Origin of the sequence: Rodentibacter sp. Ppn85 (genome assembly GCF_001999335.1) — a bacterium.
Classification (GTDB): Bacteria; Pseudomonadota; Gammaproteobacteria; order Enterobacterales; family Pasteurellaceae; genus Rodentibacter.
The window spans coordinates 57,672-110,205 of sequence record NZ_MLHS01000012.1 but is presented as its reverse complement, the minus strand read 5'-3'; the positions used below and the strand labels follow the sequence as shown (position 1 = coordinate 110,205).

The 52,534-nt window shown below is 39.4% G+C and carries 42 protein-coding genes, 2 pseudogenes and 1 riboswitch (1 of these 45 running past the window's edge); of the genes and pseudogenes, 18 read left to right on the top strand and 26 right to left on the bottom strand.

Features of this window, described 5'->3' with window-relative positions; all coding sequences use genetic code 11:
- Positions 1-65: 65 nt before the first annotated feature.
- The 6 genes from rpsA to dsbC all read right to left on the bottom strand — a co-directional run bounded on the left by rpsA (position 66) and on the right by dsbC (position 6,374).
- Positions 66-1,715 carry a 30S ribosomal protein S1 gene (gene rpsA / locus BKL51_RS02210; RefSeq protein ID WP_077465115.1) on the bottom strand — a complete coding sequence of 550 codons (1,650 nt, stop codon included), beginning with the start codon at positions 1,713-1,715 and terminating at the stop codon, positions 66-68.
- Positions 1,716-1,810: 95 nt separating this feature from the next.
- On the bottom strand, positions 1,811-2,482 hold the full coding sequence (gene cmk / locus BKL51_RS02205) for a (d)CMP kinase (RefSeq protein ID WP_077465114.1): 672 nt from the start codon (positions 2,480-2,482) through the stop codon (positions 1,811-1,813).
- An 8-nt stretch (positions 2,483-2,490) separates the two neighbouring features.
- Entirely contained in the window at positions 2,491-3,180 is a 690-nt protein-coding gene (locus BKL51_RS02200) for a 5'-methylthioadenosine/adenosylhomocysteine nucleosidase (RefSeq protein WP_077465113.1), read from the bottom strand.
- The gene (locus BKL51_RS02195; protein ID WP_077465112.1) at positions 3,177-3,884 is read right to left on the bottom strand and encodes a thiol:disulfide interchange protein DsbA/DsbL; all 708 of its coding nucleotides are present in this window, start codon (positions 3,882-3,884) and stop codon (positions 3,177-3,179) included. The genes BKL51_RS02200 and BKL51_RS02195 overlap by 4 nt, the downstream gene beginning before the upstream one ends.
- Positions 3,877-5,604 carry a single-stranded-DNA-specific exonuclease RecJ gene (recJ, locus tag BKL51_RS02190; RefSeq protein WP_077465120.1) on the bottom strand — a complete coding sequence of 576 codons (1,728 nt, stop codon included), beginning with the start codon at positions 5,602-5,604 and terminating at the stop codon, positions 3,877-3,879. Before recJ ends, BKL51_RS02195 begins: the two co-directional genes overlap by 8 nt.
- An 83-nt stretch (positions 5,605-5,687) precedes the next feature.
- Positions 5,688-6,374: a bifunctional protein-disulfide isomerase/oxidoreductase DsbC gene (gene dsbC / locus BKL51_RS02185; RefSeq protein ID WP_077465111.1), complete on the bottom strand. Its 687-nt coding sequence runs from the start codon at positions 6,372-6,374 to the stop codon at positions 5,688-5,690.
- Between the two features lie 150 nt (positions 6,375-6,524).
- On the opposite strand from dsbC, the gene prfB reads away from it, so the two are divergent.
- Positions 6,525-7,623 (top strand): peptide chain release factor 2 gene (prfB, locus tag BKL51_RS02180; protein WP_143530488.1). Its coding sequence is split into 2 segments (ribosomal slippage): positions 6,525-6,599 and positions 6,601-7,623, totalling 1,098 coding nucleotides; the frame shifts between segments, so codons are not numbered across the junction.
- A gap of 33 nt (positions 7,624-7,656) precedes the next feature.
- The gene (locus BKL51_RS02175; protein WP_077465109.1) at positions 7,657-8,550 is read left to right on the top strand and encodes a LysR family transcriptional regulator ArgP; all 894 of its coding nucleotides are present in this window, start codon (positions 7,657-7,659) and stop codon (positions 8,548-8,550) included.
- 106 nt (positions 8,551-8,656) lie between these two features.
- Here the strand turns inward: BKL51_RS02175 and BKL51_RS02170 are convergent, their stop codons facing one another.
- Complete coding sequence (locus tag BKL51_RS02170; RefSeq protein WP_077465108.1) at positions 8,657-10,795, bottom strand: lysine decarboxylase LdcC; 2,139 nt, start codon at positions 10,793-10,795, stop codon at positions 8,657-8,659.
- Between the two features lie 15 nt (positions 10,796-10,810).
- Positions 10,811-12,118 (bottom strand): cadaverine/lysine antiporter, encoded by a 1,308-nt coding sequence (gene cadB / locus BKL51_RS02165; RefSeq protein ID WP_077465107.1) that lies wholly within the window; start codon positions 12,116-12,118, stop codon positions 10,811-10,813.
- 311 nt (positions 12,119-12,429) lie between these two features.
- Here cadB and lysS point away from each other — a divergent pair, with 311 nt between their 5' ends.
- Positions 12,430-13,938 (top strand): lysine--tRNA ligase, encoded by a 1,509-nt coding sequence (lysS, locus tag BKL51_RS02160; RefSeq protein WP_077465106.1) that lies wholly within the window; start codon positions 12,430-12,432, stop codon positions 13,936-13,938.
- A 220-nt stretch (positions 13,939-14,158) separates the two neighbouring features.
- Here the strand turns inward: lysS and ilvN are convergent, their stop codons facing one another.
- From ilvN to BKL51_RS02145, 3 genes are all read right to left on the bottom strand, one after another.
- Entirely contained in the window at positions 14,159-14,650 is a 492-nt protein-coding gene (gene ilvN, locus BKL51_RS02155; RefSeq protein ID WP_077465105.1) for an acetolactate synthase small subunit, read from the bottom strand.
- A complete protein-coding gene (locus BKL51_RS02150; RefSeq protein WP_077465104.1) occupies positions 14,650-16,374 on the bottom strand; it encodes an acetolactate synthase 3 large subunit in 1,725 nt (574 codons plus the stop codon). Before BKL51_RS02150 ends, ilvN begins: the two co-directional genes overlap by 1 nt.
- Positions 16,375-16,645: 271 nt before the next feature.
- Entirely contained in the window at positions 16,646-18,166 is a 1,521-nt protein-coding gene (locus tag BKL51_RS02145) for a Na+/H+ antiporter NhaC family protein (RefSeq protein ID WP_077465103.1), read from the bottom strand.
- 56 nt (positions 18,167-18,222) lie between these two features.
- Positions 18,223-18,393, bottom strand: a riboswitch (Lysine riboswitch).
- Positions 18,394-18,623: 230 nt separating this feature from the next.
- On the opposite strand from BKL51_RS02145, the gene BKL51_RS02140 reads away from it, so the two are divergent.
- From BKL51_RS02140 to aroA, 3 genes are all read left to right on the top strand, one after another.
- Positions 18,624-19,028, top strand: a complete 405-nt coding sequence (locus BKL51_RS02140; RefSeq protein WP_077465102.1) for an H-NS family nucleoid-associated regulatory protein — start codon at positions 18,624-18,626, stop codon at positions 19,026-19,028.
- Between the two features lie 72 nt (positions 19,029-19,100).
- Positions 19,101-19,937, top strand: coding sequence for a formyltetrahydrofolate deformylase (purU, locus tag BKL51_RS02135; protein WP_077465101.1), 837 nt, complete (start codon positions 19,101-19,103; stop codon positions 19,935-19,937).
- Positions 19,937-21,235 carry a 3-phosphoshikimate 1-carboxyvinyltransferase gene (gene aroA / locus BKL51_RS02130; protein ID WP_077465100.1) on the top strand — a complete coding sequence of 433 codons (1,299 nt, stop codon included), beginning with the start codon at positions 19,937-19,939 and terminating at the stop codon, positions 21,233-21,235. Before purU ends, aroA begins: the two co-directional genes overlap by 1 nt.
- Positions 21,236-21,320: 85 nt before the next feature.
- Here the strand turns inward: aroA and BKL51_RS02125 are convergent, their stop codons facing one another.
- Genes BKL51_RS02125 through BKL51_RS02115 form a run of 3 tightly spaced genes read right to left on the bottom strand, consistent with a single transcriptional unit; the run spans position 21,321 to position 22,682 of the window.
- Entirely contained in the window at positions 21,321-21,785 is a 465-nt protein-coding gene (locus BKL51_RS02125; protein ID WP_077465099.1) for a glycine zipper 2TM domain-containing protein, read from the bottom strand.
- A gap of 26 nt (positions 21,786-21,811) precedes the next feature.
- Positions 21,812-22,111: a hypothetical protein gene (locus BKL51_RS02120; protein WP_077465098.1), complete on the bottom strand. Its 300-nt coding sequence runs from the start codon at positions 22,109-22,111 to the stop codon at positions 21,812-21,814.
- A 4-nt stretch (positions 22,112-22,115) separates the two neighbouring features.
- Positions 22,116-22,682, bottom strand: coding sequence for a VOC family protein (locus BKL51_RS02115; protein ID WP_077465097.1), 567 nt, complete (start codon positions 22,680-22,682; stop codon positions 22,116-22,118).
- Between the two features lie 79 nt (positions 22,683-22,761).
- Here BKL51_RS02115 and argS point away from each other — a divergent pair, with 79 nt between their 5' ends.
- Entirely contained in the window at positions 22,762-24,495 is a 1,734-nt protein-coding gene (gene argS / locus BKL51_RS02110) for an arginine--tRNA ligase (protein ID WP_077465096.1), read from the top strand.
- A 38-nt stretch (positions 24,496-24,533) separates the two neighbouring features.
- Here the strand turns inward: argS and BKL51_RS02105 are convergent, their stop codons facing one another.
- The 5 genes and pseudogenes from BKL51_RS02105 to proQ form a co-directional block, all read right to left on the bottom strand.
- Positions 24,534-25,160 carry an MBL fold metallo-hydrolase gene (locus BKL51_RS02105; protein ID WP_077465095.1) on the bottom strand — a complete coding sequence of 209 codons (627 nt, stop codon included), beginning with the start codon at positions 25,158-25,160 and terminating at the stop codon, positions 24,534-24,536.
- A gap of 54 nt (positions 25,161-25,214) precedes the next feature.
- Positions 25,215-25,775, bottom strand: coding sequence for a YcbK family protein (locus tag BKL51_RS02100; RefSeq protein ID WP_077465094.1), 561 nt, complete (start codon positions 25,773-25,775; stop codon positions 25,215-25,217).
- Positions 25,776-25,849: 74 nt separating this feature from the next.
- Positions 25,850-27,312, bottom strand: a pseudogene (locus BKL51_RS02095) (L,D-transpeptidase family protein).
- Between the two features lie 62 nt (positions 27,313-27,374).
- Positions 27,375-29,438 (bottom strand): carboxy terminal-processing peptidase, encoded by a 2,064-nt coding sequence (gene prc, locus BKL51_RS02090; protein ID WP_369801903.1) that lies wholly within the window; start codon positions 29,436-29,438, stop codon positions 27,375-27,377.
- 45 nt (positions 29,439-29,483) lie between these two features.
- A complete protein-coding gene (gene proQ / locus BKL51_RS02085; protein ID WP_077465092.1) occupies positions 29,484-30,125 on the bottom strand; it encodes an RNA chaperone ProQ in 642 nt (213 codons plus the stop codon).
- Between the two features lie 211 nt (positions 30,126-30,336).
- On the opposite strand from proQ, the gene BKL51_RS02080 reads away from it, so the two are divergent.
- The 8 genes from BKL51_RS02080 to torA all read left to right on the top strand — a co-directional run bounded on the left by BKL51_RS02080 (position 30,337) and on the right by torA (position 42,546).
- Positions 30,337-31,602 (top strand): paraquat-inducible protein A, encoded by a 1,266-nt coding sequence (locus tag BKL51_RS02080; RefSeq protein WP_077465119.1) that lies wholly within the window; start codon positions 30,337-30,339, stop codon positions 31,600-31,602.
- Positions 31,577-34,252: a PqiB family protein gene (locus BKL51_RS02075; RefSeq protein ID WP_077465091.1), complete on the top strand. Its 2,676-nt coding sequence runs from the start codon at positions 31,577-31,579 to the stop codon at positions 34,250-34,252. Before BKL51_RS02080 ends, BKL51_RS02075 begins: the two co-directional genes overlap by 26 nt.
- A gap of 490 nt (positions 34,253-34,742) precedes the next feature.
- Complete coding sequence (potA, locus tag BKL51_RS02070) at positions 34,743-35,858, top strand: spermidine/putrescine ABC transporter ATP-binding protein PotA (protein ID WP_077465090.1); 1,116 nt, start codon at positions 34,743-34,745, stop codon at positions 35,856-35,858.
- Entirely contained in the window at positions 35,845-36,705 is an 861-nt protein-coding gene (gene potB / locus BKL51_RS02065) for a spermidine/putrescine ABC transporter permease PotB (protein WP_077465089.1), read from the top strand. The genes potA and potB overlap by 14 nt, the downstream gene beginning before the upstream one ends.
- A complete protein-coding gene (gene potC, locus BKL51_RS02060; protein WP_077465088.1) occupies positions 36,705-37,475 on the top strand; it encodes a spermidine/putrescine ABC transporter permease PotC in 771 nt (256 codons plus the stop codon). The genes potB and potC overlap by 1 nt, the downstream gene beginning before the upstream one ends.
- 133 nt (positions 37,476-37,608) lie before the next feature.
- Complete coding sequence (locus tag BKL51_RS02055; protein WP_077465087.1) at positions 37,609-38,691, top strand: extracellular solute-binding protein; 1,083 nt, start codon at positions 37,609-37,611, stop codon at positions 38,689-38,691.
- Positions 38,692-38,937: 246 nt separating this feature from the next.
- On the top strand, positions 38,938-40,035 hold the full coding sequence (locus tag BKL51_RS02050; protein WP_077465086.1) for a NapC/NirT family cytochrome c: 1,098 nt from the start codon (positions 38,938-38,940) through the stop codon (positions 40,033-40,035).
- 30 nt (positions 40,036-40,065) lie between these two features.
- Positions 40,066-42,546, top strand: a complete 2,481-nt coding sequence (torA, locus tag BKL51_RS02045; protein ID WP_077465085.1) for a trimethylamine-N-oxide reductase TorA — start codon at positions 40,066-40,068, stop codon at positions 42,544-42,546.
- A gap of 112 nt (positions 42,547-42,658) precedes the next feature.
- On the opposite strand, the gene BKL51_RS02040 is transcribed toward torA, so the two are convergent.
- The 5 genes from BKL51_RS02040 to ulaG all read right to left on the bottom strand — a co-directional run bounded on the left by BKL51_RS02040 (position 42,659) and on the right by ulaG (position 47,030).
- Positions 42,659-43,477 carry a pyridoxal phosphatase gene (locus tag BKL51_RS02040; protein WP_077465084.1) on the bottom strand — a complete coding sequence of 273 codons (819 nt, stop codon included), beginning with the start codon at positions 43,475-43,477 and terminating at the stop codon, positions 42,659-42,661.
- A gap of 49 nt (positions 43,478-43,526) precedes the next feature.
- On the bottom strand, positions 43,527-44,222 hold the full coding sequence (gene araD, locus BKL51_RS02035) for an L-ribulose-5-phosphate 4-epimerase (RefSeq protein WP_077465083.1): 696 nt from the start codon (positions 44,220-44,222) through the stop codon (positions 43,527-43,529).
- Positions 44,216-45,076, bottom strand: a complete 861-nt coding sequence (locus tag BKL51_RS02030; RefSeq protein ID WP_077465082.1) for an L-ribulose-5-phosphate 3-epimerase — start codon at positions 45,074-45,076, stop codon at positions 44,216-44,218. The genes araD and BKL51_RS02030 overlap by 7 nt, the downstream gene beginning before the upstream one ends.
- Positions 45,077-45,111: 35 nt before the next feature.
- Positions 45,112-45,858 carry an HTH-type transcriptional regulator UlaR gene (ulaR, locus tag BKL51_RS02025; RefSeq protein ID WP_077465081.1) on the bottom strand — a complete coding sequence of 249 codons (747 nt, stop codon included), beginning with the start codon at positions 45,856-45,858 and terminating at the stop codon, positions 45,112-45,114.
- 80 nt (positions 45,859-45,938) lie between these two features.
- Positions 45,939-47,030, bottom strand: a complete 1,092-nt coding sequence (gene ulaG, locus BKL51_RS02020) for an L-ascorbate 6-phosphate lactonase (RefSeq protein WP_077465080.1) — start codon at positions 47,028-47,030, stop codon at positions 45,939-45,941.
- Positions 47,031-47,393: 363 nt separating this feature from the next.
- On the opposite strand from ulaG, the pseudogene BKL51_RS02015 reads away from it, so the two are divergent.
- From BKL51_RS02015 to BKL51_RS02005, 3 genes and pseudogenes are all read left to right on the top strand, one after another.
- Positions 47,394-49,210: pseudogene (locus tag BKL51_RS02015) on the top strand (PTS ascorbate-specific subunit IIBC).
- Positions 49,211-49,287: 77 nt separating this feature from the next.
- The gene (locus tag BKL51_RS02010; RefSeq protein WP_077465079.1) at positions 49,288-49,755 is read left to right on the top strand and encodes a PTS sugar transporter subunit IIA; all 468 of its coding nucleotides are present in this window, start codon (positions 49,288-49,290) and stop codon (positions 49,753-49,755) included.
- 77 nt (positions 49,756-49,832) lie between these two features.
- Complete coding sequence (locus BKL51_RS02005) at positions 49,833-50,513, top strand: 3-keto-L-gulonate-6-phosphate decarboxylase UlaD (protein ID WP_077465078.1); 681 nt, start codon at positions 49,833-49,835, stop codon at positions 50,511-50,513.
- An 83-nt stretch (positions 50,514-50,596) separates the two neighbouring features.
- On the opposite strand, the gene tldD is transcribed toward BKL51_RS02005, so the two are convergent.
- Positions 50,597-52,045, bottom strand: coding sequence for a metalloprotease TldD (gene tldD, locus BKL51_RS02000; protein WP_077465118.1), 1,449 nt, complete (start codon positions 52,043-52,045; stop codon positions 50,597-50,599).
- Between the two features lie 81 nt (positions 52,046-52,126).
- On the bottom strand, positions 52,127-52,534 hold the 3' portion of the coding sequence (gene rsmI, locus BKL51_RS01995; protein WP_077465077.1) for a 16S rRNA (cytidine(1402)-2'-O)-methyltransferase. The gene runs 441 nt beyond the window's last position; the window shows 408 of its 849 coding nt (coding positions 442-849); its start codon lies off the right edge, out of view — the gene reads right to left on this strand; the stop codon is at positions 52,127-52,129.

The following is a 52,534-nucleotide window of genomic DNA, read 5'->3' as shown; positions in this document are numbered from 1 at the left end:
GAATTATCAATAAAACTTGAAGAAAAAGAAGGCTGGGATAAGCCCAGCCTGACAGAATAAATTAATTACTCACCTTTAGCTGCTTTAAAAGCTTCAGCCATTGCATTCGGAATAGTAACTTCTTCTTGTTTATTATTCACGCTTGCGACTGCCGCAGCTTCTTCTGCTTGAGCTTTTGCTTTTACAGATAAATGAACAATACGGGCTTTACGATCTACACCAGTGTATTTTGCTTCAACGACATCGCCTGCCACAACTTCATCAGTAAGATCAGTAGCACGAATATAACCTTCAGCTCCGCCTACTAATTCTACTTTAGCACCTTTTGCATCAGCTTCAACCACAGTTGCAGAAACTACCGCACCTTTTTTATTGATTGCGATGAAATTATTAAACGGATCTTCTTCAAGCTGTTTGATGCCTAAAGAGATACGCTCCTTAACTGCATCTACTGCTAATACCACTGCTGAAACCTCGTCACCTTTTTTGTAGTTACGAACGGCTTCTTCACCGGATACGTTCCAAGAAATATCAGATAAATGAACTAAACCATCGATCCCACCTTCAAGACCGATAAAGATACCGAAATCAGTGATAGATTTAATTTTACCGGTTACTTTGTCGCCTTTATTATGAGTTTCAGCAAACTGAGTCCACGGGTTAGGTTTACATTGTTTTAAGCCTAAAGAAATACGACGACGCTCTTCGTCAATTTCTAATACCATTACTTCAACAACATCGCCTAAACTCACCACTTTGGACGGATGAATGTTTTTATTAGTCCAATCCATTTCAGAAACGTGAACTAAGCCTTCAACACCATCTAAGATCTCAACAAAACAACCATAGTCAGTCAAATTAGTTACTTTACCGGTTAATTTGCTATTTACCGGATGATTTTCAGCGATAGCAACCCATGGATCTTGACCTAATTGTTTTAAGCCTAAAGAGACACGAGTACGATCCTTATCGAACTTCAATACTTTAACGGTTACTTCATCACCGACATTCACAATTTCGCTTGGGTGTTTCACACGTTTCCAAGCCATATCCGTGATGTGTAGTAAACCGTCAACACCGCCTAAATCAACGAATGCGCCGTAATCAGTTAAGTTTTTAACAATACCTTTAACTTCCGAACCTTCAACAAGGTTTTCTAACACTTGTTCACGTTCTTGGCTATTTTCTGACTCAATCACTGCTCGACGAGAAACAACAACGTTATTACGTTTTTGATCTAATTTGATCACTTTGAATTCTAATTCTTTACCTAATAAGTGATCTGCATCCCGTGCAGGACGAGTATCAACTAAAGAACCAGGTAAGAATGCACGAACACCGTTTAGCTCAACTGTGAAACCGCCTTTTACTTTACCGTTGATTAAACCGATAACAGTCGCTTTTTCTTCATAAGCTTTTTCTAATTCAATCCAAGATTCGTGACGAACCGCTTTCTCACGAGAAAGCTTAGTCTCACCGAAGCCATCTTCAACTGCATCTAATGCAACATTTACCGTGTCGCCGACTTGAACTTCAAGTTCACCTTGTGCATTTAGGAACTCAGCAACGGGAATTGCAGATTCAGATTTTAAACCGGCATCAACAAGGACGAAACCTTTTTGGATAGCTACTACAGTACCGCTAACGATTGAACCTTGACGGGTTTCAAGGCCTTTTAATGATTCTTCAAAGAGTTGAGCAAAAGATTCTGACATATAAATAATCTTCTTTAAAAGTTGATAACATCCACATTTTATCCATAAGATGTGGGGTTGAAAATAAACGTTTATTCATCCTTGAATAAACAAAGTTAAGTATTTTTACGTTGTTGAATGTAAGCCATCGCTTGAGCAATCACTTCATCAATACTCAATGTTGTACTATCAAGTAACAACGCATCTTCAGCCGGTCTAAGCGGAGCGACTTCACGATTTCTATCACGAAAATCTCGTTCCTTTATCTCGGCCAAAATCTGTGCAAAGTTACCACTAATTCCCTTGCTTTGCAACTGTTTATAGCGCCTTTTTGCGCGTTCTTCGGCACTTGCGTCTAAAAAGAGTTTCACCTGAGCAGTCGGAAATACCACCGTTCCCATATCACGCCCGTCAGCAATAAGGTTATTATTTTTGGCAAAATCTCGTTGAAGTTGCAGTAATGCCTCTCTAACCTGTGGAAAAACGGCAATTTTTGATGCGGCATCCGCCGTTTCTTGAGTACGAAGTAAATGGCTTACATTCTCGCCATTTAATAAAATATTTACTTCCCCATCTCGCGGAATAAATTGAATATCCAAATTACGTGCTAATTCCGCCAAAGCAAATTCATCGGATAAATTGACCGCACTTTTCATCGCCGCCAACGCCGTAACACGATAAATCGCCCCGCTATCTAACAAGGCATAGCCTAATTTTTCCGCTAACGCGTAGCATAATGTACCTTTTCCCGCACCACTTGGGCCATCAACGGTAATAATTATTCCCATAAGAAATCCTATAATTTGTCTAACATGCCTAAAACCAACGCTGAAGATTGCTTCGCCGCAAGCGGTAAAAACTCTTCAAAAGACAGGCTTGCTTCCCCATCGCCGCCATCAGAAATCGCACGAACAACCACAAAGGGTACATTAAATGCATAACATACTTGGGCGATTGCCGTTGCCTCCATTTCGACCGCTGTTACATGAGGGAAATCCGCTTTAATTTCAGCAATTTTATCTTCACTATTAATAAAGCTATCGCCGGAACAAATTAACCCGTGTTTTACCGATTGTCCCTGTGCTTCAGCAACTTTTTGGGCAAGATCCGCTAATTTCTTATCAGACAAAAATGTCGCGGGATTAGCCGGAAGTTGACCTTTTTCATAGCCGAATGCCGTAACATCCACATCGTGATAGCGGGTTTCATCGGAAATGACAATATCTCCTACTTTTAATCCTTTAGCTACCCCACCGGCTGAGCCCGTATTGATCACAATATCCGGTTTTGCCAACTGTAGTAAGGCGGTAGTTCCGATTGCAGCAGCGACTTTACCGATACCTGATTGCAACAAAGCAACGGATTTTCCATTAATTTTTCCCTCAAAAATGACCGCACTTGCTACTCTTGTTTCGATTTTATCCGCCATTAAACCTTTCAGAATTTCGACTTCTTGCGCCATTGCACCAACAATGCCTATTTTCATTTTTCTCTCTCCTTTTCCAATTTACTCACTAAATAATCTAATACGGCCACACTATAATCATCGTTATAAAGCGTACTCGCCGTCAGTACGTATTTCCCTCCAATCACCACATAGGGATAAGTAAAAACACCATATTCTTCGGTCAATTCAATAGAATCTTTTACTTTTTCTTTTATATCCGAAGAGTTTTCGGTTTTTGCAAAGATTTGTTTATCAAGTCCCTGCTGCTCTGCCCATTTTAGCATTTTTGCCGGTGATGCCAGTTCGACATAACGTGATTTCTCTGCCGTTTCAAACAATAATGAATCAGATAATTCCCCTGCCTTTAATGCTTTCAATGTGTAGAACACCTTCGCACTAAATTGATTTTCAATGGTTGCCACCGGATATTGTTCCAAAACAATTTTATCAGGACGCATTTGGCTATAAAACTCTAAAATATCTTGTGCGGACGAACACACTCGACAATCATAATCAAAAAAGAATTGGATACGGATTTTCTTATCTGCACGCAAAGGATGAACCACCGGTTCTTTATAGGAAAAATAATCGCGCCCGTCTTCAAATCTTAATGTATTTGCAGAAGGCAAGTGCGGTTGATTTTGTATAGAAAAATCTTTTGGATTCATTTCTGCGAAAGCAAATTGCGTTGCAATACCGAATAACGCAAGATTTCCCCATCGCCACTTTCTTATTTTACTCATCTATGGGTTCAATATGCTCTACTAATAATTGTATGTTACGATTACCTCGAAATTCATTTATGTCTAATTTATAGGCTAAACGGGCCCATTTAATAGATAAATCGGGATATAATCGGGTATCAACATTAAAGGCAACAGCATCTAAAAGCGGACCGCCTTGTTTCGGTTCTACCAACATTTTTAAATGGTTTTGCCCTTGTCCAATTGCGCGTTGATCCAAAATTTTAAATTCACCGTCAAAACAAGGTTCAGCAAATGCCGGCCCCCAAGGGCCACCATTTTTTAACAATTCAGCCGTTTCAAGAGTAAATTCATTCGTTCCTAATTCGCCGTCTGTCCAAATTATGCCTTTTAAATGCGCTTCATCCAACCAATCTAACACTGTTTGATTAAAAATTTGTTGAAATTGGCTAAAACATTCTTCACGAATGCTTAAACCTGCCGCCATTGCATGTCCGCCAAATTTTAAGATTATATCGGGATATTGAGAATGAATTCGTTCTAATAGGTCGCGGATATGTATTCCTTCAATAGAGCGGGCAGAACCTTTCAATACTCCTTTTTTATCTTGCGCAAAAGCAATAACCGGACGATGGTACTGGTCTTTAATGCGAGACGAAACGAGCCCTAACACACCTTGATGCCAATCCGCTTGATAAAGCACGATACCTGTTGGCAATGCACTGAAAAGTGCGGTTAGATTTCGGCAAATTTCCAGTGCCTCAAGTTTCATCCCCGCCTCAATTTCTTTGCGCGTTTGATTAAGTTGATCAAGTTCCAAAGCGAGTTCACGTGCAGTTTGCATATCTTCCGCAAGTAACAATTCCACGCCAAGAGACATATTATCCAATCGCCCGGCCGCATTTAAACGCGGTCCAATAGAAAAGCCAAGATCGCTTGCTGAAAACTGCTCAACATTACGATTCGCTACTTCTGCTAAGGCGATAATCCCAGGTCGGCAATATTTAGCACGAATGCGCATTAAACCTTGATAGGCTAAAATGCGATTATTCTGATCAAGCGGCACGAGATCAGCAATCGTACCCAGTGCTACCAGATCAAGCAGTTCCGTAAAATTAGGTTGGTTTTCCGCCGTAAAAATACCTAACTCTCGAAATTTCGCCCGCACCGCCAACATCAAATAAAATGCTACCCCTACGCCTGCCAAGGATTTTGAAGGAAAATCACATTGATTTAAGTTAGGGTTCACAATAGCATCAGCCGGAGGCAGTGTATCCGGAGGTAGATGATGATCTGTCACTAAAACCCGAATACCTTTTTCTTTCAAAAAAGCAATTCCTTCAAAAGAAGATACGCCATTATCCACTGTCATGAGTAATTGCACACCTTTTTCAATCGCCATTTCAGCCACAGGAATACTCAATCCATAGCCTTGTTCAAAGCGATTTGGCAACAAATAATCAATATTCGTAAAACCAAGCTGACGAAGCGCCAATATCGTCAATGCCGTACTTGTTGCTCCGTCTGCATCAAAATCCCCAACAATGACAATTTTTTGTTGGGTTTGATAAGCCGATACCAACAATGCTACAGCTTGAGTAATGCCATAAAGTTGATTCGGATTTAACATAGATTTTAAAGTGCGGTCTAATTCTTGTCTGTTTTTAATATGACGGGCACGATAAAGGCGATCCAATAAAGGATGTTCGGAAACAGAACCTCCGGTTGGAATTTTACGGCGTTTTATGTGTTTGTTCACGAGTAATTCATTCATAAGTAAAGAGCTGTTAAACCAACAGCTCTTTTATAAAATACAACATTGTTTTTATTCAATAAAAATTATTACTTGCTTTCTTTCAGCGCAGCTAATAAATCTGCCGGTTTTAAATATCCGCCGATTATCTCACCGCTTGAGGTAATAACACTCGGTGTGCCGGTTACGCCGAACTGAATACCTAACTCATAGTGTTTTTTCACAATATTAGGCGTTTTAACTTCCTTCGGCAGTCTACCGCTTTCAGCTTCGTTTAAAGCAAAAACAGGAGCCTTGGCAGTCCAAATAGCTTCCATTTGTTTTGCTGTTTCACTTCTCATGCCACCGCGAGGGAAAGCTAAATAACGCACGGTAATACCAAGATCATTATATTCTTTTAACTGTTGATGTAACAAATGGCAGTAGTGGCAGGTAATATCCATAAATACGGTAACGACATATTTTTCATTTTTTGCCGGATAAACTATCATTTCATTTTTATAAGAATTAAGCTTATCCATTAAAAACTTACCTGACACATTCACGGGCCCCTTAGTTGTTAATTTATAAAGTTTACCTTGGAAAGCATATTTTCCGTCTTCTGTGATATAAATAATGCCTTTGTCGGTTACCACAGTTTTAACCCCTGAAACCGGAGAATCTTTTATATCAATACTTTTGGCACCCAATGTTTTTAATTGGCTTTTAATTGCAGCATCACCCGCCATCGCATTCACTGCGACTCCACATAAAAGTGCGGTTAAAATTTTCTTCATTTTTTTATTCCTAAAGTTTGCTAAACACCTAAATTTGCTAAACAGTAAAGCTTGGGATTATAAAGAGATTGTTAATTTGTGCAAGCCTCACTACCCAAAAATCAGAAAATAGCATATAATCCGCCACTTTACAGTTAAAGCAAATTAATTATGTTTGAAATAAACCCCGTAAAAAATAAAATCATAGATCTTTCCAATCGCACTTCCGTGCTTCGGGGGTATCTTTGACTTCGACGCTAAAGTCGAACGTTTAGAAGAAGTCAATGCGGAATTAGAACAACCTGAGGTGTGGAACGATCCAGATAAAGCACAAGCCTTAGGGAAAGAACGAGTGTCACTTGAACAAGTGGTGAATACCATCAAAAATTTGGAACAAGGCTTGGAAGATGTGGACGGATTACTTGAGCTTGCCGTAGAAGCTGAGGATGAAGAGACCTTTAACGAAGCCGTAGTAGAATTAGAAACGCTTGAAACACAACTGGCTCAATTAGAATTTCGTCGTATGTTCAGTGGAGAACATGATGCATCTGATTGTTATGTCGATCTACAAGCCGGCTCCGGCGGTACAGAAGCGCAAGATTGGACAGAAATGTTATTGCGTATGTATTTACGCTGGGCGGAAAGCAAAGGTTTTAAAACGGAATTGATGGAAGTTTCCGATGGTGATGTCGCAGGTTTAAAATCTGCAACCATCAAAATCAGCGGTGAATATGCTTTTGGTTGGTTACGCACTGAAACCGGCATTCACCGTTTAGTGCGAAAAAGCCCTTTTGACTCCAATAACCGCCGTCATACTTCTTTTAGTGCTGTATTCGTTTATCCTGAAGTCAATGACTATATTGATATTGAAATTAATCCGGCAGATTTACGTATTGATGTTTACCGAGCTTCCGGCGCCGGAGGCCAGCACGTCAATAAAACCGAAAGTGCGGTGCGAATTACCCATATTCCGAGTGGTATTGTCGTGCAATGTCAAAATGATCGTTCCCAACACAAAAATAAAGATCAGGCAATGAAGCAGTTAAAAGCGAAATTGTATGAACTAGAGCTGCAAAAGAAAAATGCCGATAAACAAGCTATGGAAGATAATAAATCGGACATTGGTTGGGGCAGTCAAATTCGCTCTTACGTATTGGATGATTCGCGCATCAAAGATCTGCGTACTGGCATCGAAAATCGCAATACACAGGCCGTACTTGACGGTGATTTGGATCGCTTTATTGAAGCTAGTTTGAAATCGGGTTTATAATTAGGTCAATAACAAACACAATTAGGTAAATAGATGAGGAATATTGATTATAAATCTTTGAACTTACTTGATCTTATTATTAAAGAGAAGGGATTTGAAAAAGCCTCAAATAAATTAGGCATTACTCAGTCTGCCGTGTCACAAAGGATTAAGCAACTAGAAAATGAGTTTGGTGAGTTATTAGTCACGCGTACAGCCTCTCCAAAACCGACCGCTCTTGGACAAAAGTTGTTGAAATTACTTAATCACGTCCGATTAATTGAGCATGATATTTTTGATAATGGCGGCATCAACATCGAAATAATCCCTATTTCCATTAATGCAGACTCTCTTGCGACTTGGTTTTTACCTGCTGTTAATGAAATACTTACCGATCCGTCTTTACGTCTTGATATTAATGTAAAAGATGAAACTTATACGCTAAACAGCCTGCTATCAGGCAACGTTGTCGGAGCAGTAAGTACGCACTCAAAACCGATCATTAACGGCAAATGCGATTATATTGGCTCTTTAGATTACATTTTTGTGTCTTCACCAAAATTTGCAGATAAATTCTTCCCTCACGGGGTTAATCAAGAAAGTCTATTAAAGGCACCTGTACTGGCATTTTCTACTGAATTTGATCAGCATAATTTATTCCTGCAAGAATATTATGGTATGAGTCCCGGCAATTTAATTAGCCATATTATTCCTTCTTCTGAAGCCTATATATCACTAATTCTACAAGATGTAGCCTGCACTATGGTTTCTCGCCAACAAATTGAAAAAGAACTTGCGACAGGTGCAATTGTAAATTTAGAACCCAAATTGGTGCAACATAAAAAACTGTATTGGCATCGTTACAATTTAGAATCGGAATCTATCCAACGTTTAACCAGATGTATAATTGAAAACGGGCAAAAATTATTACAGCATAAACCTTTTTAAGATAAACCGTACTTTTGAAATATTTCTTCATAAAAATACCCCACCAAAGTGGGGTATTTATTGGGAGTAATTTCTTATCTATGCAAATAAAACAGCTATGAACTGATTATTCAACAATAATTTTCACCTTATATCGCCCATCATCCTGTTTATATGCACCGTGAATATCAGTAGCAAACCCTGGGTAATGAGTACCTATTTCACATAGCATTAACAAGAATTCCAAAATCGGACGACTTTCCTCTGTTATCATTTCACCCGGCATAACCAGTGGTACGCCCGGAGGATAAGGCAAGATCATATTAGCGTTAATTTTTCCAACCATATCTTCGATATAGCAATCTTGCACAGAACCGCTCAACTCTAGCTGAAAAGCTTTATTTGGCGTCATTACCATCTTCGGTAAAATATCAAAAGCTTTGTACATTAGTTCCGGTAAATTATGTTTATAAATTAATTGATGAATCCCTTGCGCTAAGGTTTGGATCCTCATATTTTCATAAAACTCCGGCGACTCCGCATACACTTCAGGCAGGATATCTTTCACAAGCACATTTTGGTCATAGAGAGTTTTAAACTCATTTAATCCTTGTACTAAACTTACTACTTTAGTATCGTCAACACCGATACTGATAAGTACTAATAAATTATAAGGTCCTGTTTTTTCAATAATGATCCCTTTACTATCAAGGAATTTAGACACTAATACGGCGGGAATACCTCTTTCTTGTAGTTGTCCTTCTTTGCTCAAACCTGGGGTTAATAGCGTGACTTTGATTGGATCTAAATACATATGTTCATCATCAATCTGTTTGAAACCGTGCCAAGGTTGATTTGGTTCAAGCTCCCAACATTCGATGCAATCAATATTCTCAGGTTGCCAAACATCAAAATACCAATCATCGCTAGTTAAATACGACTGACGAATAAGTTTTCTCAATTTGACCGCTCTTTCAATGGAATCTTGGATCAAGCGTTTTCCCATATTGTCATTCATCATTGCCGCAGCAACTTCAGTAGATGCCACAATTCCATAGTTTGGTGAAGTAGAGGTATGCATCATGTAAGCCTCATTGAAAACTTCTTCGTCAACCTTACCTTTAATATGGATCATGGAAGCTTGTGAAAATGCTGCCAGCAGTTTATGAGTGGATTGAGTTTCATAGATCACTTTATCCGCCAGTTGTATGCCTCCCATTCCGGTTTTACCTTGGTAAATTGGGCTGAAATTGGTATATGGCACCCAAGCAGAATCAAAATGAATGGATTTTACATTTAAATTTCGTTTGATTTTATCGGTATTGTAAAACAAACCGTCATAGGTAGAATTAGTGATCACCGCATGTACCGGCCAGCTGGCGTTTTGTGTCGTAGCAATTTTCTGTTTGATAACCTCATCGGTAAATTCACTTTCAGGAATTCCTCCCAACAAACCATAAGCATTACGGGTAGGTTTGAAATAAATAGGTACAATATCACTCATCATCAATAAATGAGTAAGTGATTTATGACAATTGCGGTCAATCAGCACTGTTTTACCAGCCGGAACAGAATACATTCCTACTACTTTATTAGCGGTAGATGTACCGTTGGTGATAATATAGCTGCGATCTGCATTAAAGGTTTTGGCAATATATTTTTCTGCTTCGGCATGAGGTCCGGAATGATCCAATAATGAGCCTAGTTCTCCTACTGAAATAGAAATATCAGATTTCAAGGTATTTTCACCGAAGAAATCATAGAAAACCGTGCCTATTGGTGATTTTTGAAATGCCGTCCCCCCCATATGTCCAGGTGTACAGAAGGTGTATTTACCCTCATCAACATATTTAAACAGGGCTTTAGTTAAGGGTGGAGTAATTTTATCTAAGTAATTTGTTATCGCTTTTTCAATTTTATGCAGAATATCCTGCGCCGAATAAAGATTGCTTTCGATGTATTGCACATTATTTTCTAAACTTTCAAAATCCAACTCCTCATCATTTTCCGAGTCTTTTAACAAGAAAATAGGTAAGTTTTCATTAATCATATTCATTTTCTTCACTAGCTCTTGGCTAAAAAAATCATCGTTGAAGAAATCCATATTAAGTAGTACAGCCACAATTCGGGTATTATTCTTAATCAAATTTAATAATTCCGATCTCAAACATACCTCAAGTACTTGATAGTTCTGTTGCTGTAAACAATGTGTTAGAGATTTAGTGTGATACGTTGCTTTATTGTAACCGATGACGATAGTTTTCATATTAAACTCCTTTACTTACTTATTGGCTGGATTGTTGCCAAGTTTCTTGGCATAGAAAGCAAAAATGGTGAGGGAAACTAATACTGTGGCTGTAATTTGATATTTCTCTGCTCCCGCTAAGGCGATAAAACAAAATAAAATCGCTAATATGGAAGCAACAAGACTGATAGTGCTTTTGGTGGTCATTCCCTCAAAGCGGATTAAGTTAATTGCCGAATAGAAATAAGGGAACATAGTGAGCATTACCGCAATGCTAGTTAATTGAGTGAATAAATCTGCCGCATTCGATCCACTAGCACTTACAATAGTGATGAGCACCATTAAAATAGTCATCATTGTTGATGCAATGATTAGACCTTTTCTTGGAACGTTATTGTTATCAACTTGCGCAAAAATAGCCGGAAAATTACCATCTTTGGCGGCACGCAAGCCGGCCTGTCCGACCAACATCATCCAAGATCCCAAAGAAGTTAAACAAGCAATAGCGGTAAAAGCAGAAACAAAAGGTTTTACCCAATCTCCCACCATTTTTGCCGAGCTAAGAGCAAAAGGCGCACCAGATTGTGCAACTTCTCCATTTGGGAACATACCCGAAATTGCCTGTGATGCTGAAATGTAAATAATTCCTGCAACAGCCGTTCCTAACAAGGTAGCCAGTGGTACAGTACGTTGCGGATTTTTTACTAACCCACTGCTTACAGAAGCGGATTCCACACCAACAAAGGCCCACAAACATAACAATACGGAATTGATAATAGATTTAGATGAATCAACCGTTGGATCTGCAAGCCAGTTAGTTTGGTAAATATTCATATCAAACCAAGCCCAGCCAAAAATTGCTGTACCAACCACAGGAATTAAAACAAGGATTAGTCCGATAGATGTTAATTTACTTACCCAAGCTCCCCCCAATAAATTCACAAAGGTGAATAACCAAACTACAGCGATAACTGCAATTGCCGCCGGAATCGGCTGATTAAGAATGGGAAAAAATACTGAAGAATAAGCAATCGCCGTGATAGCAATGGCAAGATTGCCAATCCAATTGGCGTGATAATACATAATTGAGGTTTGATACCCCAGTAGTGGAGAAATTTCGCCTGCATAGGCAACAGGCCCTCCCTCTTGTGGGTTTTTCGTACTTAGCCTTGCAAATACATAAGCTAATGCTAATGCCCCAATAGTAGCAATAATCCAGCCAATAATAGAAATCGATCCTATTTTGGCAAGCCCAGCGGGAAGCAAAGCAATTCCACTTCCCATCATGTTACCTGCAACTACCGCAATACAGGTAAAGAGTCCTATTTTTTTAGATGACGTCATTCATCTCCTCCTTACATTTTAATGTGTATTATTTTTAGTAGCCAACACAACAAAATCAGATTAGCTAATCAAATACTATATCAATTAGATAAACTTAACATTGATCTTGATCATAACCTTTACTGATAATTTAAAGTTAGAAATTAATTTAACTTATGATAAGATAGAGAGAAGCTTAGTTAGACAGAAGAAAAAAATGATTAATATTCAACCGGAACTAAACTGAATTATAAGAAGATGAAAGAAGTGATTGTTTTGTTCACTTGATAAATCGGATATAATCAATCCAACAACTATATAGGAGATTCAATATGTCAGAACCACAAATCCCAGAACTTGATCTTCAGGGCGAAATGCTCGTTCGTCGTGAAAAATTAGCCGCCTTACGTGCTAAAGGTAATGCTTTTCCAAACCAATTCCGCCGCGATTCGCTGGCACAAGATTTACGTCATAAATACGAGTCGGAAGAGGGTGAAACACTAAAAGAAAAAAATATTGAAGTCACCGTTGCCGGCCGTATTATGACTCGCCGAACAATGGGTAAAGCAACATTTATCACGTTACAGGATATGAGCGGTAAAATTCAACTTTATGTGGCGCAAGATAACCTCCGGGAAGGAGTTTATAAAGATGACGTCGGTCAGTGGGATTTAGGCGATATTGTCGGAGTTAAAGGAACGTTATTTAAAACCAAAACCGGAGAGCTGACTATTAAAGCAACTGAAGTTCAATTATTAACTAAGGCGCTTCGCCCGTTGCCAGATAAATTCCACGGTTTAACCGACCAAGAAATGCGTTATCGCCAACGTTATTTGGATTTAATTTCCAATGAAGAATCCCGACGTGCTTTTATCATTAGATCAAAAGTCGTAGCAGGAATTCGTGAATATTTCATCTCAAAAGGTTTCATGGAAGTAGAAACTCCAATGTTGCAAGTGATTCCAGGCGGTGCATCAGCACGTCCTTTCGTCACACATCATAATGCCCTCGATGTGGATATGTATTTGCGTATTGCGCCGGAACTTTATTTAAAACGTTTAGTAGTTGGCGGTTTTGAACGCGTGTTCGAATTAAATCGTAACTTCCGTAACGAAGGGGTTTCCGTTCGCCATAATCCGGAATTTACTATGCTTGAATACTATCAAGCCTATGCGGATTACCATGACTTAATGGACAATACCGAAGAATTATTACGCAAACTAGCCATTGATATCCTTGGCACAACTATCGTGAAATACGGTGAATACGAATTTGACTTTGGCAAACCGTTCGAACGTATTACGTTACATGATGCAACCATCAAATACGGTGCAGACAAAGGCATTGTAAAAGAAGATTTATATGATTTCGACCGAGCCAAAGCTACCGCCGAACGTTTAGGTATTGAGGTACAAAAATCTTGGGGATTAGGCAGTATTGTCAATGCAATTTTTGAGGAAGTAGCGGAACACCATTTAATTCAGCCGACTTTCTTAATGGCGCATCCTGCAGAAATTTCACCTCTTGCCCGTCGCAACGATGAAAATCCGGACGTCACCGACCGCTTTGAGTTATTTATCGGCGGACGTGAAATCGGCAATGGTTTTTCAGAATTAAACGACGCAGAAGACCAAAATGAACGCTTTGATGCTCAAGTTGCAGCAAAAGAGGCAGGGGACGATGAAGCTATGTTTAAGGACGAAGACTTTGTTGTTGCATTAGAGCATGGTTTACCGCCAACTGCGGGAGAAGGCTTAGGAATCGACCGTCTAGCGATGCTTTATGCAAATGCGCCTTCTATTCGCGATGTTATCCTCTTCCCAGCAATGCGACAAAAATAGTGAATTAATCTACTCCTAAAAAGGAAGCTCTATTTGCTTCCTTTTTAGTATCAAATATCTAAAAACTCCTCTATTTATCTGTATTTTTCATTTAAAACGTCTACTTCACTTCCGGCGGAATAAGTAGCTTAAATACAATAAATCCGGCACTCAGTACAACTAAGTATAAAAATCTGTACTCATTATGAGTACAGATTTTTTCATTAATCAAAAGAGTAAATTAAAGAATATTTTTCTCACCACGGGAAAGGCTAATCAACCCTGAACGAACAATTTCAAGCAGTGTTGTTTCTTCCTTCACTGCAGCAACAAAAGCATCCAACTTATCCTTTGTACCGGTTAGTTGAACCGTATAAGATTTAGGCGTGACATCCACAATCTGACCACGGAAAATATCGGTAAGACGTTTAATTTCATCACGAGATGCCCCTGTTGCGCGGATTTTTACCAGTAAAACTTCACGTTCAACATGTTCATGATCACTTAAATTGATCACTTTAAATACATCAATCAGCTTATGTAGTTGTTTTTCAATTTGCTCAAGCACTTGTTCATCCCCCACAGCTTCAATAGTCATCCGTGATAGAGTGGGATCATCCGTTGGTGCAACTGTAAGGCTTTCAATATTGAATGCACGTTGAGAGAATAAACCCACTACTCGTGATAACGCACCGGACTCATTTTCTAATAAAACAGACAAAATTCTACGCATTATTCATTCTCCCCTTTTGTTTTACCTAAAATCATTTCATTCATTGCTCCACCACGCACTTGCATAGGATAAACGTGTTCACTTTCATCAACATTGATGTCGACAAATACTAGTTTGTTTTTAAGATTAAAAGCCTCTTCTAATTTACTTTCCAACTCATCCGGCGCAGTAATCTTAATTCCTACGTGTCCGTAAGATTCTGTCAATTTCACAAAATCCGGTAAAGAATTCATATAGGTTTGTGAATGACGACCCGAATAAATCAAATCTTGCCATTGTTTCACCATACCTAAGAAATGATTATTCAAACAAATAATAACAATAGGAATACCATATTGGGTTGCAGTAGAAAGTTCCTGAATATTCATCTGGATACTGCCATCACCGGTAACACAAACAACCGTAGCATTAGGTTGGGCAAGTTTTGCTCCTAACGCAGCCGGTAAACCAAATCCCATTGTGCCTAATCCGCCTGAGTTAATCCAGTGACGAGGCTTATTAAATGGGTAATGTAACGCTGCAAACATTTGATGCTGTCCTACATCCGAAGCAACATAAGCCTCTCCGTTAGTAATTCGATAAACAGCCTCCATTACTTGTTGAGGCTTAATCACACTCGAAGTGCGGTCGAAATCCAAACAGTTTTTCTCTTTCCATTTATTAATCTGTTTCCACCAGTCCTCAAGATAATTTTGCGGGTGGTTTCCCCCTTCTTCTCCTAATAAACTTAAAAACTCCGTCAATACATTCTTCGCACTACCTACAATCGGAATTGCCACTTTCACATTTTTAGAAATAGATGCCGGATCGATGTCAATTTGAATCACTTTTGCATACGGGCAGTATTTGTCGAGGTTATTTGTTGTACGATCATCAAAACGTACGCCAATCCCTAAGATCAAATCACTTTCATGCATAGCATTATTAGCTTCATAGGTTCCGTGCATACCCAACATGCCTAAAAATTGTTTATCGCTTCCCGGATAAGTACCTAACCCCATTAAAGAAGAGGTAACCGGCAAATTCAAACGCTGTGCTAACTGGGTTAATTCCTCGCTACATTCGGCGGCAATCGCCCCGCCCCCCACAAATAAAATGGGTTTCTTTGCCACTAATAAGGCTTTTAATGCTTTTTTAATCTGCCCTTTATGCCCATTCACCGTTGGGTTATAAGAACGCATTTCAACAGATTTTGGATATTCATAAGGGAATTTATGATTTGGATTTACAGTATCTTTTGGAATATCAACAACAACAGGGCCAGGACGACCTGTTGATGCAATATAAAATGCCTTTTTGATTATTTCGGGAATATCTTCCGCTTTTTTTACAATAAAACTGTGTTTTACTACAGGACGAGAAATCCCTACCATATCACACTCTTGGAAAGCATCGCTACCAATTAAATGGCTCATCACTTGTCCTGAAATCACCACCATCGGCACGGAATCCGCATAAGCGGTGGCAATACCGGTTATGGCATTAGTAGCACCGGGACCTGATGTGACTAATACACAACCTACCTTGCCTGTTGCACGTGTATAACCATCTGCCATATGAACAGCGGCTTGTTCATGACGTACAAGAATGTGTTCAATTCCGCCAAGGGTATGAATCGCATCATAAATATCGAGTACTGCGCCCCCCGGATAGCCAAACAAATACTCTACCCCTTCATCACGTAGTGATTGCACTACCATTTCAGCACCAGATAATTTCTTCATAATTCCCTCCTAAAATTGACCGCACTTTAATTGATTATTAACAGATATTTTTCTTGATTTGTTTTATCATACTGTCAAAAAAATCTTTGTCCAGATACCCTCCCAACATAGAAACCCAAATTTAACAAAATAAAAAACCAACAAATAACAAAAACATAAAATAAAATAAAATAAATTTATTAAAAATATAAAAAAATGCGACTTTATGTCGCATTTTATAAAAATAGTAAAATTTTATTTTTTGTTTACTTTTTTGAACTGGATCACATTTTTAACGTTTTTTCACGATAAAAATGAGTATAACTAAAGACACTGCAGTTACAACAAACCCAGCCATGCCAGATTCTGTAAAACCAACTGTGATATAACCGATGCAACTTGCTGTTGCAACAGTTAAGGCATAAGGTAATTGTGTTGTGACATGGTCCATATGATTACATTTTGCCCCAGTAGAGGAAAGAATCGTTGTATCTGAAACTGGCGAACAGTGATCACCACATACTGCTCCAGCCATTACTGCGGAAAGACAAGGCAACATTAATTCCAGTGCAACATTCATTGACATTGAGGCTGCGATAGGTAGCATAATACCAAATGTTCCCCAACTTGTACCTGTAGAAAAGGCCATTACCGAAGCAAGAATAAATAAAATAACAGGCAAAAATTGAACAGGAATATTATCAGAAACCAGAGAGGATAAATATTTGCCCGTTTGCATATCACCCACAATTTTATTGATTGTCCAAGCAAAAAATAAAATTGCAATTGCACCCGTCATAGATTTAATACCGAGTTTCCATGCACGTACATACTCGGCAAAATTTATCTGACCGTCTGAGATAATCAAAACTGTTGATATAATGACCGCACTTACTCCCCCTACGACAAGAGAAATTCCAACATTTGTATTTTCAAAAGCCCCCAATACAGAGAACGGTGAACCGGCTTTAGCAAGCGCTTGCCCACCGGTATACATCATTATTGAAATCGTAACTACGATTAAAACCAAAATAGGGAACACAAGATTCCGAACGTGCCCTTTTGCGCCCGATTCGTCTTCCGCCTCCTGATTTTCTCGTGCCATTGCCGCTTTTTCATGACGTGCCATAGAACCAATATCAAATGAGAAATAAGCAACAAAAAATACCATAAGTAATGCAAAGATCGCATAGTAATTCATTGCGCTCATTGCCACAAATGCCCCAATTGGCGTATATTCAGTAATGGAATAAGTCGTTAATAAACCTGCCACCAAGGTAATAATATAAGCCCCCCAACTTGAAACCGGCATCATCACACACATCGGTGCGGCAGTAGAATCGAGGATATAAGCTAATTTTGCACGAGATACCTTGAAACGATCGGTAACAGGACGGGCAATAGCCCCCACTGCAAGGCTATGAAAATAATCATCAATAAATGTTACAAAAACCAAAGATGCAGCTAATAATTTTGCACCACGGCGTGCCTTAATCCGCTTTTGAGCCCATTCCACAAATGCATGGTTACTACCAGATACCGTTAAAAGTGCGGTTAAAACACCAAGCAAAAGTAAAAAAAGAACGATATTCATATTTGAATTAATTACGCCATCACTGTACACCAAGGAGATAATGTTATCTTTTAGATAAATAAGAGTAGGTAAAATTGAAGCGTTATTAAGCATCAATGCACCAACTATAATCCCTGTACTCAGGGAAACTAATACTCGACGTGTTGCAATCGCCAACATAATAGCCAGTGATGCGGGAGAAATAGACCAAATTGAAGAAGAATAATCGATAAGTTCCATTAAATTACACCTAAAATTAACGGAGACAACGGCAGAAAATGGGACAAGCTTCCCTCACTAACCGTAGCGCTCCATAGTTATTCACTATGACAGTGACGTTCCTTTCAGATACGCCACCAACCAGTTAAAACGACTTTTAACTGATTTCGGCAACTACTCCCTTCCTTTTTCGTCATCGCTATCCACTCGGAAAAAATACTTATAGTAATCGCACCTCTACTTTGTAAGGACTTGGAAGATTACATGAAAACTGAAAAAAAATCTAATAAATTCTGTAAATTACCTCAATTTATCAAGAACCTATAATGAGGAAATAACCATAATGAACATTTAAAATAAGGTTCATCATATTATTTAGCTTAATTTTATTTAAATTTAACATTTACCTTATAAGTTAATTTCGTTATTATAAGCCGTCTGTAGTTTATATTTACACATCATAAAATAGAGGTTTGTTATGGCTGACTTAATCAAAATATTTACTAACCGTCACAGTATTCGTGCAGCAGTACGTGATTTAACATTAGAACAAGCTGAAAATGCATTAAAAAAATTTGAAGAAGCGATTGCTGAAAAACGTGTACAAATGGAAGAAATTCAACAAGCAGAAATTGAACGTAAGGCACGTATTGCAAAATATAAAGAATTAATTAAACAGGAAGGAATTACTGCTGAGGAATTGCAAGCTATTATCGGTACTTTCTCATCGGGTTCTCGTAAAAAGCGTAAACCGATCCCTGCGAAATATAAATACACCACTGAAAATGGGGAGCAAAAAACTTGGACAGGGCAGGGACGCACTCCAAACGTAATTCAAAAGGCATTGGATGCCGGTAAATCTTTATCCGACTTTGAAATTTAATTATTTCTTCTCTCTAAAGAACCCATATATCTTTATGGGTTCTCTTTTATTCGTAATAAAAACATTAACACTATGATCGAAAAGAAAATACTTCTTACCGATTGTCCCGATGATAAAGGGTTAATCTCTAAGATTACAAATATTTGTTATAAACACCAATTAAACATTTTACATAATAATGAATTTGTTGATTTTGAAACAAAACATTTCTTTATGCGTACGGAACTTGAAGGGATTTTTAACGAGACAACTTTACTTGAAGATCTCAAATATAGTTTACCGAAAGGAACAAATTGTCGATTAATTAGCTCAAAACGTAAGCGTATTATCATTTTAGTCACAAAAGAAGCTCATTGTCTTGGTGATATTTTAATGAAAAATTATTACGGCGCACTGGATGTAGAAATCGTTGCAGTTATTGGCAATCATGATAATTTACGGGAATTGGTCGAGCGTTTTAATATTCCATTTCATTACATTAGCCATGAGGGTTTAACCCGTGTTGAGCATGATAAATTACTTTCGATAAAAATTGACGAATACGCTCCGGATTATATTGTATTAGCCAAATATATGCGAGTTCTCAATCCTAAGTTCGTAGAGCGCTATCCAAACAAAGTAATTAACATTCATCACTCTTTCTTGCCTGCATTTATTGGAGCAAAACCCTACCATCAAGCCTATGAACGAGGCGTAAAAATTATTGGTGCTACCGCACACTTCATCAATAATGAGTTGGATCAAGGCCCAATCATTATGCAAAATGTGATTAATGTAGATCATACTTATAACGCAGATGCCATGATGCGTGCCGGTCGAGACGTAGAAAAAACGGTTCTCAGCCGAGCGCTCGATCTGGCTCTACATGATAGAATTTTTGTTTATAAAAACAAAACAGTGGTGTTGTAATGGAATCAATTACTCTCATGCCAATTAAAGCGGTTGAAGGCACAATTAACCTTCCCGGTTCAAAAAGTTTATCTAACCGAGCTCTGCTTCTGGCGGCATTAGCTAAAGGCACAACAAAAGTTACTAATTTGCTCGATAGTGATGACATTCGTCATATGTTGAACGCCCTCAAAGCACTCGGAGTCAATTACCAACTTTCTGAGGATAAAACCTCCTGTGAAATTGAAGGTTTGGACGGCGTATTTAATATTCGAAGCGGAATTTCACTTTTTCTTGGTAATGCTGGCACAGCCATGCGCCCGTTAACTGCAGCACTTTGTTTGAAAGGTGAAACAGAGGGTGAAGTAATTCTTACCGGTGAACCCCGAATGAAAGAACGCCCCATTCGCCATTTAGTTGATGCGCTTCACCAAGCTGGTGCTCACATACATTATTTGGAAAACGAGGGTTATCCTCCCCTTGCAATTCGAAATCGCGGCATAAAGGGCGGAAAAATAAAAATTGACGGTTCAATTTCATCTCAATTTCTGACCGCACTTTTAATGACGGCTCCCCTTGCTGAGAATGATACGGAAATTGAAGTAATTGGCGAGTTAGTTTCTAAGCCCTATATTGATATCACATTAGCAATGATGAAAGATTTCGGTATAGATGTAAAAAACTACAAATACAAGACTTTCCGTATTCAAGGTAATCAATCTTATCTTTCTCCCGGTACATATTTAGTAGAAGGAGATGCTTCTTCCGCCTCTTACTTTTTAGCAGCTGCAGCTATCAAAGGCAAAGTAAAAATCACGGGTATTGGAAAAAATTCTATACAAGGCGATCGTTTATTTGCTGAAGTATTAGAAAAAATGGGAGCTAAGGTAACTTGGGGCGCTGATTTTATTCAGGTGGAAAAATCCAAACTTCACGGAATTGATATGGATATGAACCATATCCCTGATGCTGCAATGACCATAGCAATAACCGCACTTTTTGCTGAAGGTGAAACAACTATTCGCAATATTTATAATTGGCGCGTGAAAGAAACTGATCGTCTCAGCGCAATGGCGACTGAATTAAGAAAAATCGGAGCAGAAGTTGAAGAAGGAGAAGATTTTATTCACATTCAGCCTCTTCCATTAAATAAATTTCAACATGCGAATATTGCGACCTATAATGATCATCGTATGGCAATGTGTTTTGCTCTCGTTGTACTTTCAGACACAGCTGTTACTATTCTTGATCCTCAATGTACGACAAAAACTTTTCCAACATTCTTTGAAGAATTTGAAAAAATTTGTATAAGAGATTAAATAAGTACGGGAAATATTAGACTGTTTTTTTAAAAAACTAAAAAAAGCGAACGTGATGTTCGCTTTTTACATAAAATAGAATCCATTAGTTAATTACAGAAACATTAAGTGATGAACCACCTACAATTTGCACTCTTTTCCCAGCGACAAATTTAGGATCTGCTTTTTGCACTACAACAATGCTTTTTCCGTCATCTTTTTTAATTACAAGCTCCGCCGCATTAACTTGGCTCGCTTTTTCTTCAACTTTACTACCTGCTATAGCACCGGCAATCGCCCCTACAGCCGTAGCGATCGCTTGACCACGACCACCACCGATTGCACTACCTGCTACACCACCAAGTACACCACCGCCGACAGTACCGATTACTCCCTGAGTATCCGCTTGAATTTTTACCGGACGAATAGAAACTAAGGTGCCGTAACTAATTGAACGAGCTTCTTTTGCCTGATCAGCAGAGTAAACATCACCACTAAAAATATCAGTATTTGCACAACCTGTTACACTGAATATAACAGCAAGTACTAATGCCACTGCTATTTTTTTCATAATTAACCAACCTTATAACTTATAAATTAAATCGGATTTCTTGGAGACCAAGTAGAAATATTTTTTAAGCCGTTACCATTATCAGATACTTTCACACAAGCACCAACAACTAAAGTTGAATCATACGCGTGAGTAACAGTTTCTGTTTCACCTTCAACTTTGTAAGAACAATCATTTTTACGAATGGTTAATTGAAGGTTTTCACCTTTCATTTCACTAAAAATTACTTGACCTTTATACGCACTTTCATCTTTTTGATTATTTGATGAACAGGCGGCTAAGCCTAAGCTTAATAAAACTGTTAATGCTAAAGTCACTTTTTTCATTGTGCTAAACCTCGAGTATTTTTTTAATAGAGTAAGGGTGAATCTTAATACAAGTATAGTTTTCGCTTTTATCAACGAAACTAACTGCAATAGAAGGATTTGGTAAACGTTCCCCTTCTGCTTTAGGTTCACTCACTTTTGTTGTTAATTTGGATAATCGTTGCCATAAAAATTGTTTATTGATTCGTTCGACCCAATCTTCAGTCTGTTCACCTGCAAGAAAAGGAACAACAATCTCAATATGCTCCCAAGTTTCTTGAGGATATTGTTTATTTTTAGGAAACGGTAACTCAATAACATCAATAAATCGCCCAGCAAAGGCAAGAGGCTTTTCTAATTGAATTAAATAGATAGACCGCCCATTAATAATGTCATCGGACAGGATTCTACCGCACTTTAATAAATGTGTCAGCCAATTTTTGGCTTTTTGTTCACTATTTACCCGCAAAGCAAGATGATCGATTTCATAATCAGACAAATTAATCTCCATCATATTCGCAAGTTCTTGAATTTTTCGCTCAAAATCCTCTAATTCTTCTTCAAGTTCGATTAGATTTTCGTTTAATTTCATATTCTCCCTTTGAGAAATCAATAAAGAACGCTATCATAATCTATTATTTTTAATATTCAATTTAAACACAGGAAAAAGCGTGAATATTCAATCTATTTTATCTGATAAAATTAAACAAGCGATGATAGCAGTAGGTGCTGACGAATCTTGTGACGCACTCGTACGCCAGTCTGGAAAACCCCAATTTGGTGACTACCAGGCAAACGGTATTATGGCTGCAGCAAAAAAAATGAATTTAGCTCCACGTGAATTTGCACAAAATGTATTAATGAATGCTAATCTCTCGGATATTGTAGAAAAATTAGAAATTGCCGGCCCCGGCTTTATTAATATTTTCTTAAATTCAAACTGGATCGCAGAACAAATTTCTCACACACTCAGCCAATCTAATTTAGGTATTCAAACCGTAGATAAACAAACCGTTGTGATTGACTACTCTTCACCTAATGTAGCCAAGGAAATGCATGTCGGCCACTTACGCTCAACAATTATTGGCGATGCCGTGGCTCGTACGCTTGAATTTCTAGGACACAAGGTGATTCGTGCCAACCATGTGGGAGACTGGGGAACCCAGTTCGGGATGTTAATTGCTTATCTTGAAAAAATGCAAAACGAAAACGCAAGTGAAATGGAATTGCAGGATTTGGAAGCATTCTATCGAGAAGCTAAAAAACACTATGATGAAGATGAAAAATTTGCTGAGAAAGCCCGTAATTATGTGGTGAAACTGCAAAGTGGAGACGAATATTGCCGTTCTATGTGGAAACGATTAGTGGACATCACTATGCAACAGAATCAGCATAATTATGATCGTCTGAACGTCACCTTAACGGAAAAAGATGTAATGGGCGAAAGCCTTTATAATCCAATGTTACCCGGCATTGTCGAGGATTTAAAAAAACAAGGATTGGCAGTCGAAGACGATGGTGCGCTTGTCGTATATTTAGATGAATTCAAAAATAAAGAAGGCGAACCAATGGGGGTCATCGTACAGAAAAAAGACGGAGGATTCCTTTATACGACTACCGACATCGCTGCGGCAAAATACCGTTATGAAACATTAAAAGCCGATCGGGCATTGGTATTTTCCGATACTCGCCAAAGCCAGCATATGCAACAGGCATGGCTGATTACCCGTAAAGCGGGTTATGTGCCTGATAGCTTTTCATTAGAGCACAAAAATTTCGGAATGATGCTAGGGAAAGATGGAAAGCCATTCAAAACCCGTAGCGGCGGAACAGTAAAATTAGCAGATTTATTAGATGAGGCAATTGACCGGGCGACAATATTAATTAACGAAAAAAGCAATAATTTGTCTAATGACGAAAAAGCGACTGTTGCCGAGGCGGTGGGAATTGGCTCGGTAAAATATGCGGATCTTTCCAAAAACCGCACCACAGATTATGTATTTGATTGGGATAATATGCTCAGTTTCGAGGGCAACACTGCGCCTTATATGCAATATGCCTACACGCGTATTCGTTCAATCTTCAACAAAACTCAGGTGGATTTAACCGCACTTTACAAGGCTCCGTTAATATTAAATGATGAAAAAGAGCGTTCCCTTGCTATCAAGCTTTTACAATTTGAAGAAGCTGTACAAACCGTTGGCAGAGAAGGTACACCGCATGTCATTTGTGGCTATTTATATGAATTAGCCGGTGTATTTTCTTCGTTCTACGAACACTGTCCAATTCTAAATTCGGAAGATGAAACGATTAAGTTAAGCCGTTTAAAACTGGCTTTATTAACAGAAAGAACTTTAAAACAAGGATTAGATTTGTTAGGTATTAAAACCGTTGAAAAAATGTAGTTATTTCAAATAAAGGCACGAAAATGTGCCTTTATTTTTTACGTTAAGAAAGGATTAGTGGCTTTTTCACGCCCAATAGTGGTATAAGGACCATGCCCGGCAACAATGATCATATCATCATGAAGTTTAAATAGTTTCTCACGGATAGAAGAAATAAGCTGTTCATGGCTCCCTTGAGGAAAATCAGTTCTTCCTACACTTCCCTGAAACAATACATCTCCGGTAAAAGCTACTTTTTTCGCTTGCTCAATGAATCCAATATGACCGGGAGTATGACCGGGTAAGTGCAAAATATCAAATCGAAAATCCCCAATCTCAACTACATCGCCCTCATTCAACCAGCGATCCGGTAAAAATGGTTTAATATTCGGTAAACCAAAACGCCCTACCTGCTCCGGCAGACTATCGAAGAGAAACCGGTCATTTTCTTGCGAACCCCAAATTTCCACATTAAAGTGTTGTTTAATCCGCTCGGCTGCACCAACATGATCGAGATGAGCATGGGTCAGCAAAATTGCTTTTAAATTAACTCCGAATTTTTCAATTTGTTGAATGAGCTTTTCCGCTTCTCCCCCCGGATCAACAATAGCGGCATTTTTTTCATCATCCCAAATTAAACTACAATTTTGTTGAAATGGCGTAACGGGAATAATCTCAATATTCATTTTTTTCCTCATAAACAAAAACCGCACCAAAGTGCGGTCAATTTTTCAATACTTTTATACTCCCCGCCAAGTTCTTACCGAGCCGGTATCGACATGGATAAAATTACTACGCGGATAAAATCCTACCCCGCCGTTATTCAGTTTTTCTGCCGTCTGCTTGATTTTCACTAATGATGTACCATCAATACGAAAATCCACAGCCTGACCTTTTACATGGTAACTATTGCTTGCAACCCCACGGCTTTGACGATGACGCATTGCATTCGTAGCAGGAGATCTATAACCACAAATAATCTGAATTTCAGCGGTTTGTAGCCCTAAACTAGCTTGAATGCGATAAAGTTTCAGAAATAAGTTCGGATCCATTCTGTGAGTTTGGTTTGTTCGTTTATCCCGCATAAAGTAATCAAGTTTTTTCAGCATTGATGTTGCCAATCTACCGTTTGGTGAAAATACACCACTTAGACGTTCACCGGTATTAACATTACGAAGTGCTAAAATACGGGGTTTAGCAGTAGAAACCATCGCTAAAACAGTATTAGGCACAATACTTGCCCCCAATACGATCCCTCCCAGAGATAGCCATTTACGTCGGCTTTGATTAATTTTATTCATTATTTTCTCTCATTTTATTCTTTCGTTTTTCGACTTACAAAGATAAGTCTTAGTTCACTAAAGTGCGGTCAATATTACAAGTATTTTTTTACGATATTCCAATTAATGTCATTATCGCCAATGACATTATCATATTTGTAAATATCTGGTAATACTTTGGTTTGACCGTTTTCAACCCACGCAGTGACATAATATAAGAAAACGGGATTATCCGATCGAATATCGGCTGAAGTCGTTTTCTTACTTGCTAAAACGCTTTGTTTGCGATTATCCGACCAACCGGCTTCTTTTAATAAAATATCGGCAAGTTGGGAGGATTTTTCTACACGAACACATCCTGAACTTAATGCCCGATCTTTACGTGAGAAAAGACCGCGATTCGGCGTATCGTGTAAATAAATAGCATCCGAACTAGGCATATTAAACTTATAATTACCTAATGCGTTATCACCCGGTGCTTGACGAATACGGTAAGGAAAATTCTTACCGACTTTATTCCAATCAATGGAATAAGGATCAACGCTATTTCCCTTACTATCAAGAATACTATAACCGTGCGCAGCCGCATAACCCGGATCCCGTCTCAATTTTGGAACAATATCTTCATTAACCAAACGTGTCGGAGCATTCCATGGCGGATTCACAACCACATTACTTAATTTACTGTACATAACAGGTGTACGGCGCTGATCTTTCCCTACAATAACGCGAGATTCTAACACTAATCGTCCATCGCGATAATACTGTAACTGATAGCTTGGGATATTCACAAAATACCATTATGAAAATCAGGGATTACACGCAAACGTTGTGCATTAATCGCTAATTTTTTGCCGGTTGGCGTTAAACCCGAATCGGATATCATTGACGACAAAGCTTGAATGGTTTGTCGATAATGTGAGTTATCAGTAGATAAACCTTCCACATAAGTTAAAACATCATTATTTTTAACCGCACTTAACCATTGCTGAATTTGTTCATCACTTGGTGACTGTGGCTTGTATGAATTAGAACCATACAGCCAACGTTGCGCCTGCTGACTCACATTTTTACTATAATACATATAGTCCAAAAATGCGTCAGTCAAAAGTACATCATATGTTAAACCACCATTCTGCTCTGCTTGACTTAGATTCTCCAAAGACTTAGCCGAACGTTTAGAAATACTACTCGCAACCATTGCAGCATATTCTCGCAAAAATTGTTTTTCCGCAGATTTATCCTGCCATAGTAAAACATATTTATTATCAGCATAAAGTTTTGCAACAATAGGCTTAAACTGTAAATTTTGCTCACCGATTTCATGGGTAAGCGACATCTCAAGCATGGCTTGCTTTTCAGCAGCCAAACGGGCTTGATCCTCTTTGATTTCAGCCTCTAACTTAGCACGTTCTTCAGGGGAAAGTTTCGACATATCAACCGTCGATGGAGGAGGATGTGAAACCGTATCTTTAGCCCAATCCGCCAGTGCACAACCTGATACCATCATTGACAATGATAAGGCCAGTGCGCTCAACTTAACCGTACCTTTTAACATAAGAGTTCCTTTAAAGATTTACAAAACAGACCGCTCTTTATTCAAAGAGCGGTCAAAATTTATTATTTTTTTATCGCTGCTTTATTTGATTCCTGCTGAACATGCGCATTTGGTTTTTCTTGTTTTAGATTCAATTTCACCAAATCCGCAGCCATTTTTTCAGCTTCTTTTAAGAAGAAATCCGGTGTTTCATAATCCTTTGGCAAAGCATCAATATCTTTTAATAATTTCTTCCCTTCACGTTTAAAACGATCATTGATATTTTTCAAATGTCTCGCATCATCACTATCATTTTCGGCTTTACGTTCTTGATAATTTAAAGACATAAATTTGCGATCACGGCGTTCGTCACGAATCTTTAATTCTTCATTCAACGCAATAAACTCGGGGTCTTTCTCAATACGGACTTGATGTTTTTTCTCTAATTCTGAAATATATTGGCGTACATTGCCTGTTTCAGAATAAGCTGAAGCAGGAATTTTATCCCAAGGAAGTGCATTATCTTCTTTTTCTTCACCATATTCTTTCGCATCAATAATTTCAGGAAACCGAATATCCGCAGAAACGCCTTTCAATTGTGTGGACCCACCGTTAATACGGTAAAATTTTTGGATAGTATATTGCAAAATACCTAAAGGAGTTTGATCTAAGTCATAAATAAAATTTAGAGAGCGACTTTGCTGCACGGTTCCTTTACCGAAAGTATTTTGTCCGATAATAATACCGCGATTATAATCTTGCATCGCCGCAGCAAAAATTTCTGAAGCGGAGGCACTAAAACGGTTAATCATGACCAATAACGGCCCTTTATATTGCTCGGAACGATCATCGTCTTCGTGTACGCGGATACGCTGGTAAGCATCACGAACTTGCACCACAGGACCGTCGGTAATAAATAAACCACTCAATGCCACAGCTTCAGTTAACGCCCCGCCGCCGTTCTCACGTAAATCCACAATCAAGCCTTTAACATGTTTTTTCTCAGCCTGAAGCAATAGTTTTTTTACATCTTTCGTTAAACCGATGTAGAAACTTGGAATTTTAATTATCCCGATATTTTCACCATCGACTTTCTCAACGGTTAATTTAGCGGCTTGATCTTCAATACGTACTTTATCGCGCACGAGGGTAATAATACGTGATTTTCCACCTTTGGCAGGTTCTATCTCAAGACGAACTTTCGTACCTTTTTTGCCTTTAATTTTGTCAACAATATCTTCTAGACGCCAACCAACTATATCCTCGATTTCACCTTTTTCCTGTCCAACACCAATAATTTTATCGCCGGCTTTTAATTTTTTACTACGCTCCGCCGGCGCACCGGGAACAAGCGATTTAATGCTGGTTTCATCATCCTCTGATTGCAGTGTTGCGCCGATCCCCTCTAATGAAAGATTCATACTTTCGTTAAAACTTTTTGCAGTACGTGGTGAGAGATAACTGGTATGCGGATCAATTTCACGTGCAAAAGCATTTAAATACACCTGAACAATATCGTCTGCTTTCGTTTGCGTTAAACGGCGAATTGCTAAATTATAGCGTTTTGCCAGTTTGTTTTTAATTTCCGACCATTTTTTATCTTTTAGTTTTAAATTGATCACATCATTTTTTACACGTTCTTCCCAAAGACGGTTTGCCTCTTCTTCCGTTTTAGGAAAATCCGCTTTCTCACGGTCAATTTCAATTTGATCTTTACCGTTTAAATTCGGTTCTTTATCTAACAATGAAAGCGCATAGGCATAACGTTCATAACGACGTTTCATCATCAAATCATAAATTGCAAAGGCGGCTGAAAGATCACCTTGGTTTAGCTGATCATCCAACAGCGCACCATACTTCTGACGTAATTCATCGATATCCGATTGTAGAAAAGTATTCCGGCTATAATCCAAACTTTTGATATAACGATCAAATATCTTCTCGGAAAAGGCATCGTCAAGCTGAAATTTTCGATAATGAGACTGCGTTAAGCGTGTTGTTGCACGTTTTGTCGCCAGCTGATTTTCTTCCGTTGCTGAAGGAATTTGAATATCGCTTAACTTCAACTTAGATTCGACAGCAAACCCCAAATTAGAGTGAAGGAACAATGCACTTAATATAGCAGTAGCTAAAATACTTTTGGTCATTATCAATTTCATTTAATCTTTCCCGATAAAATATCAATATTGTAATTATGCGAATAAACGATCAGCCGTGATATTCATTACTAAGCCATTTTCAAGTTCTACACGAGCGGAATCTTTTAACACTTCAACAATGATACCTTTCTTAGCACGATCGCCTACTTTTACTTTAACTGCTGAACCTTTAGAAAGTGTGGACAAATCAACCGCACTTAATTCAACTTTTGGTTTACGTGTCGACTTCAAATTATTTTGGCGACGCGGTTGACGTTTTTGTTGCGCTTTTTTTGCCACCAATTCTGCTTTGCGTTTCTCAGCAAATTTTGCTTTTGCTTCAGCGAGTTGCTCCGCCGCATGTGCAACATGTTCAGCTTCCAATACTCCCGCCGGGTTGCCATACAAATCCACACGTTCCGCCCCCTCGCGACAACCGTGTAAATAACGCCAGTTCGATGTATATTGGCGAAGTGCATGGCGTAATTGTGTTTTACTTACCCTCTCATCTTCCTTTAAGGCTTCGGCTAAATCTTGGAACAAACCGATTTTTAACGGTTTTGCCTCACCTTCTAAAATAAAACAAAGTGGAAATTTTTCTGCTAAATAAGCAATAATTTCCTTATTATTCGTCAATTTTTGTGGATTTGATGATATTTTTTCAGCTTGTTGAACATCAAGTTGGGCATCTGTCATTTTTTGTCCTAGGATTGAAATAAAAAACTTACATAGTTTATCGCACTTTTATAAGGGTTGACAATGTTCCAAGTAAGTTTAGGGAACAAGTTATTTGTTACGCTATCAATTTTAATAAACGTTTGTTCATTTAAACTTCACAAACGCAGAGGAATAAGGATAGAATAATCAACCCTTTTTGACCGCACTTTGTATAGCAAAAAACATTATTATGGCGACTACACCGAATCTTGCAAACATTCACAATAAAATCACTCGTTGCAGTGAATGCGATAAAGTCGTCTCGGTGCCTTATCCGTTGCCCGAAAATGAACATGCAGAGTGCCCTCGTTGTCATCATATATTAAATACAACAAACCGTTGGTCGTTACATCGCTGTGCGATGATTGCACTCTCGATTCTTATTTTAATGCCCTTTGCCTTAAAATTCCCTCTGTTAAGCATTGATTTACTTGGTGTAAAAGTGGATGCCTCCGTATGGGAAGGAATCTGGAAAATGGCTACCTCAGGCTACCAATATACGGCTTTTTTAGTATTTATCTGCGCCGTCTTAATGCCGATTTCTTTTGCTCTCTTGGTTTTAATGTTATGGTTCGCTAAACTACTTAGTATGCGTCCACGTAATGTATTACTTTTTTTAAGCTACATTAAGCCCTGGGTGATGTTTGATGTTTATCTCGTAGCACTCGGCGTATCAATGTTTAAAGTGCGCGAATATGCGACATTGGAAATTGATGTCTATTTACTCGCATTTATATTTACCGCTCTTTTAACTACATTATTGTTTATCAAAATTAATCTGAACGAATTATGGGACGAATTTTATCCCGAACACAAGAAAATGCTTTTAACCACGGAAGATAAAACCGAATTATGCACAGCTTGCAATTATTCGTTTCCTCATTCAGATATAAAATTGATAAATAACCGACATATTTGCCCTCGTTGTGATTCACGCTTAGATCTCCCCGAATCAATAAAATTACAGCGTACTTGGGCAACCTTGATTGCCGGCATTATTATGCTTTTTCCGGCAAACCTATTGCCGATATCCGGTATTTATCTGACTGGGGTTTTAAGCGAGGACACGTTGATGTCTGGTGTAATTTCATTCATTGAAATGAAAAGCTATTTTGTTGCCTTTGTTGTATTTTTTGCCAGTATTTTTGTGCCAATTAGTAAAATTTTAATTATGCTATATTTACTTGCCTGCATTCACTTTAAATGGCAACACTCTATTAAATGGCAAATGCGCTTATTACATACCGTACACTTTATCGGACGTTGGTCCATGCTTGATTTATTCGTTCTTGCGTTAATGATGTCACTTGTTACGCGGGGGCAGATTATTAATTTTACAGTGGGGCCGGCAGCCTTTTACTTTGGCGCAGCTGTCTTTCTCACAATGATTTCAACTTCACAATTCGATAGTCGACTTATTTGGAAAATTTATGATCAAAAAACAACAACCGAATAACGAACATTCAACCAATCATACTACAAACGTTGATTCGCAATATAAAACGATTCAAGCCGTTTTACGCAAAAACCGAAAAGTTTCTCCCTTTTGGTTATTACCCTTTATTGCCCTTTGTATCGGTGCAATCCTTTTCTTCCAAATCATTGAAGAACAAGGTAAAACAATCAAAATTACTTTTATAAACGGCTCCGGTTTAGTCGCTGATAAGACACCGATTCGCTATCAAGGGCTACAAATCGGTATCGTCAAAAAGGTAAACTTTACCGATAATATGCAAAAAGTCGAAGTAATTGCCAATATCTACCCTGAAGCGACCGGAGTGCTGCGTGAAAATACAAAATTTTGGATAGTACAACCAAGCGTCTCGCTTGCCGGTATTTCAGGTTTGGATTCTCTCGTTTCAGGCAACTATATTACGCTACAGCCGGGAGACGGCGATACCGAAGATCAATTTGTTGCCCAAGAAAAAGGCCCTATCGCCCAAGTTTCCCCCGGTGATTTGTTAATTCATTTAGTTGCCGATGATTTGGGATCAATTTCTATCGGCTCTTCCGTCTATTTTAAAAAATTACCCGTTGGTAAAATTTATGATTATCGCTTTAATGAAAATAATAAAGTTGAAATTGATGTCGTCATTGGCAAAGAATATACGCATTTTGTGAAAAAAGACTCACGCTTTTGGAATATCAGTGGCATGACAGCAAATATTAGCCCGTCCGGTTTAAACTTTAGTATGGAGAGTGTTAATGCCGTTGTGCAAGGCGCTGTTTCTTTCGATTCTCCGGCAAACAGTGCAAATGCAACCGAAAATACAACCTATACGCTCTACTCGAGCCTACAGGATGCTAAACGCGGTATTGAAGTCAATATTACGTTACCAAATGTTGCCGGCTTAGAGGCCGGTCGTACGGATGTATATTTTCAAGAGCACAAAGTTGGCGTACTTTCAACGCTCACTATCGATGAAAACAATGAAGATATTCTAAAAGGTACGTTACTTATTGATCCGAACCAAATAAATTTATTAAAAACCAATACCCATATTGTTTTTCGCAATAAAAAACCGAGTTTGGCTGATTTAGCCGACCCACAACGTTTTTTCCGTGGCGATTATTTTGAGATCATTCCGGGTGACGGAGCAGAAAAATTACAATTTGATGTGGTTAAGGAAAGCGAATTACTCTTAAAAGCACCAAATACTCTGGTAATTAAACTAACAGCGCCGGAAAGCTACGGTGTATCGGAAGGTCAATCCGTTTATTACAACAATATTGCAATTGGTGAAATTGTTAAACAACAAATTAACGTAGAAGGAGTAGAATACCAAGTCGCTATTAGTTCCGCATATCGGAATTTAATTAACCCAAATACGCTTTTTGTCGCAGCCTCAAACTTCGATGTAAATTTAGGCATAGACGGGGTTCGTTTTGAATCTGCCCATCCGGAAAAATGGCTACAAGGGGGCATTCGCATTATCGCGAAAAAAGGCTTGGGTGGTGCACTCAAAACTTATCCGCTTTACAAAGATACACAAAATGCGGAATCCGGCATTACCGGCAATTTAGTCGAGCCCGATATTACCTTGAAAACTTCAACTTTACCAAGCATCAGTAAGGGGTCTCTCGTACTATATCGTCAATATGAAGTAGGTAAAATTACCAATATCCAACCTCAAACAAAGCATTTTAATGTGGATGTCTATATTTATCCGCCTTATAAACATTTATTAACGGATAAAAGTATCTTCTGGGTAGAAAGTGCAGCACAAGTAGATATTACCCCGAAAGGTATTAGTATTCAGGCAACACCGATTGCCCGCTCGTTAAAAGGAGCAATTAGTTTTGATAACAGCGGTTCGGGAAAAAATAAGACATTGTATCCAAACGAATTGCAGGCAAAATCTGCAGGGCAAGTAATCACATTGAGCACAGACGATGCGACAAATTTGAGTAAAGGCATGAGCCTACGCTATCTAGGGTTGTCTATCGGTGAAGTTGAAAGTATTACATTAGATCCGAAATCAGGCAAAATTACCGCCAAAGCGCTTATCAACCCTAATTATATGGGAATGATTGCCAAAGAGGGGACAGCCTTTAAGATTATTTCACCGCAGATTTCAGCCGGAGCAATTGAAAACTTAGATAGTTTATTACAACCCTATATTGATGTGGAAGTCGGGAAAGGAAAAGCTAAAACGCAGTTTAATCTTACACAAACTTCGCCGAGTCGCAATAAATATAGCAACGGCGTGCCGTTTATTCTTGAAACAAATGATGCGATGAATTTAACGGAAGGTTCGCCTGTGCTTTATCGCGGTGTCGAAGTCGGAGCAATTCGTAAATTTGATCTCAATGATTTGGGTGATCGCGTGCTTATTCACATTGCAATCACACCTAAATACCAACATTTAGTACGTAAAAATTCTGAATTTTGGGTATCATCCGGCTACGACTTCAATTTAGGCTGGAAAGGTGCGGAATTTAATACCGGTAGTGTTCAACAACTACTGAAAGGCGGTATTTCATTTTCTACTCCACCAGGTACGGTTGTTCAACCACAAGCCCCGGCAAATCAGCGTTTTTTATTACAAATTAAACGCCCTGTAAAAGCACCGAATTGGAATTCGGGGGCGCTCCCTAATCAATAAAATTACGAAAAATTTAACCGCACTTTTGATGAAGTAATCAAAGTGCGGTTATTTTTTCTACTCTTTTCAAAATACATAAAAAAATCCCCTGCTTAAACAGGGGATAAAAAAGAATTTATGAATAAAATCTCCAAAGTTTAGCTTTATCAAAAGGAATCTTGATAAAACGCCGACCATTATATTACAAAAGCAAGACAAAATTTACATTTTTCTTGATGTTAATTATTCAAATATTTTCATTCTATAAATTTCAACAAAACTCTCATCAATTAACTAAAAAATCAAATCATAAAGCAGGAAGTGCGTTAGATTTTTCACCTTCTTTTTACGCCGATAATTTTTTTTACTTTCAAGTGTATGAAATCCTTTTCATTATTAATAATTCACTATATTATAGACGCCTGTTTTTATGTCGCCCCTGCAACTTTGCAGGTCTTTATTTCTACTCAGTACCAACTTATTGGTGAAATTAGGGAGAAAACCAAAGCTAGTGGAAAATCCGGTTCAAAACAAGCCTATTATTGAGCTTCGTTCAGTCAAAAAATCTTACGGTTCTAACACCATCATTAACGATTTTAACTTAACTATTAATAACGGTGAATTTGTGACTATTCTTGGCCCTTCCGGCTGTGGTAAAACAACAGTTTTGCGTTTATTGGCAGGCCTCGAAGAACTAGATTCCGGTCATATTATTTTGGATGGTGAAGACATTACAGATGTCCCTGCTGAAAAACGCCACATTAATACCGTTTTTCAAAGTTATGCGCTGTTCCCGCATATGACCATTTTTGAGAACGTGGCTTTCGGCTTACGTATGCAAAAAGTACCTGAGGCTGAAATCAAACCTCGTGTGCTGGAAGCTTTGCGTATGGTTCAGTTGGAAGAGATGGCAGATCGTAAACCGACCCAATTATCAGGCGGTCAACAGCAACGTATCGCCATTGCCCGTGCGGTTGTTAATAAACCGAAAGTATTGTTATTGGATGAATCGTTATCCGCTTTAGATTATAAATTGCGTAAACAAATGCAATACGAACTCAAAGTATTGCAACGCCAGTTGGGAATTACCTTTATTTTTGTAACCCACGATCAAGAAGAAGCCATTACAATGTCTGATCGCATCGTATTATTGCGTAAAGGTAAAATCGCCCAAGACGGTTCGCCACGCGAGATTTATGAAGAACCGGCAAACTTATTTGTCGCACGTTTTATCGGTGAAATTAATGTATTTAACGCAACCGTCATTGAACGTAAATCCGAGAACGTGGTACTGGCAAACGTAGAAGGTCGTATCTGTGATATCTATACCGATATGCCGGTAGAAAAAGAGCAAAAACTTCAAGTTCTCCTTCGCCCTGAAGATATTGTGATTGAAGAACTTGACGAAAACGAACAATCTAAGGCGATTATCGGCCATATTATTGACCGCACTTATAAAGGTATGACATTAGAATCTACCGTAGAATTTGACCATAACGGTATGCGTGTACTTGTAAGCGAATTTTTTAACGAAGACGATCCTCACATGGATCACAGCGTCGGACAACGTGTGGGCATTACATGGCACGAAGGCTGGGAGGTTGTACTTAACGATGAAGATAATTAATAACAAATTTCAGAAAATTACTGTTGCAATTATCTTCGCGTGGCTAATCTTCTTTGTGCTGATTCCAAACCTATTGGTGTTAGCGGTAAGTTTTTTAACCCGAGACGGTAGCAACTTCTACGCTTTGCCGTTTAACTTTGATAACTACATCAACCTGTTTAACCCGCTTTATGCACAGGTGGTGTGGAATTCCTTGTATATGTCCGGCATTGCAACGATTATTTGCTTACTGATTGGCTATCCGTTCGCCTTTATGGTCAGCAAAATTCACCCGAAATACCGACCGCTCTTATTGTTTCTTGTGGTGTTACCATTTTGGACAAATTCACTGATCCGTATTTATGGAATGAAAATCTTCCTCGGTGTGAAAGGCGTACTGAATACCATGTTAATGGAAATGGGAATTTTGAGTGAGCCGATTCGTATTTTGAATACGGAAGTTGCAGTTATCATCGGTTTAGTTTATTTGCTTCTACCGTTTATGATTCTCCCGCTCTACTCTGCAATTGAAAAATTAGACGGACGTTTACTGGAAGCGGCAAAAGACTTAGGCGCAAACGCATTCCAACGTTTCTTCCACGTAATTTTACCATTAACCATGCCGGGTATTGTTGCCGGTTGTTTATTAGTGCTATTACCGGCGATGGGAATGTTCTATGTAGCGGATTTATTAGGCGGAGCGAAAGTCTTGTTAGTAGGGAACGTAATTAAGAGCGAATTCTTGATTTCCCGTAACTGGCCGTTCGGTTCTGCAATTAGTATCGGTTTAACGATTTTGATGGCATTGCTTATCTTCGTTTATTATCGTGCAAATAAACTACTAAACAAAAAAGTGGAGTTGGAATAATGAGCCGTTTACTACGCAATATCTTCATGTTTGTGGTATACGCTTATTTGTATATCCCAATCATCATTTTGGTGACCAATTCTTTCAATGCCGACCGTTACGGTTTGAGTTGGAAAGGATTTAGTTGGAACTGGTACGAGCGTTTATTCAATAACGATACCTTAATTCAAGCCGCTATCCATTCGGTAACTATCGCATTTTTTGCCGCTACCTTAGCAACCGTTGTGGGCGGCTTAACCGCAATCGCATTGTATCGTTATCGTTTCCGCGGTAAACAAGCGGTGAGCGGTATGTTATTTATTGTGATGATGTCGCCTGATATCGTTATGGCAGTGTCTTTGTTGGCATTATTTATGGTTGTAGGGATTTCATTGGGTTTTTGGTCATTACTCTTGGCACACGTTACCTTCTGTTTACCTTATGTTACCGTAACAATTTTCTCCCGCTTAAACGGATTTGACTCCAAAATGTTGGAGGCGGCAAAAGACCTGGGGGCAAGCGAAGTGACGATTTTACGCAAAATCATTATTCCGCTTGCCTTACCTGCTATCATTTCAGGTTGGCTATTAAGTTTCACCATATCACTGGATGATGTTGTTGTTTCCTCATTTGTAAGTGGTGTCAGCTATGAAATTTTACCGTTACGTATCTTCTCTCTGGTAAAAACCGGCGTAACACCTGAAGTCAATGCACTGGCAACCATCATGATTGTGCTTTCATTAGCACTGGTAATTTTAAGCCAGATCATTACGCGTAAAAATAATTACTAAGACATAATAAAAGGTTTCACAAACCTTTTAATATCAAATAGAATACGCCTTGACGCACAATCAAGGCGTTTTTTTATACCTACAATTCCTGTAGGTGGTTTTTTTACCCCTCTTTTACGGAGAACAAACAAAAATGAAAAAATTTGCAGGTTTAATCACCGCCGGTTTGGTGGCTGCAACCTTAACGGCTTGTAATGATAAAGAAAGCAAGTCTGAAAATGCAAACGCACCGGCTACTGCTAATGATACTGTGTACTTATATACTTGGACCGAATATGTTCCGGATGGTCTATTGGATGATTTTACCAAGGAAACCGGCATTAAAGTTATCGTTTCAAGTCTTGAATCAAACGAAACCATGTATGCAAAACTCAAAACCCAAGGCGCAGCCGGCGGTTATGACGTTATCGCACCTTCTAACTACTTTGTGTCAAAAATGGCACGTGAAGGAATGTTAAAAGAACTTGATCACAGTAAATTGCCTGTAATTAAAGAATTAGATCCTGATTGGCTCGACAAACCTTACGACAAAGGAAACAAATACTCGCTTCCTCAATTATTGGGTGCGCCGGGTATTGCGTTCAACACTAATACTTACAAGGGTTCAAATTTCACCTCTTGGGGTGATTTATGGAAACCTGAATTTGCCAATAAAGTACAATTATTAGATGATGCCCGTGAAGTATTTAACATCGCATTGTTAAAAATCGGTCAAGACCCGAACACTCAAGATCCTGCCATCATCAAACAAGCCTATGAAGAATTGTTGAAATTACGTCCAAATGTTCTTTCTTTCAATTCTGATAACCCGGCTAACTCTTTCATCTCCGGTGAAGTCGAAGTCGGCCAGTTGTGGAATGGTTCCGTGCGTATCGCCAAAAAAGAACAAGCACCATTAGATATGGTATTTCCGAAAGAAGGCCCTGTTCTTTGGGTTGATACTTTAGCGATTCCGGCAACCTCAAAAAACCCGGATGGTGCACATAAACTTATCAACTATATGTTAGGTGCAAAAGCGGCTGAAAAATTAACTCTTGCGATTGGTTACCCTACAGCTAACGTTGAAGCGAAAAAAGTATTACCAAAAGAAATTACTGAAGATCCGTCAATCTATCCAACAGCTGAAATATTAAAAAATAGCCACTGGCAGGATGATGTAGGTGATGCGATTCAATACTACGAACAATATTATCAAGAATTAAAAGCGGCAAAATAATCCCGTCTAATTCACACACTTTTAAAGTGCGGTCAAAATCTCTTACATTTTTGACCGCACTTTTTTATACACAGCCATTATAAAAATCACTATACAATGATTTAGCATAAAAACTCTTAAAAATCCTCTTATATTCCAATTCCTTGACTTAGATCATCACTCATTAACTTAATTTCTTTAAAATACCGTTAACTATTAATAGTTATTTATTCTTTTATTATTTTTTTACTAAGTTGGAGTACATCAATGTCAAAAAAAACCAAAATTCTGACCGCACTCAGCTTCATCGGCATAGGGGCGGTGGCGTTGTGGGGAACACAAACAATTATGCATAAAACCAGCTCACCGGAATTTTGTGTTAATTGCCATTCAATGACTCATCCGCAACAAGAATGGGAGGGTTCAACCCACTTTGCCAATGCAAAAGGTATTCGTGCAGAATGTTCCGATTGCCATGTCCCGCAAGAAGGCTGGCATTATGTAAAAGCGAAATTTATCGCACTGAAAGATGTGTGGTATGAATTGCAAGGCAAGCTGGATTCTAAACAGAAATATGAAGCACACCGAGCAGAAATGGCACAACGCGTATGGGATGAGATGAAATCAACGGATTCCGAAACCTGCCGTAGCTGCCACAGTTTTGATGCAATGGAACTTTCCGCGCAGGCAAAATTAGCCAAAGAAACCCACAATATCGCAAAAACCAATGGACAAACCTGTATTGATTGCCACAAAGGTATCGTACATTTCTTACCTGAAACTCACGGTGACGAAGGAAAACAATCGGCAACCACTTTAGGTGGAAACATCACTCAAGATTCATCTATTTATGCAGCGGAAATGACTTCTGTACAAGGTGAACAAGGTGGTGATATTCGACTAATGCCTTATGCGGAAATAACGAACTGGCAAGCAAAAGGCGAGCAATTACAGGGTACCTTACACGGCTGGCAACAAGTTGGCGCAGATTCTGTGATTTATCTAGAATTAGGTAAACGCATTACCGTAGCATTAGTTGATGAAGAAGCGCGCAAAGGTATGAAAATCTTGCAAACCAAACATGATGAAGTAACCGATTCCGATTGGAAAGAAGTAAGCCTTATTGTTTCTGTACCAAAAGAAAAAATGTCGTCGGATTTAACCGCACTTAATCAATACGGTAACCAGTTAAATCAAGCAAATTGTAGTAGTTGCCACGCAGCAATTAGTGCCGATCACTATACGGCAAACCAATGGATTGGTGTGGTGAACTCTATGAAGGATCGGACTTCTATGAATAAAGATGAAGTACGTGCTTTAACGATTTATCTACAACGTAGCGCCAAAGATATGGCTGCGAAATAATTCACTTCTAATATTGAAAACGAGGTTGAAATGAAAAAGAATAATATCAATCAAAAACGCCGTGACTTCTTAAAAAACACATCCCTTGGCGTAGCAAGTGCATCGCTTTCTAGTGGTATGGTCGGTGCGGTGCTGTCTAAAAGTGCGCTCGCAGGAGAACCTGAATTAAAAACTGTTGTCACCGCCGCACACTGGGGGCCGATTGGCGTAGTAGTGCAAGACGGCAAAGCGGTAAAATCCGGGGCGGCAATTGAACCCGCTATTCCTAATGAATTACAAACCGTGGTCGCAGATCAACTTTATAGCGAGACCCGAGTGAAATACCCAATGGTACGCAAAGGCTATTTAGAAAATCCGGGAAACAGTGATACGACGATGCGCGGACGTGACGAATGGGTTCGGGTTTCTTGGGAGCAGGCACTCGATCTTGTGCATAATCAACTCCATAAAGTGCGCCAACAACATGGCGCAAGTGCGATTTATGCCGGTTCCTACGGTTGGTTTAGTAGCGGCGCACTTCATGCCTCCCGTACGCTGTTACAACGTTATATGAATATTACCGGTGGCTTTGTAGGTTATAAAGGCGACTACTCTACCGGTGCGGCACAAGTGATTATGCCGCATGTACTTGGCACCATTGAAGTCTATGAACAACAAACCAGTTGGGAAGTATTACTTGAAAGCAGTGATATTATTGTGCTTTGGGGAGCTAATCCACTCACAACGTTACGTATTGCTTGGATGTCTTCAGATCAGAAAGGAATTGAATATTTCAAAAAATTCCAAGCCACAGGTAAACGTATTATCTGTATCGATCCGATAAAAAGTGAAACTTGCCAAATGCTCGGCGCAGAATGGGTTCCTGTGAATACCGCAACTGATGTGCCGTTAATGCTAGGGATCGCTCATACATTGGTAAGCGAAAATAAACACGATAAAGCATTCTTAAAAAAATACACAACAGGTTACGGCAAATTTGAAGATTATCTACTCGGTAAAACAGATGGCCAACCTAAAACTGCGGAATGGGCAAGCAAAATCTGTGGTGTACCGGTGGAAATTATTAAACAATTAGCAAATGATTTTGTCACCAAACGTACCATGTTAATGGGCGGATGGGGAATACAGCGTCAACGTCACGGAGAACAATCCCACTGGATGTTGGTTACCCTTGCTTCAATGCTTGGTCAAATCGGCTTACCGGGCGGCGGTTTTGGTTTTAGCTATCACTATGCAAACGGTGGCGTACCAACAGCTACAGGCGGCACTATTGGTTCAATCAGTGCAACCCCGGCAGGTGGAACGGGCGAGAAAACATGGCTGGATGATGCGGCAAAATTTTCTTTCCCTGTGGCACGTATTGCAGATGCCTTGCTCAATCCGGGAAAAACCATTGATTACAACGGGACAAAAATTACCTATCCGGAGATTAAAGTCGTATATTGGGCCGGAGGCAATCCATTCACCCAACATCAAAATACTAATTTATTAGTAAAAGCTTTCCAAAAACCGGAAACTGTCATCGTTAATGAGGTAAATTGGACGCCGACAGCCCGTATGGCGGATATTGTTTTGCCGGCAACTACAAGTTACGAACGTAACGATTTAACGATGGGCGGTGACTATTCCATGCTATCAATTTACCCGATGAAACAAGTTGTAAAACCACAATTTGAAGCGAAAAACGACTTCGATATTTTTGCAGAACTCGCTAAGCGCGCAGGGAAAGAAGAGGAATTTACTGAAGGTAAAACTGAAATGGAATGGCTGGAGGATTTCTATAAAACCGCCTTCACCGCAGCACGTAATAATCGTGTTGCTATGCCTCGTTTTGAACGATTCTGGGAAGAAAACAAACCGTTAATGTTTGAAGCAAACGAGGCGGCAAAAAAATGGGTACGGTATGCGGAATTCCGTGAAGATCCGTTACTGAATCCGCTTGGAACACCATCGGGCAAAATTGAGATTTACTCTGATGTTGTTGCGAAGATGAATTATGATGATTGTAAAGGTCATCCGAGTTGGATGGAACCGGAGGAATTTGCCGGTAATAGCACTGAAGAATATCCTCTTGCTCTAGTAACCCCTCATGCCTACTATCGTTTACATAGCCAATTGGCTCATACTTCATTGCGCCAAAAATATGCGGTTAATGATCGTGAACCGGTATTGATTCATCCTGAAGATGCCAAACCGCGCGGTATCGCTAATGGGGATATAGTCCGTATCCATAATGCTCGCGGTCAAGTATTAGCGGGAGCGGTTGTTACCGAAGGTATTATTAAAGGCACGCTCGGATTACACGAAGGAGCGTGGTATGACCCTCTCGATCCGGGTGAGAGCGAAAGACCGCTATGTAAAAATGGCAGTCCGAACGTGCTTACCCGTGATGAAGGTACGTCTAAATTAGCACAAGGCAACTCGCCGAATACTTGTATTGTACAAGTAGAAAAATATACGGGCGTAGTACCAGAGGTGACGGTGTTTAAACAACCTAAACACTCGGTATAAAACAACAGAAAAAACCAACCGCACTTTTGCAGCAAATCAAAGTGCGGTTGGTTTTTCAATTACAGTTATCAGAATTATGATTCGTCTTTATAACAGAATTTAAAACTAAAAATTATAGTGATAAAACATCTTTTAATATTTGTGCAATACCGCTCTCATTATTTGATGTCGTGACCTGTTTTGCCTGTGATTTCACTTCCTCTTCGGCATTGCCCATTGCGACGCCTAAACCGACCGCACTTAACATACTGATATCATTATGATTGTCGCCAAATGCAATGACTTCCTGCGGATCAATATTCCACTCTTTTAATAACGCAAGTAGTCTGCTGCCTTTTGTATTACCAGCATTGGCAATATCAACGCGATCCACCCAAGACCATTCGCAACTAAATTGCGAAGTTGGCAGTTCATTAACCACATTATTCATAATATCTTTATTTTCTGCACTAATCACACACTTCCAAATTGGGTAATGGTTGTCAATCACATCCTGAATACTTTCCACTTTACGTACATCGGGGCGAACCTCCGGTGAACAACTTTCCACCCATTTAAGAAATTTTTCCATGTGAGGATTAAGTTGTGCATAATTCATTGAATCTCGGGAATACATCAATAGATTGCAATGATGTTTTTCCGCGACATCATAAATTAATTGGGCTTGTTGTTTGGAAAGCGGGTTAGCAAATGGTGTGGAATCCGTCTCTACATCATAAACATAGGTTCCGTTACAACAGATAATCGGTGTATCTAAACCTAATTCACGATAATAAGGTTTTACCGCCGTATGGTGTCTGCCCGTTACCAACAAAACTTTAATCCCTTTATTTATGGCGACTTGAATTGCCAATTTATTTTCCGGCAGAATACGCCCTTCAGAATTTAACAATGTACCGTCAAGATCAAAAGCAACAGCTTTATAATTCATTTTATTCCTCTTTGATTAAAAAGACGGTTAAAAAACCGCCTGATACTTATCATTGCCCGTAATACGCATTTTTACCATGTTTACGGAGATAATGTTTATCCAATAATTCTTGTTGCATTGAGCCTAAACTTGGTCTTAATACTTTACTAAACAGATTCATATAAGCCAATTCTTCTAACACAACCGCATTATGTACCGCATTATCCGCATCCGTTCCCCACACAAAAGGCCCGTGAGAATTAACCAATACTGCCGGAACTTGATTCGGATCGACATGTCGTTTTTGGAAAGTTTCTACGATCACTTTCCCCGTTTCTAATTCGTATTCGCCTTGAATTTCAGCTGGTGTCATTTTACGGGTACAAGGAATGGTTCCGTAAAAATAATCGGCGTGGGTTGTACCTAATGCCAATAAATCTTCTCCGGCTTGCGCCCAAGTAGTTGCATGGCGGGAATGAGTATGCACGATGCCGCCGATATCTTTAAAGCGACGATATAACTCAAGATGTGTCGGCGTATCGGAAGACGGCTTTTTATTGCCCTCTACCACTTTTCCGCTAAATAAATCAACGACAACCATATCCTCCGCCGTCATTACTTCATAATCAACACCCGACGGTTTGATAACCACGAGATTAGAAGTGCGGTCAATTCCACTCACATTTCCCCAAGTAAAGGTAACAAGATTGTGTTTTGGTAGCGCTAAATTGGCTTTTAATACTTTCTCTTTTAATGCTTCTAACATTGGAAGCCTCCTTCTTTCATTTTTTGTTCGATCCAACGACGGGCATTAATAATTTCCGTAACGGGTTCATCCGATTTTTCCGTCCACATTTCAATTAAAAATGCGCCTCGATAATTCAACTCTGCAAGGGTCTTAAAGCAAGTGACAAAATCAACGCAACCGTCTCCAAAGGGTACATCACGGAATTGACCGGCACAGGTTTCAGTAACCTTATAAGTATCTTTTAAATGAATGGCGGAAATTTTATCAATACCGAGTTTTAATTCTTCGGTAACGTTATCATTCCACGCGGAAAGATTACCTAAATCCGGATAGACTGTAAACCAAGGCGATTTAATAATATCATCCCATTTTTTCCAACGGGAAATTGAACTCATAAATTGAGTATCCATAATTTCAACCGCCAACGTAACTTGATTGCTGGCGGCTAACTCCACCGCCCATTCTAAGCCCTGTTGAAAACGTGCGATGGTGTCTTCGTCCTGTTCTTCATAATAAACATCGTAACCTGCTAATTGGATAGTACGAATCCCCGTATCAACGGCAAATTGAATCGCTTTTTCCATAATTTCATAGGCTTTTTGACGAGTGGCTTCATCACGGCTACCAAAGGGAAAACGGCGATGTCCCGATAAACACATTGACGGAATAGTGACTCCCGTATTGACGATCGCTTTAACTAATTTCAACCGCTCTTTTTTACTCCAGTCTAAACGAGCCAAACGTTCGTCCGTTTCATCAACAGATATTTCAACAAAATCAAAGCCACAGGCTTTAGCGATAGACAGACGATCTTGCCAGCTAATGTTTTTTGGCAGGGCTTTTTCATAGATGCCGAGTTTATGTTTTCGCATTTCTGTTCCTTATTTAATGTTGAGGCGGAAAATCATCAAGCCAAGATGATTTCCAACCCTTTATTTCTTAATTTTTCAATGATTTCGACATCTGCTTCTTTGCCGGTAATCAATAAATCAATGCGGGCTAATTCGGTAAATAACATCCCCACTTGCTGCCCTAATTTAGTACTATCAAGCAATACCACATACTTAGCGGATTTGGCAGATAACCGTTGTTCCGAATTGGCAATAATCATATCGGTTTTATATAATCCTTCGGTTGTAAAACCTTTTCCACTGGTAAACATAATATTCGCCGCATAAGGGCTTTCGTTTTGATTAAGAGAAAGGGTTATCGCTTTATTTCGATTATATTGACCTCCCATAATCACAATATCTTCGTGATTGTTTTCAATCAATTTATTAGCAAGCGGAATGAAGTTTGTGATGATCTGCAATTTTCTTCCGCATAAATAATCCCCCAACATTTGCATTGTTGAACCACAGGTTAAAATAACCGAATCCCCTTCTTGACATAATTGACTCGCTGCCTGAGCAATGCGTTGCTTTTCATCAAGATTATGGATTACCGCACTATATTGATAATCTATTGGAGAGGACTGTATCGACTCTGCGCCATTACGCACTTTCTTTAATCGACCCTGTTGGGCTAATTTATTGATATCCCGTCTTGCTGTTGCAGGTGAAATCTCAAATTGTTCAACAATTTCCGTTGTAGAAAGCGCCTTTTTCTCTAGTAACAACTGTAAAAGCCGTCTATGACGGTAATTTTCGTTCATTATATTTTCCTTGCTATTTCTTTGATGCGAATAATGAACAAAAAACGAGCCACCTTCAAGTAAAAAGGTGGCTTTTTTTGTTATAACATTGATTTGAATTGAATATTAGGTTCGTGTTCAAAACAGTCATCAAAACCGCGAGGATGATGATACTCGATTAAATCTTTATCACGAGGATAAACATATTTACCGCCCACTTCCCAAATGAATGGGTGGAATTTATATTGTAGGCGTTCTTTACGCATTTTCCATAATTGGATAATTTCATCGGTACTTGCCATAAAGTTTGTCCAAATATCGTGATGAACAGGAATAATCACTTTACAACGCAGACTTTCCGCCATACGCAATAAATCTACAGAAGTCATCTTATCCGCAATACCGACCGGATTTTCGCCATAATTGTTTAACGCGACATCAATATCGAACTGTTTACCGTGTTTGGCAAATTGAATTGAAAAGTGAGAATCCGCACCATGATAAATATTGCCGCCCGGCGTTTTAAATACATAGTTCACCGCTTTGCGACCCATTTCTTCGTCTGACGGGCAAAGACCGGCTAATTCACCGCCTCGCTCCTCCGCACCTTCAACCGGTAAAGTAACCAAACAAGTACGGTCAAAAGAATCAAGCGCGTGAATTTCTACATCTTTTAATTTCACCACATCGCCCGGTTTTACAATGATAATGCGATCTTCCGGTACGCCCCAATTTTTCCATAGCTCCGCACAATGCCAAGGACCAACAAATTTCACGTGATCCAGTTTCGGATTATTGACAATTGCCGCCGCCACATTCACATCAATATGATCGCTATGGTAGTGAGAAGCGAGAATGAAGTCCACCTCATTAATTGCAAACGGGTCTAACACCATTGGTGCCGCACGCAAGTTTGGTTGCAATTTACGCACGCCCGCCATATTTGCCATTTGATGACCACGCACCATATCTTTTACTTTTTTAGTGTTTTTTCCTCGACCGCACCACAAATCCATACAAAGATTTGCGCCGCCCGGGGTTTTGATCCAAACGCCTACACACCCCAACCACCACATTGCGAAATTGCCTTCCGGAACAACTTCTTGCTCAATTTCTTCGTTTAACCAGGTTCCCCACTCTGGGAAAGTTGATAAAATCCAGCTTTCACGGGTAATTTCTTGAATTTTGCTCATTTTTAACTCCTTCCGTTTACTTAAAAAATCAAAAAATAATCAAAATAAATCATATCAAATCATTTCGTTTTGTAAAATATTTTTTCTAGATTTTATGATCTAGATCTAAATTTATTCTTTTCACTCATTTAATAAAGTTTTAAAACAAGAATGCACATAGAAAACATTAAATCTACTTCGCTTAACATAGCAAGAACCTATTAGAAAAAATAAAATGTGATTTTGTTCACAAAAAATCAAATTCAATCTTTTTTATTCATAGATAATTGCTATTATTTAGCGGATTTCTTTTTCGACACTCTTCGGAACGGACTCAAACGTTAAGTTTTTCCCATTTTAAACAATGTCAACAGAGGTTCTGTTATGGAAACATTATTAGATTTATTTATCGTGTTTAGAGATCAGGTGCTGAACAAAGCGCCACTACTCTTAGGTATCGTGGCCTGTATCGGTTATATTCTTTTACGTAAAGACACCACGACTGTGATCAAAGGGACGATAAAAACAATCGTCGGTTTTATGTTAGTACAAGTGGGTGCCGGCGAATTAGTAAAAGGTTTTAAACCGATTATCACAAAATTATCCGAATATCACGGCTTAACCGGCGCGGTAATCGACCCTTACACCAGTATGCAAGCAACCATTGAAACAATGGCGGATAACTATGCCTGGGTCGGCTATGCCGTTTTATTAGCCTTAGCACTAAATATTTTACTTGTGATATTCAGACGCTTTACCGGTATTCGTACCATTATGCTGACCGGACATATTATGTTCCAACAGGCGGGATTGGTTGCCGTATTTTATATGCTTATCGGCGCGTCAATGATGGAAACCATCATTTATACCATTTATACCGCCATCATAATGGCATTATATTGGGGAATTTCATCCAACATTATGTATAAACCGACTCAAGCCGTCACAGGCGGAGCCGGTTTTTCTATCGGACATCAACAACAAATTGCCTCTTGGATTGCCGTACAACTCGCACCAAAACTCGGTAATAAAGAAGACAGCGTTGACAATATGAAATTACCGAAGTACATATTTTCCACGACAGCATCTCTGCCACCGTGTTGGTGATGACCGTCTTCTTCGGCATTATCCTTCTCTCTTTCGGGTTGGATAACTTACAAACCATGGCTGGCAAAACCCACTGGTCAATTTATATTTTTGAAACCGGATTAAAATTTGCCGTAGCGATTCAAGTCATCGTTATCGGAGTCCGGATGTTCGTCGCCGAATTGTCCGAAGCCTTTAAAGGTATCTCCGAACGGGTGATTCCTAATGCGGTGTTGGCAATTGATTGTGCGGCAATTTACGCCTTCTCTCCGAATGCGATGGTATTCGGCTTTATGTGGGGGGCAATCGGCCAATTCGTCGCAGTCGGCCTATTACTCGGTTTCGATGCTTCCGTATTAATCATTCCGGGCTTTATCCCAATGTTCTTCTCCAACGCAACCATCGGCGTATTTGCCAACCACTTCGGCGGCTGGCGTGCGGTGATGAAAATCTGTTTTGTCATGGGGATTATCGAAGTATTGGGTTCGGCGTGGGTAATTCACCTATTGGCGACTCAAGGCGCAACCTTTAACGGTTGGATGGGAATGGCAGACTGGGCATTATTCTTCCCGCCGGTATTACAAGGTATCGTCAGCGTACCGTTCTTCTTCTTTGTTATCTTAGCTGCCGCCTTTGTTTATATGGCGTTTGCCGCGAAAAAATTACGTGCGGCCGAAGCCGCGGCAGTGGCTGCCGGTAAAACCCTTGAGCAAATGGACGGTTATGGCGTTGATGAAAGTGAAGACCAACCGGTATCTCAACAACAATCAAGCCAAAGTGCGGTCGAAAATAACGAAGTTTCCGACGAGACGACAAAACCGGTGCGTATTCTAGCTGTTTGCGGTTCCGGTCAAGGATCTTCAATGATGATGAAAATGAAGATCAAAGGTTATTTGGATAAACGCGGTATTCCTAACATTATGGATTCCTGTGCGGTGACCGACTATAAAGGCAAACTGGACAGCACGGATATTATTGTTTCGTCAAAACATTTATCCGATGAAATTCAAGTTGGCGAAGGAAAATATGTTTTAGGCGTACAAAATATGTTAAACCCGAATTCCTTTGGGGACGAGTTAATTGAGTTGATTAACAAATTCCAAAATAGTAAATAAGGACTAATTAAAGTGCGGTCGGTTTTCAACGAGAATTTACCGCACCAATTTCACACTACATAATTAAGGATATTAATATGTTAAAAGAATCACTTATCGCCAACAATTCGATCAAGCTTAACCAAACTGCTGCAGATTGGAAAGCGGCAATTAAAATCGGTACGGATTTATTAGAGGCTTCGGGCGCAATCGAACCTCGTTATTACGATACGATTATCAGCAATATCGAAAAAATGGGGCCTTATATTATTTTAGCACCGGGGCTTGCCATGCCGCACGCCCGTCCGGAAGAAGGCGTGATTAAAACGGCATTTGCCTTAGTTACCTTAAACGAACCGATTTATTTCGACGGAGAAGAGGATCCGGTATATGTGTTAATTACCCTTGCTGGTAGCGACTCCGATCAGCATATGCAAGGTTTAATGGAAATTACCCAAGTCCTTGATGATCCGGATAGCGATGACGGCGTGGATTTAAACCGCTTCCGTAGTTGCAATAATGCCGATGAAGTTTATGCGGCAATTGATAAAGCACTAAACGGCTAATCTAATCAAATTCAAAAAGTGCGGCCAAAATTAACCGCACTTTCCCCTATTTCAATTTAACAGAAGGAATAATCACTATGTCTAAACCATTATTACAAATTGCGCTTGACTCCCTTTCTTTGGAAAAAGCCGTTGCCGATGCCAAACAAGCGGAAAATTTAGTGGAAATTATTGAGATCGGCACTATCTTAGCCTGTGCAGAGGGTATGAAAGCCGTCAGCACCTTGCGTGCCTTACACCCAAACCATATTATCGTGTGTGATTTGAAAACTACCGACGGCGGGGCAATCTTAGCAAAAATGGCATTTGAAGCGGGTGCTGACTGGTTGACCGTCTCCGCTGCCGCCCACCCTGCGACAAAAACGGCTTGTAAAAAGGTGGCGGACGAATTCAATGCTGCTCACCCTGAATTAAAAGTCAAAAAAGAAATTCAAATTGAAATCTACGGAAATTGGACGGTAGAAAAAGATGCCAAAGAGTGGGTTGAACTAGGTGTGACACAAGCAATCTATCACCGTTCACGCGATGCGGAATTAGCAGGTAAAGGTTGGACAACGGAAGATGTTGAATTAATGAAAAAATTATCTGTTCTAGGACTTGAGCTATCCATCACCGGTGGCATTGTGCCGGAAGATATTCATCTATTCAAAGAGATCAAAAATGCTAAAGCCTTTATTGCCGGCAGAGCCTTAGTCGGAGAAAAAGGCAAAGCAATCGCAGAAGCCATTCGCGCTGAAATTGAAAAGTATTGGGTATAACTAATCTTCCAAACGAGAATATCTAAATAAAAATCGGATAAACCCTACGGTTTTATCCGATTTTTTATCAATTAATTTTGGGATTAATTTGTTCCGCCTACTGTGATTTCATCAATCTTCAATGCCGGTTGCCCTACGCCAACCGGTACGCTTTGCCCCTCTTTACCGCATACACCCACGCCTAAATCCAATTCACTTTTATCAGCAACCATAGAAATTTTCTGCATCACCTCAATACCGCTACCGATTAAGGTTGCCCCTTTTACCGGTTTTGTAATTTTACCCTTTTCGATAAGATAGGCTTCTGAGGTGGAAAACACAAATTTGCCTGAAGTAATATCCACTTGTCCGCCACCAAAGTGAGGTGCATAAATGCCGTGCTCGACCGAAGCAATTAAATCTTCAAAATTACTCTGTCCCGCCAACATATAAGTGTTTGTCATACGCGGCATCGGTAAATGGGCATAAGACTCACGACGACCATTCCCTGTCGGTTTTACCCCCATCAATCGCGCATTCATTTTATCTTGCATATAACCCTGCAAAATGCCGTCTTTAATGAGTACATTACATTGGCTCGGTACACCTTCATCATCAATAGTCAGTGAGCCACGACGGTTAGCAATCGTGCCGTCATCTACAATGGTACACAACGGTGAAGTGACCAATTCACCGATTTTGCCGGTAAAGAGTGAAGTTTCCTTTCGGTTAAAATCACCTTCCAGCCCATGCCCTACAGCTTCATGTAATAATACGCCTGGCCAACCTGCCCCCAACACAACCGGTATTAATCCGGCCGGTGCGGCAACCGCACTTAAATTAACCAACGCCTGACGAACCGCTTCTTTCGCAAAACTCACCGCTCGAATATCGCCGTCAACGGTTTCAAAGAACCAATCCAATCCAAAGCGCCCGCCGCAGCCGCAGCTTCCTCGTTCGCGCTTGCCGTTTTCTTCCACTAAAACGGAAATCGATAAACGTACAAGCGGTCGGATGTCTGCCGCCAATGTACCGTCCGTTGCCACGACCAACACTTCTTCATAAACGGCACTTAAGCTGGCAGAAACTCGGGTTACACGAGGATCTTCCGCTCGGGCAATGCGATCAACCAAATTCAGTAATTCAATTTTTTTCTCTTTCGACAAACTCTCTAAGGGATTAACTGCAGCGTAACGCATAATCGGATTTACAGTATTAAACGCAGTCGGCACAATAATATTGCCCTGCTTAGTTTGCGCAATACCTTTTACCGCATTAGCACATTGTTGAAGGGAAGAAAGCGTAATTTGATCCGAATAGGCAAACCCAGTTTTCTCGCCGGATACCGCACGCACCCCAACGCCGCGATCAATGTGAAATCCCCCCTCTTTAATGATGCCGTCCTCCAAAACCCAGCTTTCGTCTTGACTAAGCTGAAAATATAAATCGGCATAATCAATATTTCGGTGTGACATCACATCAAAAATATTCATCAATTCTTTAGTTGATAAATGGCTTGGGGTAAGTAATGTGTTTGAAACTTGATTTAACATTTGTTCTCCGAAATTCATAAAATTCTTTGTGGTATTCCGATAAATTCTCAATATAAAAACGAAAATTCTTGGGAAAAAATATTAGTTAAAATGATCCAATCCAAATTGGTACAAGGCGTTTTTCTTGTGGCCGTATAATTCCGCTACAATCGCCGCCGCTTTTTTAAGCGGTAATTCTTGAGCAATCAAGGTTAAGGCTTTAATCGCTTGAGGAGATAATTCCGCTTCATTTTCTTGCTTAGGTTTACCTTCTACGATCAATACCATTTCACCCTTAGTACGATTTGGCGATTCGGCTAACCATTCTCGTAAATTCCCAATCCTATCACCCATAATGGTTTCCCAAGTTTTCGTTATTTCACGGGCTAACACCACATAACGATCTTCGCCCAATACCTCTTGCATATCCGCAAAGGTATCCAAGATACGATGGGTGGATTCATAAAAGATTAAAGTGCGGTCTTCTTCCGACAAGTTTTCTAACTTATC

Excerpts from the sequence above, each read along its gene's own strand:
- rpsA (WP_077465115.1), bottom strand. The coding sequence starts at position 1,715 with ATGTCAGAATCTTTTGCTCAACTCTTTGAAGAATCATTAAAAGGCCTT.
- cmk (WP_077465114.1), bottom strand. The coding sequence starts at position 2,482 with ATGGGAATAATTATTACCGTTGATGGCCCAAGTGGTGCGGGAAAAGGT.
- BKL51_RS02200 (WP_077465113.1), bottom strand. The coding sequence starts at position 3,180 with ATGAAAATAGGCATTGTTGGTGCAATGGCGCAAGAAGTCGAAATTCTG.
- BKL51_RS02195 (WP_077465112.1), bottom strand. The coding sequence starts at position 3,884 with ATGAGTAAAATAAGAAAGTGGCGATGGGGAAATCTTGCGTTATTCGGT.
- dsbC (WP_077465111.1), bottom strand. The coding sequence starts at position 6,374 with ATGAAGAAAATTTTAACCGCACTTTTATGTGGAGTCGCAGTGAATGCG.
- BKL51_RS02175 (WP_077465109.1), top strand. The coding sequence starts at position 7,657 with ATGAGGAATATTGATTATAAATCTTTGAACTTACTTGATCTTATTATT.
- BKL51_RS02170 (WP_077465108.1), bottom strand. The coding sequence starts at position 10,795 with ATGAAAACTATCGTCATCGGTTACAATAAAGCAACGTATCACACTAAA.
- cadB (WP_077465107.1), bottom strand. The coding sequence starts at position 12,118 with ATGACGTCATCTAAAAAAATAGGACTCTTTACCTGTATTGCGGTAGTT.
- lysS (WP_077465106.1), top strand. The coding sequence starts at position 12,430 with ATGTCAGAACCACAAATCCCAGAACTTGATCTTCAGGGCGAAATGCTC.
- ilvN (WP_077465105.1), bottom strand. The coding sequence starts at position 14,650 with ATGCGTAGAATTTTGTCTGTTTTATTAGAAAATGAGTCCGGTGCGTTA.
- BKL51_RS02150 (WP_077465104.1), bottom strand. The coding sequence starts at position 16,374 with ATGAAGAAATTATCTGGTGCTGAAATGGTAGTGCAATCACTACGTGAT.
- BKL51_RS02145 (WP_077465103.1), bottom strand. The coding sequence starts at position 18,166 with ATGGAACTTATCGATTATTCTTCTTCAATTTGGTCTATTTCTCCCGCA.
- BKL51_RS02140 (WP_077465102.1), top strand. The coding sequence starts at position 18,624 with ATGGCTGACTTAATCAAAATATTTACTAACCGTCACAGTATTCGTGCA.
- purU (WP_077465101.1), top strand. The coding sequence starts at position 19,101 with ATGATCGAAAAGAAAATACTTCTTACCGATTGTCCCGATGATAAAGGG.
- aroA (WP_077465100.1), top strand. The coding sequence starts at position 19,937 with ATGGAATCAATTACTCTCATGCCAATTAAAGCGGTTGAAGGCACAATT.
- BKL51_RS02125 (WP_077465099.1), bottom strand. The coding sequence starts at position 21,785 with ATGAAAAAAATAGCAGTGGCATTAGTACTTGCTGTTATATTCAGTGTA.
- BKL51_RS02120 (WP_077465098.1), bottom strand. The coding sequence starts at position 22,111 with ATGAAAAAAGTGACTTTAGCATTAACAGTTTTATTAAGCTTAGGCTTA.
- BKL51_RS02115 (WP_077465097.1), bottom strand. The coding sequence starts at position 22,682 with ATGAAATTAAACGAAAATCTAATCGAACTTGAAGAAGAATTAGAGGAT.
- BKL51_RS02105 (WP_077465095.1), bottom strand. The coding sequence starts at position 25,160 with ATGAATATTGAGATTATTCCCGTTACGCCATTTCAACAAAATTGTAGT.
- BKL51_RS02100 (WP_077465094.1), bottom strand. The coding sequence starts at position 25,775 with ATGAATAAAATTAATCAAAGCCGACGTAAATGGCTATCTCTGGGAGGG.
- prc (WP_369801903.1), bottom strand. The coding sequence starts at position 29,438 with ATGACCAAAAGTATTTTAGCTACTGCTATATTAAGTGCATTGTTCCTT.
- proQ (WP_077465092.1), bottom strand. The coding sequence starts at position 30,125 with ATGACAGATGCCCAACTTGATGTTCAACAAGCTGAAAAAATATCATCA.
- BKL51_RS02080 (WP_077465119.1), top strand. The coding sequence starts at position 30,337 with ATGGCGACTACACCGAATCTTGCAAACATTCACAATAAAATCACTCGT.
- BKL51_RS02075 (WP_077465091.1), top strand. The coding sequence starts at position 31,577 with ATGATCAAAAAACAACAACCGAATAACGAACATTCAACCAATCATACT.
- potB (WP_077465089.1), top strand. The coding sequence starts at position 35,845 with ATGAAGATAATTAATAACAAATTTCAGAAAATTACTGTTGCAATTATC.
- potC (WP_077465088.1), top strand. The coding sequence starts at position 36,705 with ATGAGCCGTTTACTACGCAATATCTTCATGTTTGTGGTATACGCTTAT.
- BKL51_RS02055 (WP_077465087.1), top strand. The coding sequence starts at position 37,609 with ATGAAAAAATTTGCAGGTTTAATCACCGCCGGTTTGGTGGCTGCAACC.
- BKL51_RS02050 (WP_077465086.1), top strand. The coding sequence starts at position 38,938 with ATGTCAAAAAAAACCAAAATTCTGACCGCACTCAGCTTCATCGGCATA.
- torA (WP_077465085.1), top strand. The coding sequence starts at position 40,066 with ATGAAAAAGAATAATATCAATCAAAAACGCCGTGACTTCTTAAAAAAC.
- BKL51_RS02040 (WP_077465084.1), bottom strand. The coding sequence starts at position 43,477 with ATGAATTATAAAGCTGTTGCTTTTGATCTTGACGGTACATTGTTAAAT.
- araD (WP_077465083.1), bottom strand. The coding sequence starts at position 44,222 with ATGTTAGAAGCATTAAAAGAGAAAGTATTAAAAGCCAATTTAGCGCTA.
- BKL51_RS02030 (WP_077465082.1), bottom strand. The coding sequence starts at position 45,076 with ATGCGAAAACATAAACTCGGCATCTATGAAAAAGCCCTGCCAAAAAAC.
- ulaR (WP_077465081.1), bottom strand. The coding sequence starts at position 45,858 with ATGAACGAAAATTACCGTCATAGACGGCTTTTACAGTTGTTACTAGAG.
- ulaG (WP_077465080.1), bottom strand. The coding sequence starts at position 47,030 with ATGAGCAAAATTCAAGAAATTACCCGTGAAAGCTGGATTTTATCAACT.
- BKL51_RS02010 (WP_077465079.1), top strand. The coding sequence starts at position 49,288 with ATGTTAAAAGAATCACTTATCGCCAACAATTCGATCAAGCTTAACCAA.
- BKL51_RS02005 (WP_077465078.1), top strand. The coding sequence starts at position 49,833 with ATGTCTAAACCATTATTACAAATTGCGCTTGACTCCCTTTCTTTGGAA.
- tldD (WP_077465118.1), bottom strand. The coding sequence starts at position 52,045 with ATGTTAAATCAAGTTTCAAACACATTACTTACCCCAAGCCATTTATCA.